38 protein-coding genes (1 of these 38 running past the window's edge) are annotated in these 42,432 nt (G+C 72.5%); 12 read left to right on the top strand and 26 right to left on the bottom strand.

Annotated features, from left to right (window positions below):
* Positions 1-121 precede the first annotated feature (121 nt).
* The 7 genes from GGQ83_RS18985 to GGQ83_RS18955 are packed head-to-tail and all read right to left on the bottom strand — an operon-like array spanning position 122 to position 9,283.
* Complete coding sequence (locus GGQ83_RS18985) at positions 122-2,149, bottom strand: hydantoinase/oxoprolinase family protein (RefSeq protein ID WP_184386558.1); 2,028 nt, start codon at positions 2,147-2,149, stop codon at positions 122-124.
* Positions 2,136-3,893: a hydantoinase B/oxoprolinase family protein gene (locus tag GGQ83_RS18980; RefSeq protein ID WP_184386557.1), complete on the bottom strand. Its 1,758-nt coding sequence runs from the start codon at positions 3,891-3,893 to the stop codon at positions 2,136-2,138. Before GGQ83_RS18980 ends, GGQ83_RS18985 begins: the two co-directional genes overlap by 14 nt.
* Positions 3,890-4,855 (bottom strand): oligopeptide/dipeptide ABC transporter ATP-binding protein, encoded by a 966-nt coding sequence (locus tag GGQ83_RS18975; protein ID WP_184386556.1) that lies wholly within the window; start codon positions 4,853-4,855, stop codon positions 3,890-3,892. Before GGQ83_RS18975 ends, GGQ83_RS18980 begins: the two co-directional genes overlap by 4 nt.
* Positions 4,848-5,840: an ABC transporter ATP-binding protein gene (locus GGQ83_RS18970; protein ID WP_184386555.1), complete on the bottom strand. Its 993-nt coding sequence runs from the start codon at positions 5,838-5,840 to the stop codon at positions 4,848-4,850. The genes GGQ83_RS18975 and GGQ83_RS18970 overlap by 8 nt, the downstream gene beginning before the upstream one ends.
* Positions 5,837-6,682, bottom strand: a complete 846-nt coding sequence (locus tag GGQ83_RS18965; RefSeq protein ID WP_184386554.1) for an ABC transporter permease — start codon at positions 6,680-6,682, stop codon at positions 5,837-5,839. The genes GGQ83_RS18970 and GGQ83_RS18965 overlap by 4 nt, the downstream gene beginning before the upstream one ends.
* A complete protein-coding gene (locus tag GGQ83_RS18960) occupies positions 6,682-7,689 on the bottom strand; it encodes an ABC transporter permease (RefSeq protein ID WP_184386553.1) in 1,008 nt (335 codons plus the stop codon). The genes GGQ83_RS18965 and GGQ83_RS18960 overlap by 1 nt, the downstream gene beginning before the upstream one ends.
* Positions 7,690-7,699: 10 nt before the next feature.
* Complete coding sequence (locus GGQ83_RS18955) at positions 7,700-9,283, bottom strand: ABC transporter substrate-binding protein (protein WP_184386552.1); 1,584 nt, start codon at positions 9,281-9,283, stop codon at positions 7,700-7,702.
* Positions 9,284-9,524: 241 nt separating this feature from the next.
* On the opposite strand from GGQ83_RS18955, the gene GGQ83_RS18950 reads away from it, so the two are divergent.
* Positions 9,525-10,823 (top strand): LLM class flavin-dependent oxidoreductase, encoded by a 1,299-nt coding sequence (locus GGQ83_RS18950; protein ID WP_184386551.1) that lies wholly within the window; start codon positions 9,525-9,527, stop codon positions 10,821-10,823.
* A gap of 6 nt (positions 10,824-10,829) precedes the next feature.
* Here GGQ83_RS18950 and GGQ83_RS18945 read toward each other — a convergent pair whose 3' ends face one another.
* The 8 genes from GGQ83_RS18945 to GGQ83_RS18910 form a co-directional block, all read right to left on the bottom strand.
* Positions 10,830-11,513, bottom strand: a complete 684-nt coding sequence (locus GGQ83_RS18945) for a Fe2+-dependent dioxygenase (RefSeq protein WP_184386550.1) — start codon at positions 11,511-11,513, stop codon at positions 10,830-10,832.
* 4 nt (positions 11,514-11,517) lie between these two features.
* On the bottom strand, positions 11,518-13,722 hold the full coding sequence (locus tag GGQ83_RS18940; protein ID WP_184386549.1) for a TonB-dependent receptor: 2,205 nt from the start codon (positions 13,720-13,722) through the stop codon (positions 11,518-11,520).
* Between the two features lie 97 nt (positions 13,723-13,819).
* Positions 13,820-14,578, bottom strand: coding sequence for an iron ABC transporter ATP-binding protein (locus tag GGQ83_RS18935; protein ID WP_184386548.1), 759 nt, complete (start codon positions 14,576-14,578; stop codon positions 13,820-13,822).
* Positions 14,575-15,549, bottom strand: a complete 975-nt coding sequence (locus GGQ83_RS18930; RefSeq protein ID WP_184386547.1) for an iron chelate uptake ABC transporter family permease subunit — start codon at positions 15,547-15,549, stop codon at positions 14,575-14,577. The genes GGQ83_RS18935 and GGQ83_RS18930 overlap by 4 nt, the downstream gene beginning before the upstream one ends.
* Entirely contained in the window at positions 15,533-16,495 is a 963-nt protein-coding gene (locus GGQ83_RS18925) for an ABC transporter permease (RefSeq protein ID WP_184386546.1), read from the bottom strand. Before GGQ83_RS18925 ends, GGQ83_RS18930 begins: the two co-directional genes overlap by 17 nt.
* 3 nt (positions 16,496-16,498) lie before the next feature.
* A complete protein-coding gene (locus GGQ83_RS18920) occupies positions 16,499-17,419 on the bottom strand; it encodes a siderophore ABC transporter substrate-binding protein (protein WP_184386545.1) in 921 nt (306 codons plus the stop codon).
* Positions 17,420-17,682: 263 nt separating this feature from the next.
* Positions 17,683-18,654, bottom strand: coding sequence for a tripartite tricarboxylate transporter substrate binding protein (locus GGQ83_RS18915; protein WP_184386544.1), 972 nt, complete (start codon positions 18,652-18,654; stop codon positions 17,683-17,685).
* A gap of 79 nt (positions 18,655-18,733) precedes the next feature.
* Positions 18,734-19,666 carry a 3-hydroxyacyl-CoA dehydrogenase family protein gene (locus GGQ83_RS18910; protein ID WP_184386543.1) on the bottom strand — a complete coding sequence of 311 codons (933 nt, stop codon included), beginning with the start codon at positions 19,664-19,666 and terminating at the stop codon, positions 18,734-18,736.
* A 156-nt stretch (positions 19,667-19,822) separates the two neighbouring features.
* Here GGQ83_RS18910 and GGQ83_RS18905 point away from each other — a divergent pair, with 156 nt between their 5' ends.
* The 5 genes from GGQ83_RS18905 (at position 19,823) to GGQ83_RS18885 (ending at position 24,504) form a co-directional block, all read left to right on the top strand.
* Positions 19,823-20,374, top strand: a complete 552-nt coding sequence (locus GGQ83_RS18905) for a 5-formyltetrahydrofolate cyclo-ligase (RefSeq protein ID WP_184386542.1) — start codon at positions 19,823-19,825, stop codon at positions 20,372-20,374.
* Between the two features lie 60 nt (positions 20,375-20,434).
* Positions 20,435-20,986 (top strand): DUF4334 domain-containing protein, encoded by a 552-nt coding sequence (locus tag GGQ83_RS18900; protein ID WP_184386541.1) that lies wholly within the window; start codon positions 20,435-20,437, stop codon positions 20,984-20,986.
* 7 nt (positions 20,987-20,993) lie between these two features.
* Positions 20,994-22,514 (top strand): ABC1 kinase family protein, encoded by a 1,521-nt coding sequence (locus GGQ83_RS18895; RefSeq protein WP_184386540.1) that lies wholly within the window; start codon positions 20,994-20,996, stop codon positions 22,512-22,514.
* A gap of 85 nt (positions 22,515-22,599) precedes the next feature.
* Positions 22,600-23,415 carry a TIGR00282 family metallophosphoesterase gene (locus GGQ83_RS18890; protein WP_184386539.1) on the top strand — a complete coding sequence of 272 codons (816 nt, stop codon included), beginning with the start codon at positions 22,600-22,602 and terminating at the stop codon, positions 23,413-23,415.
* 123 nt (positions 23,416-23,538) lie between these two features.
* A complete protein-coding gene (locus tag GGQ83_RS18885; protein WP_184386538.1) occupies positions 23,539-24,504 on the top strand; it encodes a Bug family tripartite tricarboxylate transporter substrate binding protein in 966 nt (321 codons plus the stop codon).
* A gap of 43 nt (positions 24,505-24,547) precedes the next feature.
* Here the strand turns inward: GGQ83_RS18885 and GGQ83_RS18880 are convergent, their stop codons facing one another.
* The 3 genes from GGQ83_RS18880 to GGQ83_RS18870 all read right to left on the bottom strand — a co-directional run bounded on the left by GGQ83_RS18880 (position 24,548) and on the right by GGQ83_RS18870 (position 27,499).
* Positions 24,548-25,618: a hypothetical protein gene (locus GGQ83_RS18880; protein WP_184386537.1), complete on the bottom strand. Its 1,071-nt coding sequence runs from the start codon at positions 25,616-25,618 to the stop codon at positions 24,548-24,550.
* 62 nt (positions 25,619-25,680) lie between these two features.
* Complete coding sequence (locus GGQ83_RS18875) at positions 25,681-26,397, bottom strand: DUF1194 domain-containing protein (protein ID WP_184386536.1); 717 nt, start codon at positions 26,395-26,397, stop codon at positions 25,681-25,683.
* Between the two features lie 94 nt (positions 26,398-26,491).
* Positions 26,492-27,499 (bottom strand): catalase, encoded by a 1,008-nt coding sequence (locus tag GGQ83_RS18870; protein ID WP_184386535.1) that lies wholly within the window; start codon positions 27,497-27,499, stop codon positions 26,492-26,494.
* Between the two features lie 144 nt (positions 27,500-27,643).
* Between GGQ83_RS18870 and GGQ83_RS18865 the strand changes: the two genes are divergently transcribed.
* Entirely contained in the window at positions 27,644-28,576 is a 933-nt protein-coding gene (locus GGQ83_RS18865; protein WP_184386534.1) for a hydrogen peroxide-inducible genes activator, read from the top strand.
* 2 nt (positions 28,577-28,578) lie between these two features.
* On the opposite strand, the gene GGQ83_RS18860 is transcribed toward GGQ83_RS18865, so the two are convergent.
* The 3 genes from GGQ83_RS18860 to GGQ83_RS18850 form a co-directional block, all read right to left on the bottom strand.
* Positions 28,579-28,917: a hypothetical protein gene (locus tag GGQ83_RS18860; protein WP_184386533.1), complete on the bottom strand. Its 339-nt coding sequence runs from the start codon at positions 28,915-28,917 to the stop codon at positions 28,579-28,581.
* Positions 28,914-31,184, bottom strand: a complete 2,271-nt coding sequence (locus GGQ83_RS18855) for a YjbH domain-containing protein (RefSeq protein WP_375781540.1) — start codon at positions 31,182-31,184, stop codon at positions 28,914-28,916. Before GGQ83_RS18855 ends, GGQ83_RS18860 begins: the two co-directional genes overlap by 4 nt.
* 74 nt (positions 31,185-31,258) lie before the next feature.
* Positions 31,259-33,958 carry an SLBB domain-containing protein gene (locus tag GGQ83_RS18850; RefSeq protein WP_242534766.1) on the bottom strand — a complete coding sequence of 900 codons (2,700 nt, stop codon included), beginning with the start codon at positions 33,956-33,958 and terminating at the stop codon, positions 31,259-31,261.
* 205 nt (positions 33,959-34,163) lie between these two features.
* Between GGQ83_RS18850 and GGQ83_RS18845 the strand changes: the two genes are divergently transcribed.
* From GGQ83_RS18845 to GGQ83_RS18830, 4 genes are all read left to right on the top strand, one after another.
* Positions 34,164-35,717, top strand: a complete 1,554-nt coding sequence (locus GGQ83_RS18845; protein WP_184386530.1) for a heparinase II/III domain-containing protein — start codon at positions 34,164-34,166, stop codon at positions 35,715-35,717.
* A gap of 80 nt (positions 35,718-35,797) precedes the next feature.
* The gene (locus GGQ83_RS18840; RefSeq protein ID WP_184386529.1) at positions 35,798-36,721 is read left to right on the top strand and encodes a hypothetical protein; all 924 of its coding nucleotides are present in this window, start codon (positions 35,798-35,800) and stop codon (positions 36,719-36,721) included.
* Positions 36,718-37,935 (top strand): O-antigen ligase family protein, encoded by a 1,218-nt coding sequence (locus tag GGQ83_RS18835; protein WP_184386528.1) that lies wholly within the window; start codon positions 36,718-36,720, stop codon positions 37,933-37,935. The genes GGQ83_RS18840 and GGQ83_RS18835 overlap by 4 nt, the downstream gene beginning before the upstream one ends.
* Positions 37,928-38,542, top strand: coding sequence for a sugar transferase (locus GGQ83_RS18830; protein WP_184386527.1), 615 nt, complete (start codon positions 37,928-37,930; stop codon positions 38,540-38,542). Before GGQ83_RS18835 ends, GGQ83_RS18830 begins: the two co-directional genes overlap by 8 nt.
* Here the strand turns inward: GGQ83_RS18830 and dnaQ are convergent.
* From dnaQ to GGQ83_RS18805, 5 genes are all read right to left on the bottom strand, one after another.
* A complete protein-coding gene (gene dnaQ / locus GGQ83_RS18825) occupies positions 38,514-39,194 on the bottom strand; it encodes a DNA polymerase III subunit epsilon (protein ID WP_184386526.1) in 681 nt (226 codons plus the stop codon). The genes GGQ83_RS18830 and dnaQ overlap by 29 nt on opposite strands.
* Positions 39,191-39,778, bottom strand: a complete 588-nt coding sequence (gene coaE, locus GGQ83_RS18820; RefSeq protein WP_184386525.1) for a dephospho-CoA kinase — start codon at positions 39,776-39,778, stop codon at positions 39,191-39,193. The genes dnaQ and coaE overlap by 4 nt, the downstream gene beginning before the upstream one ends.
* Positions 39,775-40,611 carry a shikimate dehydrogenase gene (locus tag GGQ83_RS18815; RefSeq protein WP_184386524.1) on the bottom strand — a complete coding sequence of 279 codons (837 nt, stop codon included), beginning with the start codon at positions 40,609-40,611 and terminating at the stop codon, positions 39,775-39,777. The genes coaE and GGQ83_RS18815 overlap by 4 nt, the downstream gene beginning before the upstream one ends.
* A gap of 186 nt (positions 40,612-40,797) precedes the next feature.
* Positions 40,798-41,226, bottom strand: a complete 429-nt coding sequence (locus tag GGQ83_RS18810) for a PaaI family thioesterase (RefSeq protein WP_184386523.1) — start codon at positions 41,224-41,226, stop codon at positions 40,798-40,800.
* A 4-nt stretch (positions 41,227-41,230) separates the two neighbouring features.
* Complete coding sequence (locus tag GGQ83_RS18805; protein WP_375781539.1) at positions 41,231-42,010, bottom strand: class I SAM-dependent methyltransferase; 780 nt, start codon at positions 42,008-42,010, stop codon at positions 41,231-41,233.
* Between the two features lie 29 nt (positions 42,011-42,039).
* Between GGQ83_RS18805 and mutM the strand changes: the two genes are divergently transcribed.
* A protein-coding gene (mutM, locus tag GGQ83_RS18800; RefSeq protein ID WP_184386571.1) for a bifunctional DNA-formamidopyrimidine glycosylase/DNA-(apurinic or apyrimidinic site) lyase crosses the window boundary here: on the top strand, positions 42,040-42,432 show its 5' portion. 504 nt of this gene lie beyond the right edge of the window; 393 of the gene's 897 nt are visible here — the first part of the coding sequence; its start codon is at positions 42,040-42,042; the stop codon falls past the right edge of the window.

Below are 42,432 nucleotides of genomic sequence, written 5' to 3'. Positions count from 1 at the left end.
CAGAACTCGCCCGCCATGATCATGCTCCGCTCAACACAAAGCTTGAATCACACAACGCCGCGTCGGAGCTAGAACTGATTGGGTTTGGAGCCTAAAGCGTCTTCAAGCCGAGCGGAAGCACTCAGCGCCGCAGCAGCAGCGCGCCCGTGGCCCCCACCTCCGCGCGCCAGCCTTCCGGCACCAGCGTCGTGGCGTCGAGCTGCACGATGATCGCGGGGCCGGCCACGGAAGCCCCCACGCCCAGCCCCGCACGCGCGATGACCGGCGCCTCGGCCACCCGGCCCTCCAGCCGCATGGCCTGCGTGCCCAGGGTGGCGGCCGCCACATCGCCGCCGCTGGGCGGCAGGGGCGGCAATGCGTGCAGCTTGCCGGTCGCCGTCACCCGCAATGTCACCACCTCGATGGCGATGCCCGGCAGGTCGAAGCCATAGAGGGCCTGGTGGGCGGCGGCGAAGTCCCGGCCCAGCGCCGCGACCGGGGCGAAGGGGATGGGCAGCTCAAAGCCCTGCTCGGCATAGCGCATCAGCACCGCCCGGCTGCGGGACTGCGCCTCGGGGGGCACGGCCTCCTCGGCGAACCATTGGGCGGCCTCGGCCTCCAGCGCGCCGAAGCCCGCCTCCAGCGCCGCGTCCGTCACGGCGTCCAGGGGGCGCGCCAGACTGCGGCTGAACTCCGCGCGCAGATCGGCCGCCACCAGCCCCTGGGCGCAGAGCACCCCCGGCGCCGGCGGGACCAGGACGGTCCGCATGCCCAACAGATCGGCCAGCGCCGCCCCGTGCAGCGGCCCCGCGCCGCCGAAAGGCACCAGCGCGAAGCCGCGTGGGTCATGCCCCCGCTCGACCGAGACCACGCGGATGGCGCCCACCATGTTGTTGTCGGCGATGGCCAGGATGCCGCGCGCCGTGGCCTCCATCGAGAGGCCGAGTGGGCCCGCCACCCGCGCCAGCGCCGCCTCGGCCAGGGCGGGGTCCAGCGCCATGCGCCCGTCCAGCAGGCGCGGCGGCAGGTGGCCCAGGTAGAGATGCGCGTCGGTGACGGTGGGTTCCGTGCCGCCGCGCCCGTAGCAGGCGGGGCCAGGTTCGGCGCCCGCGCTGGCCGGGCCGACCGTCAGGCCGCCCGACCCGACGCGTGCGAGCGAACCGCCGCCCGCGCCGATCGTCACCATGTCCAGCATGGGCAGCGGCAACGGCCAGGGCCCGATGCGGCCCGATTGCGTGAGGCCGATGCGCCCGCCCTCGATGAGGCAGATATCCGCGCTGGTCCCGCCGATATCCACGGTGATGAGGTCCGCCACCCCTTCCGCCGCGGCCATGGCACGCGCGCCCACCACCCCCGCGGCGGGGCCGGAGAGCGCCGTCTGCGCCGGGCTGCGGCGGATGGACGCCGCCCCCGCCACCCCGCCATTGGACTTCATCAGCAGCAGCGGCGCGGCGATGCCGGCCTCGGCCAGCCGCGCCTGCAGCCGCGCGATATAGGTCGAGACGGCGGGCATGACGGCCGCGTTCAGCACGGCGGCCATGCTGCGCTCGTATTCGCGCAGCACCGGCAGCACCTCGGTCGAGGCGGTGATGGCCAGCCCCGGCAGCAACCCGCGCAGCAGCGTGGCCGCGCGCAGCTCATGCGCCGGGTTGGCGTAGGCGTGCAGGAAGCAGATGGCCACCGCCTCCGCGCCCATGGCCGCGATGGCCTGGGCCGCCGCCGCCACGCCCGCCTCGTCCAGCGGCGCGAGTTCGTCACCGTCGGCGGCGATGCGGCCTTCCACCTCGAAGACATGTTCGGGCGGGACGGGCCGACGCGGCTTCACCCAGGCCCAGAGGTTGTCGCGGCGCGGCAGGTCGGCCCGGCCGATCTCCAGCACATGCCGGAAGCCCGTGGTGGTGACGAGGGCGGTGCGCGCCGTCCGCCCCTCCAGGATCATATTGGTGGCGACGGTGGTGCCGTGCAGCACGCGGCCGATCTCGCCGGGCGCGCGGCCGGCCAGCTCCAGCGCCAGGCGCAGCCCGGTGAGGAAGGCCTCGGACGGGTCACGCGGGGTGGAGGGCGTCTTGGCCGTCCAGGCGCGGCCCGTCGTCGCCTCCTGGAGGGTGATGTCGGTGAAGGTGCCGCCGATGTCCACCGCGGCCAGGAGCGGGCGTTCAGTCGAGGGCATCGGCGTAGGCCCCGCGGTGGAAGGCGCCGGCGAGCGGGCGCTGGGCGCGCAGCCGCGCCGTGGCGACCTCGTCCAGCGCGCCATCGGTGATCGCCACACCATAGTCGCGCCGCGCGGCCTCGGCGCTGACGAAGCCGCCGCGCATATCGGCCAGCACCGCCTCGGCCGGGCGGTCATGCGGGTGACCCCAGCCCCCGCCCCCGCCGGTACTGAGGCGCAGGATGTCGCCCCGCCGCAGCACCGTGCCGTCGGAGAGGCTGGGCAGGTGCCGTTCCCCGGGCGTGCCGGGATTGACCACGGCGGCGCCCACGCCCCCGCTCATGCCGCCGGCCACGCCCCAGGGCGGGTTCTTCACCGTGTCGAGGCGGATGGCCAGCACCGCCTGTTCGGCCAGGATTTCATACTCGCGCACCACCCCGCAGCCGCCGCGGAAGCGCCCTGCCCCGCCCGAATCCTCGTGCAGCGCGTAGCGGTGCAGGCGGACGGGGTAGGAGTGTTCCATGAACTCGGCCGGGTAGTTCTCCTGCGCGACGAAGTAGACGGCGTCCGTGCCATCGGCGAAGGGGCGCGCGCCATAGCCCACGCCCACGCCATCGCTCATCAGGAAGGGCTTGCCCTCATGCGCGCCGCGCAGCGCCAGCACGACATAGGCGGAGTGCGCGGCGGGCGCCTCGCCGCCGCGGGCCACCGCCACCAGCCCGTGCAGCGCGGCCAGCAGCCGCATCATGGTGATGCCGCGCAAACCCAGCGGCGCGGGCGCGCGGGGCGCGAGCAGGGAGCCCTCGCGCCGCCGCACCTCGTCCAGCGCGCGCGGCGCTCCGGCGTTGAGCACCTGCCCCGTCTCGCCCTGCAGGAAGTAGAGGCCGAGCGCCATGCCCGGCACGTCCGGGTGCATGAGGAAGTTCACGGGGCCGGGCGCCTGGTCATCGGTGGCGGTGGTGTCCAGCACGAAGCGGTCGTCCTCGCTGCGGGTGAGTGCAAGGCGCAGGCGGAAGGGACCATTGCCCTGCCCGTCCCCATCAATCGCGTCCTTGAAGCGCGTGGTGCCCACGGGGAAGGCATCCCGCAGCTTGGCGCGCACCACCGCCTCGGTGCGGGCAAGCAGTTGCGCGAAGGCATCGGCCAGTATGCCGGCGCCGAAGCGCCGCGCGATCTCCTCCAGGCGGCGCTCGCCCAGGCGCACGGCCGCCATCAGCGCGCGCGTGTCCCCGCGTGACTGGGTGGGGAAGCGGCCATTGCGCCAGAACACCTCCAGCAGCGCGTCATTGGTCTCGCCATCGCGCATGAGGCGCACGGGCGGGATGATGATGCCCTCCTGGAAATGGTCCGTGGCGTCGGGGCTGAGCGAGCCCGCGCGCAGCCCCCCCACATCGGAGAAATGCGCCCAGCCCATGACGAAGCCCACCCGCGCCCCGTCCAGGAAGGCGGGGGCCAGGAACACCTGGTCGTTGGTGTGGGAGACGGCGCCCTGGCTGCCGTAGCAGTCATTGTACCAGTAGAGGTCGCCCGGCCGCATCGTCTCCAGCGGGAACTTTTGGGCCACCGGCCGTACGATGTCGCCGAAGATCGGCAGGTCGCTGCCCACCACCATGGCGCCGTCCGCGTTGAACAGCGCGGTATAAAAGTCCTTCTTCTCGCGGATGAAGGCGGACATGGCGGTGCGTTCCAGCAGCGCCTCCATCTCGGCCTGGGCGGCACGCGCGGCCCCGCGGATGATCTCGAGCGTGACGGCGTCGCAGCTCATGCCGCCTCCCGCCAATGGTGGCAGGCGACATGGTGCGCGGGGCCGGCGGCCTCCGTGGGCGGCGTCTGCGCGGCGCAGAGGGCGCTGGCGCGGGTGCAGCGCGGATGGAAGCGGCAGCCTGCGGGGATGCGGCGCAGCGAGGGCGGCTCCCCTGGCAAGGAAGGCCCCGCGGCGCGGCCGTCGAGATGCGGCGCGGCCGCGAGAAGGGCGCGCGTATAGGGGTGCGCGGGGCGGGCGAAAAGGGCTTCCGCCGGGCCTTCCTCCACCACCTGGCCGAGATACATCACCGCCACCCGGTCGCAGACGCGACGCACCACCGTCAGGTCGTGCGAGATGAAGAGGTAGGTCAACCCGAAGCGCGCACGCAGTTCCGCCAACAGCCGCAGCACCGAAGCCTGCACGGAGAGGTCCAGCCCCGCCGTGGGTTCGTCCAGAATGACCAGCTTCGGCCGCAGCAGCAGGATGCGCGCGAGCCCGATGCGCCGCTGCTGGCCGCCCGAAAGCTCATGCGGGTAGCGCTGCCCGAAATCCGCATCGAGGCCGACCGCGGCCAGCATCTCCGCGATGCGCGCGGCGCGTTCGGCCGCATCGCCGACACCATGGATGCGCAGCCCTTCGTCCAAGGTTGCGCCCACGCGCCACCAGGGATCGAGCGCCGCCCCCGGGTCCTGGTGGACATACTGGATGTCGGCGCGCAGGCGGCGCGCCTCGGCGGGGGCGAGGCCCGAGACGCGGCGGCCGGCCAGCGTGATCTCGCCCGCCGCCTCACGCTGCAGGCCCAGCAGCGTGCGCGCCAGCGTGGTCTTGCCGCAGCCGCTTTCGCCCACCACGCCGAAGGCCTCGCCCTCCGCGATGGAGAGCGTGACGCCGTCCACCGCGCGCAGCGACACGGCGGGGCGGAGAAAGCCGGCGCGGCGGCCGAGATCGGTGGTGAGCGCCTCGGCGCGCAGCAGTTCAGGCAAGGGCGTGCGCCTCCATGCGCGCGGTGTGCGGGCAGGCCACGGCGCGCCCGCCAGGCCATGGCAGCAGGGGTGGCACCTCGCTGCGGCAATCGGGCTGGGCCACCGGACAGCGCGGGTGGAAGCGGCAGCCCGCGGGCTGCGCGGTGGCGGGCGGCACGGCGCCCGGGATGCCCAGCAGCTCCACCGCGCGGTCCGGATGGCAGGAGAGAAGCATGCGCGTGTAGGGGTGGGTGGGCGTGTCGAGCACGGCGCGCGTGGGCCCGCTTTCCGCCACGCGCCCGGCGTAGAGCACGCTCACCTCGTCGCAGAGGCTGGCCAGCACGCCGAAGTCATGCGTGACGAAGAGCATGGACAGGCCGCGCGCCCGCACGAGCTCGCGCAGCAGGCCCAGGATTTCACGCTGGGTGGTGACGTCGAGGGCGGTGGTCGGTTCATCCGCCACGATCAGCGCCGGGTCGCAGCACAGCGCCGCCGCGATCAACAGGCGCTGCCGCTGCCCGCCGGAGAATTGATGCGGATACTTGTGCAGGGCCGCCTCCGGGTCGGGCAGTTGCACGGCGCGGAACAGCTCCACCAGCTTCACGCGGTGCTCGGCGCGCGTGCCGGGGGCGTGGCGGCGCATGATCTCCAGGATCTGGTCGCCCGCGCGGAAGACGGGGTTCAGCGAGAGATAAGGATCCTGCGGGACGAAGCCGATGCGCCCATGGGGCTTGGCCGCGCGGGCGGGCAGGATATCGCGCCCCTCGAAGAGGATGCGGCCACGCGGCGTGGTGGCCCGGCCCGGCAGGATGCCCAGGATGGCGCGCAGCAGCGTGGATTTGCCGCAGCCGCTCTCGCCCACCACGCCGGTGACGCTGCCGCGCGGGACGGTGAGGGTGATGCCGTCGAGGATGTCCGCCACCTCGCCGCGACTGCGCAGCTGCACGGCGAGGTCCTCGATGGTGAGTGCCGCGTCCGTCACTTCCGGCTCCGACGAGCTTCTCATTTGCGGCTCCGCCGCAGGCGGGGATCGGCCGCGTCGCGCAGCCCGTCGCCCAGCAGGTTGAAGCCCAGCACCAGCAGCATGATCGCGAGGCCCGGGAAGGTCGCGTACCACCAGGCATCGGGCAGGTGCTGGCGGGCCTCGGCCACGGCCAGGCCCCAGTCGGGCGTGGGGGGTGCCGCGCCCACGCCCAGGAAGCCCAGCAGCGCCGCGGTCAGGATGGTGAAGCCCATGCCGATGGTGGCGCGCACCAGCACCGCCGGCGCGGCATTGGGCAGCACGTGCAGCAGCAGGATGCGCATGGGATGCGCGCCGATGCCCGCCAGCGCGTCCACGAACAGCGCGCCGCGCAGCCGCCGCGTTTCCGCGAAGACGGTGCGCGCGAAGAAGGGCCAGTAGGTGAGTGCCAGGGCCACCATGGCCGTGGTCAGGCCGGGCGCCAGCAGCTGCCCGAGCGCGAGCGCCAAAATCAGTTGCGGCACGGCCAGGAACACGTCGGTGACGCGCATCAGCACCTCCGACAGCCAGCCGTCCCGCCAGCCGGCCGCGAGCCCGATGGGCACACCGATGAGGATGGCCGCCAGCACCACCGACACCGCCACGATCAATGCGCTGCGCGTGCCGAGGATGACGCGCGAGAAGATGTCCCGCCCGAGATCATCGGTGCCGAAGGGGAATTCCGCCGAGGGCGGGCGCAGGCGGAGCATGATGTTGCTCTCGAAGGCGTCCTCCGGCCGCGGCGCGATCCAGGGCGCGAAGATGGCGACAAACAGCGCAAAGACCACGATCAGCAGACCCAGCGCGGCGACAGGATCACGCAGCAAATGGCGCAGCGCGGTCAGCATCACTGGTCCGCCACGCGGGGGTCTATCACGGCCTGCGCCACGTCCACCGCCACGTTCACCACCGCATAGACCACGCCGATGACGAGGGTCACGGCCAGCAGCGCCTTGTAGTCGGCCGAGAGGATCGCCTGCACGGCATAGGTGCCGAGGCCGGGCCAGTCGAACACCGCCTCCACCGCCACCGCGCCCGAGACCAGCGCCCCGAACAGCAGCCCCACCTGCGTGACGGTGACGGTCACGGCGTTGCGCAGCACATAGATGGCGGCGAGGCGAAAGCGCCCATAGCCCGCCGCGCGCGCGTAGAGCACATAGTCCTTCTGCAACACCTCCAGCACGCCGCTGCGGGTGAAGCGCGCGATGGTGGCAAGGCCCGGCAGCGCAAGCGTGAAGGCGGGCAGCGCCAGGTGGCGCAGCGCGTCGAGGAACATGTCGGGGCGCCCCGCGGCCAGCGTGTCGAACAGCATGAAACCCGTCAGTCGCGGCACCTGGCCCAGCGCCACGTCCAGCCGCCCGCGCAGCGGCAGCAGGTTCCACTCCATCGAGAACTGAAGCTGCAACATGATGGCGAGCCAGAAGGAGGCAATGGCCAGCCCGCCCACCGACACCACCCGCACCAGGTGATCGAGCGGCCCGTTGTGGTCCAGCGCCGCCACGAGGCCGAGCCCTATGCCGAACAGCGTGGCGAGGAAGAGCGCCACGAAGGTCAGCTCCAGCGTCGCCGGCAGGCGCTGCCAGATCTCCTCCGCCACAGGCCGGCCGGAGAAGATGGAATTGCCCAGATCCCCCGAGAGCACCTGCCGCACATGGATCACCGCCTGTTCCAGGATGGGCCGGTCCAGCCCGTACTGGGCACGGATTTGCGCGATCTGCGCCGGCGTGGCGGCATCGCCCGCCAGTGTCGCCGCCGGGTCGCCGGGCACCACCCGCGAGAGCACGAAGGTGAGCAAGATCAACCCCAGCAGCGCCGGGATGGAAAGCGCGATGCGCCGCAGGATGTAGAGGGCCACCTGCCTGCCCTCAATTCTCCAGCGACATCAGCCGCACCTCGCCGCCCGAACCGACGGGCGAGAAGCTGTAGCCCGAGACGCGGCGCGAGAGGCCGCGCAGGTTCACGGTGTTGTAGACCCAGATGTCCGGGCTGTCGGCCACCACAAGCGCGGTCGCCTCGGCGTAGAGGCGCTGGCGCTCCTCCTGGCTCAGGCTTTCGCGGGCGGCGCGCAGCAGCGTGTCCACCCTCGGGTTGGTGTACCAGGAGGACGCCTTCCAGGTGCCATGGAACTGGCTGTCATACATCTGGCCGATCCAGTTCTCCGGGTCCACGAAGTAGGTGGACACCCAGTGGATCCACATGTCCGGCGTGGTCTCGGCGCGCGCCGTGGCGCTGGTGATGTTGGGCCAGGTGTTGGGCACGATGCGCAGGTTGATGCCGATGCGCCGCAGGTCGGACTGGAAGAGCTGTGCGGCCTGGGTGGTCTGCTGCAGCTCGTTCTGCACATGGATCTCGATGGGGCGGGAGAGGTCCACGCCCGCCGCCCGCGCGCGGTCGCAATGGGTGCGGGCGCGGGCCAGGTCGAAGGCATAGGGCGCCAGGTTCTCGGGGTTGCCCCAGAGGTTGTTGGGGTTGGGGCCCGCATTGCGCGCCACGAAGCCGCGCAGCACCACGTTGTTGAAACCCTCGTAGTTGAAGGCATGCGCGAGGCAGAGCCGCACGTCGTGGTTGTCGAAGGGCGGGCGCTGGTTGTTCATGCGAATGATGAAGACGCGCATGCTCTCGTCGCGCGCGACGCGGGTGGTGGGGTTGCGGTCCACGCGCTCCACCTGGTCGGCCGGCAGGTAGCTGTCGGTGGCGTCGATCTCGCCACGCAGCAGCGCCAGCACGCGGGTGGAAGTTTCGAGCACGGGGCGCACGCGCACCGCCTCGATGGGCCGCGGGTTGCCGGCGAAGCCGCTGAAATGGTCGGGGAAGCGCTCCAGGTCGAGCGAAACGCGTGGCTGGTAGTTGGTGGCGTTCACGCGATAGGCGCCAGAGCCCGCGCTGTTGGCGGCAAGCCAGGCGCTGCCCCAGTCATCGCCCGCCACATGCGGCGCCAGCACCCGCTGGTTCACCACCGCCACCAGCGGCAGCGCGGAGAGGAAGGGCGCGTAGGGGCGGCTCAACACGAAGCGCACGGTGCGGGGGTTCACCGCCGTCACCGCCTCGGCGGTCAGCACGGGGGTGAAGGCGGCGGCCGGCGCGCGGCGCATCGCCAGCAGGCGGCGGAAGGAATAGACCACGTCCTCGGCCGTGATCTCGCTGCCGTCGTGGAACTTCGCGCCGGCGCGCAGCGTGAACTCCCAGGTCAGCCCGTCCGCGGAGACGGTGTGCGATTCCGCGAGCCAGGGCTCCAGGCGCGGCGGGTTGCCCTGGTAGCGGTACAGCCCGTCATAGACATTGAGCAGGATGAACTGGCTCGGCACGTCGAAGATGGCGTGCGGGTCGAGCGTGGCGGGCAGGGTATCGCCCCAGACCAGGGGGCGCGGCGCGGTCTGCGCGCTGGCCATCAGGGGTGCGGCGGCGAGAAGCAGCACAAGGCGCGCGCAGCGGAGCAGACGGTGCATCATGGGGCGTCCCTCATCTTCCGGAGGGAAGTTGAAGCGATGCCCGAAACGCGCACAACGGCCTACGCCCTGCGCATATGCTTACCATCAGGACATCTGCCCGCACGCGAGGCGAAACGCGCACCAACAGATGTTCATTTGGGCATTTCCTGTGCGGCGAACTGACGTGGCGGCCATGCACCGGGGCAGCCGTGCCGGCCCGCCGGCGCCATGATCGGCGCTTCGTCAGGCAGGCGGGGAAAGAATGTCCAGCACACACCGGCAGATGCATCTGGGCGTCTTCGTCCTCGGCACCGGCAACCACATCGCGGGGTGGCGCTATCCGGGCGCCGCCGACAGCTTCGTGCGCCTCGATGTCGTGCAGCAGATCGCCCGCACGGCCGAGCGCGGGAAGTTCGACCTGCTCTTCGTGGGCGATGGGCTTTCGGCGCAGATGGGCGCGCATCCCTCCTTCCTGGTGCGCTTCGAGCCGCTGACCATGCTGGCCGCGCTGGCCGGGACCACCACGCATGTGGGCCTCGGCGGCACCGCCAGCACCACCTACAACGAGCCCTACAACCTGGCGCGGCAATTCGCCTCGCTGGATCACCTCACCTCCGGCCGCGCGGCGTGGAATGCGGTCACCAGCAGCGAGCCAGGCGCCGGCCCCAATTTCGGCCGCGAGCACCCGCGCCACGACGCCCGCTACGAGGTGGCGGAGGAATTCGTGGACGTGGTGCGCGGCCTCTGGGACTGCTGGGATGACGACGCGGTGGTGGCCGACCACGCGACGGGCCTCTACGTGGACCCGTCCAAGGTGCGGACGCTGGACCACAAGGGCCGCTTCTTCCAGGTGAAGGGCCCGCTGAACGCCAGCCGCTCACCGCAGGGGCGGCCCGTCATCATCCAGGCGGGCTCCTCGCCACCGGGCCTGTCGTTGGCGGCGCGCACGGCCGATGTGGTCTTTTCGGTGGTGCAGGATTTGGGCGAGGCGCGTGCCGCCTGGGCCGCGCTGAAATCCCGCATGGCCGATTTCGGCCGCGACGGCCGGGAGGTGGCATTGCTGCCCGGCGTCATGCCCGTGCTGGGCGCCACCGAGGCCGAGGCGCGTGACAAGCTCAACACGCTGCAGAGCTTCGTCACCGGAGACAACGCGGCCACCATGCTGCGGAACCGGCTGGGCATGGATGTCTCGGGCTTCGCCATGGACGACCTCGTGCCGGATCTGCCCCTGCCCGACACCTCGCACGGCTTCGCGCGCGCCATGCTCTCCAAGGCCCGGCGCGAGCGGATGACCTGGCGCGACCTGCACAACCTGACCGGCGCGGCGCGCGGGCATTGGGTGGTGTGCGGCACGCCCGTGCAGGTGGCCGACACCCTGCAGGAATGGTTCGAGGCCGATGCCGCGGACGGCTTCAACATCCTGCCGCCCTACTTCCCCGGCGGCTTCGACGATTTCGTGGACCAGGTGGTGCCCATCCTGCAGGCGCGCGGGCTGTTCCGCACGGACTACACAGGACGGACGCTGCGCGAGCACCTGGGCCTCACGCGGCCTGCGGTGTGAGACGCGTCACATCTCGACGAAATGCCGCAGCAGGTTGTGATAGGCCGCGGTCATCGCCAGCACGCCCGGATGGTCGTCCGGCAGGTCGCGCCGCAGGGCGATGATGCCCATGTCCATGTCGTAGAGCAGCGCGCGCGTCGCATCCTCCTTCACCATGGACTGGGTCCAGAAGAAGGAGGCCCAGCGGCTGCCACGGGTCACGGGGTTCACGCTGTGCAGGCTGGTGGCGGGATAGACCACCATGTCGCCCGCCTCGGGCTTCACCTCGTGCCGGCCATAGGTGTCATGGATCACCAGTTCGCCGCCGTCATAGCTGTCGGGCGGCGAGAGGAAGAGGGTGGAGGAGACATCGGTGCGGATACGCTGCCCGGTGCCGGGCACCGGGCGGATGGCGTTGTCCACATGCGCGCGGAAGGTCATGCCCTCGTCATAGCGGTTGAACAGGGGCGGGAAGACCTTCAGCGGCAGCGCGGCCGTGGCGAACAGCGCGTTGCGGCCCAGCGCGCGCAGCACAAGCTCCCCCAGTTCCCGGCATTCCGGCGAATCCTGCGGGACCTGCAGGTTGAACTTCGCCTTCGCGGATTGCTGCCCGGCCGTGGCCTTGCCGTCGATCCACGGCGCGGCCTCCAGCCTTTCGCGGCAATACGCGACCTCGGCCTGCGTCAGCAGCTGGGGGATCAGGACCAGCACGCGCTCAGAACTCCGCCGCCACCGTGACCAGAACGGTGCGCCCCGCCGCGACCGTGGCGCGGTTGCCGAACAGCGCGTCGTAGTTGCGGCGGTCGGTGAGGTTGTAGCCGTTCACGCGCACCGTCAGGTTCTCGTGCACGCGGTGCTGCACCATGGCGTCGAAGCTGAAATTGGCCGGCACCTCGGCCGTGTTGTCGGCCGTCAGGAAGACCTGGTCGCGCCAGGTGACGCCGCCGCCGAGGGTGAGGTTCCACCGCTCGCCCGGCGCGATGTCATAGGTGGTCCAGAGCGAGGCCGCGTGCGTGGGCACATATTGGACGCGGCGGCCGACATTGGCCGGCGTGGTGGAGCGCGTCGTCTCGCTGTCCATGTAGCTGTAGGCCGCATGGACGGCCCAGGCGGGCGTGATGCGCCCGGCCACGCCCAGCTCCACCCCGCGCACGCGCTGGCGGTCGCCGGTCTGGATCAGCGAGGTGGGGTCCGCCGCGTCCTGCACCAGCGCATTGCCCTTCTCCGACTGGAAGAGCGCGGCGCTGAGGCCGAGCCGGCCGTTGAACAGCTCGAACCGCGCGCCGATCTCGTGCGTGGTGTTGCGCTCCGGCTGGAAGCCCGCGTTGAAGCTGTTCACGGCCGCGGGGAAGGTCGTGAAGAAGGTGCCCGGCGGCGTCGTGGAGGTGGAGTAGGAGTAGTAGTAGGTCTGCGCCGGCGTCGGCTCGAAGATCACGCCCATCCGCGGGTCGAGGTAGTTCTCCCGGATGTTGATGGCGGTGGTGGGCGCCGCCCCCGGGGTGCCCGCGCGATAGTCCAGGTCGAAATGCGTCCAGCGGAAGCCGCCGAAGACCGACAGCGTGGGCAGCAGCCACAGCCGCTCATTCACGAAGAGGCCGAGATTGGTGGAGACCGTCTCGCGCAGGTTGTTCGCGGGGCCCGTATCCAGCGTCAGCTCGTTGTTCGTGTAGCCGCTGAGCAGCCGCACCGACGGGCGGGTGGAGGCATAGGGGAAGGCGCGGCGCTCCACCACCTCATGGGCCACATCCACACCCGCCACCAGCTCATGGCGGAACGGGCCGGTGTTGAAGCGCGCCGTCACGCTGGTGACGTTCTGGATGGCGCGGTTGATCTGCTGGAAGGGCGCGTTGCTGCCGCCGCCATAGGTCAGCACCGGGTTCAGCCCGCGGAAGAACTGGCCCGAGCAGCTGTTGGCATAGGCGGCCGCCGTGGCGCCGCCCGGGCAGCTCGGCACGGTCAGCGCGGTGGTGCGGTCCACCCGCATCAGCCGCGTGTCGTTGTTGAAGGTGATGCCGTTGTCGAAGCGGTGCTGGAAGCGGGCGGTCAGCCGGTCCACCGTCACATCGTCCCGGTCGTTCTGGATGCCATACCAGTTGCCGCGCCGCACGCCGTATTCGGAGGCGGGGCGCCCGATGGCCCCCGGCCCGGAGAAGACGATGGGCATGCCGCTGTCCACCGTCCGACGGTCCTCGTAGTGCAGGTATTCCAGCGAGAAGGTGGTGGGCGTGCCGATGCCGAAGGCGACGGAAGGCGCGATGCCCCAGCGCCGCGTGTCCTGCCCGTCCCGGCCCACCAGGCTGCTGTGCTGGCCCATCAGGTTGAGGCGCATGGCGGCGGTGTCGCTGATCGCGCGGTTCACGTCGGCGGTGAAGCGGCCATAGGGCCCCATGCCGCCCGTCATCGCGAAGGCGGCGCGGTTGGTGAGGCTGGGCATGCGGCTGTTCACGTTGATGCCGCCACCGATGGCGCTGGTGCCGATGGCAAGGCCCCCCGCCCCCTTCAGCACCTGCACGTCCTCATAGGTGAAGGCGTCGCGCTGGTAGGAACCGAAGTCGCGCAGCCCGTCCATCAGCACGTCGTTCTGGGCCGAGAAGCCGCGGATGCGGAACTGGTCGCCATTCACGCCGCCATTGCCCTCGCCGATGGTGGAGGTGATGCCCGGCACGTTGCGAAGCGCCTGGTCCAGCGTGGTGACGTTCTGCTCGCGCAGCACCTGCTGCGGCACGACGGTGATGGTCTGCGGCACGTCGCGCACCGTGCCGGGCTGGCGCGGATTGCCCGTGGGCGCGCGCAGGGGGGCGTTGGCCGTGCCGGCCTCGATCGCCACCTCGGGGATGGACATGGCGGGGGATGGCGACTGGGCCAGGGCAAAGCCGCTCACCATGGCCGCGCCCAGGCTCAAGCTGGCGATGGCGGCCATGCCACCCGTTGCGCGTGTCGACTCATGCATGGAAGCGGCCCCTCTAATGCGATTGCGAGTCATTCTTAATAAAGGCCTGCCAGCCGGTCAACCTTGCTCAACGGTAGAAGACCGCGATGCGGTCGCCGCCGATCTCATGCACGCTCGCCTCGATGTCGAAGATCTCGCGCAGCGCCTCGGGCCGCATGATGGCCTCGGGCGGGCCCTGCATGACCACGCGCCCCTCGCGCATGGCCACGATCCGGTCGGAATGGCAGGAGGCGAAGTTGAGGTCGTGCAGAACCAGCACGATGGTCTTGCCGAGTTCCGTGGCCGCACGGCGCAGCAGGCGCATGATCGCGACGGCGTGCCGCATGTCGAGGTTGTTCAGCGGCTCGTCCAGCAGCACGTAGTCGGTGTCCTGGCACAGCACCATGGCGATGAAGGCGCGCTGGCGCTGCCCACCGGAGAGCTCGTCCAGGAAGCGATCGGCCTGCGCCTCCAGCCCGAGATAGCTTATGGCGCGTTCCACATGCGGGCGGTCGGCGGCCGTCGGCCTTCCCTTCGAATGCGGGTAGCGGCCGAAGGCGACCAGGTCGCGCACCGTCAGCCGCGCGGGGAGGTGGTTGTCCTGCCGCAGGCTGGAGAGGCGGCGCGCCAGCACGTCGCCCGGCGTCACCGCCACGTCCATCCCATCCACCAGCACCCGCCCGGAAGCCGCGGGCAGCAGCCGGCTGATGACGGAGAGCAGGCTCGACTTGCCCGCGCCATTGGGACCGATGATGGAGGTGATGCCGCCCGCCGGCAGGCGCAGGGTGACATCGTCCACCACCACCGTCGCGCCATAGCGGCACGTGACACCCAGCGCCTCGATCATCGCACCCTCCCCCGCAGCAACAGGGCGATGAAGGTGAGGCCGCCCAGGAAATCGATGATGACACGCAGGTTCGTGTCGAAGGCGAAGACGCGCTCCAGCAGCATCTGCCCGCCCACCAGGCTGATGACGGCCAGCAGGATGGCCGCCGGCAGCACATGCACATGCCGGAAGGAGGGCATCACCGCATAGGCGAGGTTCGCCACCAGCAGCCCGAGGAAGGTCACGGGCCCGACCAGCGCGGTGGAGACCGACACCAGCACCGCGACGATCGCCATGATGCGCGTCACCTCCCGCCGGTGCGCGACGCCGAGGCCGATGGCCGTCTCGCGCCCCAGCGCCAGCACGTCCCAGCTGCGCATCGCCCGCAGCCCGAGCAGCGCGGCACCCAGCATGGCCAGCGCGGAGACCATCAGCAGCCCGCCATGCGGATTGTTGAAGCTGGCGAAGAAGCGGTCCTGCAGGAAGGCGAACTCGTTGGGGTCGATCACGCGCTGCAGGAAGGCGGCGAGGCTGCGGAACAGCACGCCCAGCACCACCCCCGCCAGCACCAGCATGTGCAGGCTGCGGCGCGCGGTGGAGAAGAGCACCCAATGCAGCAGGGCGGAGAACAGGACCATCGCCGCCGTCTCCCCCGCGAAGGTGAGGCGGCGGTCCGCGGCGGCCATCGCGGCCGAGCCCATGAAGAACACGAGGCAGGTCTGGATCAGAACATAGAGCGAGTCGAAGCCCATGATGGCCGGCGTCAGGATGCGGTTGCCCGTCGCGGTCTGGAACAGCACGGTGGAGACGGCGATGGCGCAGGCCACCAGCAGCATCGTCGCCACCTTGCCGGCGCGGAAGGGCAGCACGAAGGCCCAGCTGCCCTGCACGCCCAGCGTCATGAACAGCGCGATGCACAGCGCCGCCACCAGGCCCAGGGCCAGCAGCACGGCACGGGGCGAGGCGCGCGGAACGTCAGGCCAGCCGCGCATCGCGCCGGAACAGCAAATGCAGGAACAGCGCCGCGCCGATCACGCCGGCCACCGTGCCGACCGGGATCTCGTAGGGGTACAGCAGCAGGCGGCCCAGCAGGTCGCAGGCCAGGAGGAAGGCGGCGCCCGCCACCGCGATCCAGGGGATGGAACGCCGCGCATGATCGCCCATGAACATGCTGACCAGGTTGGGCACGACGAGGCCCAGGAAGGGGATCATCCCCACCGTCACCACCACCGCCGCCGTCACCATCGCGACGATGCCGAGGCCGAGTGCCAGGATGCGCGCGTGGTTCACGCCGAGATTGGTGGTGAAGGCCTCGCCCATGCCGGCGAGGGTCAGGCGATCCGCCACGGCATAGGCGGCGAGTGTGAGCAGGAGGGCCACCCAGAGCAGCTCATACCGCCCCTCCAGCACGCCCGAGAAATCACCCGCCGTCCAGGCGTTCACCGATTGCAGCATGTCGAAGCGATAGGCGAGGAAGGTGGTCACGGAATCGATCACGGCGCCCAGCATCAGCCCCATCAACGGGACCACCAGCACGGAGCGCAGCGGAATGCGGCGCAGCAGCCCGAGGAACAGCGCCGTGCCCGCGAGTGCGAAGCCCGAGGCAAGCAGCATCTTGCCCAGGATCGGCATCTCGGGCGTCAGCACCATGGCCGCCAGCAGGCCGAGGCTCGCCGCCTCGGCGGTGCCGGCGGTGGAGGGCTCCACGAAGCGGTTGCGCGCCAGCAACTGCATCACGAGGCCCGCCACGCCCAGCGCGGCACCCGCCAGCACGATGGACAGCGTGCGCGGAATGCGGCTGACCAGCAGGAGCTGGAGCGCATCTTGCCCCGGAGCGGGCCACAGCAGCGCGCGGGGCGTCACCTCGCCCACGCCGACGAAGAGGCTGGCCACGGCCAGCAGCGCCGTCAGCGCGAGGGCCAGCGCGAAACGCGGCACCGCTCAGCCGACGCCGTAGGCGCGGCCGACCTCCCCCACCATGAGCTGGGTGGACTGGATGCCCCCCGGCGCCAGATACCAGTTGAGCGGGTCGAGGAAGAGCACCCTGTCCTCCCGCCACGCCGCCGTCTGCCGCACCAGCGGGTTGTCGAGCGCCCGCCGCGCCGCGCCGCCACGGCCGATCGCCGCATCGCGGTCCACGACGAAGAGCCAGTCCGGATTGGCCTGCTGGATGAACTCGGACCCGATGGACTGGCCATGCAGGCTGACCGAGAGATCCGGCACCGCCGCCGGCACGCCCAGGTCGGTGTGGATCATCCCGAAACGCGAGCCGGGGCCATAGGCGCTCATCCGCGTGCCGGTCGTCAGCACGATCAGCCCGCGGCCGCGACCGGCGGTGACGCCGCGCAGCGCCGCGACCGATTGCCGCAGCCGCCCCGCCAGCGCCGCCGCCCGCTCCTCGCGGGCGAAGACGTCGCCCAGCAGGGTGGTGTTCGCGATGACGCGGTCGAGGTAGTCGGCATTGCCCGCGTGCATGCCGATGGTGGGCGCGATGCGCGAGACCTCGTTGTATTTCGCGGCGGAGCGCCCGCCGACCAGGATCAGGTCCGGCCGCGCGGCGGCCAGCGCCTCGTAATCCGGCTCGAACAACGTGCCGAGGCGCGGGTGGCGGCGGTCACGATACTTCGCCAGGTGCTCGGGGAAGGTGTTGCCCGCGATCCCCACGATCTGCTCGACGCCCAGCGCGTCGAGGATGTCGAGGGCCGCGATGTCATAGACCGCCACGCGCCGCGGGTTCGTGGGCAGGGTCGTCTCGCCCAGCCCGTGGCGCAATGTCCGCGTGCCGGCCTGCGCGGAGGCGATGCGCGGCAGGGCCGCGGCCGCGACGAGGCCGAGGAGGAAGTGTCTGCGGATCGGGGACATGCCGGGGCCAGCCTTTCGACATCGGGAGATGACGGGTGCGCGAATGGCCCCGCCGGTGTCCCGCCCCATACTGATATTGCGAGTCATTTGCAATAAGGGCGTGCGGCTTGCCAGGAAGGCGACCGGGGCCACGCCACCCCGGCCACCTAGCCTTGCCCTGGAACAGGCCGCGTTCACGCAACATGCTCCAGCCCTTGTCGAGAACGGGCTTCAGCGTTTTCGGTGATTCCGCCTCAACGCGTCCCGCCCTACCGCCTCCCGCCCTATTGCCCCCAGGGCCTGATCTGCCACAGCTCCTGCACGCGGTTGTCCACTTCCTGCACCAACTGGCGGTAATCGGCGCCGACGGCGATGCGCAGCGGCAGCGAGGCGCGGGCCGCGTCGCGCAGGAAGTCCGGGTCGGCCAGGGCCGCGCGGAAGCCCTGTTCAAGGCGTTGCCGGATGGCATCGGGCAGGCCGGGCGGGGCGATGATGCCACGCGCGGAACCTGCCACCAGGTCGAAGCCCTGCTCGCGGAAAGTGGGAAGATCGGGCGCGGCCGACCAGCGCTCGGCCGCCGCCTGGCCCAGCGCCCGCACCCGGCCCTCGCGCATCGCGCCCAGGATTTCGGCGACATTGCCGACGCCCACCTCGATATGCCCTCCCAGCACCTGCGCCAGCAGGGGTGCGGCGCCGGCGAAGGGCACGTGCTCCAGCGGTTCCAGCCGCGCCTGGGCCTGGAGTGCCAACATCAGGATGTGGTCGTCCGAGCCCACGCCAGTCGTTCCGTAGTTGATGCGGCCAGGACGGGCGCGCGCGGCCTCGACCAGGTCGCCCAGCGTGCGGAAGGGGGAGTTGGGTGGCACGAAGATCGTGTTGGGGTCGTCCACCACATTGGCCAGGAAGGTGTAGTCCATCGGCCGGTAGCGCGCCGCGCGCTCGCGCGGGATGGTGTTGATGGCCGGCACGGCCACGGCGCCGATGGTGTAGCCGTCCGGGGCGGAATTGAAGCTCGCCTCGAAGCCGATCTGCCCGCCCGCGCCCGCGCGGTTCTGCACCACGAAGCGCGCGCCGGGCAGGTGCTTCTCGACCACCGGCAGGACGAGGCGCGTCATCACGTCCACGCCGCCACCAGGCGGATAGGGCACGATGGCCTGGATGGGCTTCTCGGTGGGCCAGGCGGGCTGGGCGCGCAGCGCGGCGGGGGCGGCGAGCAGGCCAATTCCCGCGCCCGCCAGTTGGCGGCGAGTGGTCATCGTGTTTCCTCCGGTTCGTTGTCGTTGCCCGGATGCTATCCCCGCTTGTCCGCCAAGGCCAAGCCGCGCCGTGTTTGCATCAATCCGCATCGGCCTCGCGCAGCACGCTGAGCGCCGCCTGGAGGGCCGCCTCGTAGCGCGCCTGCTCCCGCGCGACGCGCTCGGGCGGCCAGTCGCGGAAGCCCTGGCCGGTCTTGGCGCCGTAGTGGCCCGCCTCCACCAGCCGGCGCAGCCCCGGCGATGGCTCGGGCGAAGTGTTGAGCGAAGGGTAGATCGAACTGGCGGCGGCGAGTTGCGTCTCCAGCCCCGCCAGCTCCTTCTGCAAGATCGGCCCGCCGGCGATGTAGCGGAAGCCGAAGGTGTAGCGCACCGCCGCGTCCACATCATCGGCCGAGGCGAGGCCTTCCTCGATCGCGGCGAAGGCCTCACGCATCATCGCGTGCTGGAGGCGGTTGGCGAGGAACCCCGGCACGTCGCGCGCCACCATGATGGGCTTGCGGCCAAGCGCCGCCATGATGGCCGCGAGGCGTTCGCACACCGCCGGGTCCGTGTGTTCGCCCCGCACCACCTCCACGCCGGGCACGAGGTGCGCGGGCAGGAAGAAGTGCAGGTTGGCCATGCGCGCTTGCGTGGCGCAGCCGGCCGCGATGTCGGTGACGCGCAGCCCCGAGGCGTTGGTGGCCACGGGCACGCCCGCCGGCACCAGATGGTCCAGCCGCGCGAAGATGTCGCGCTTGATCGCCAGGTTCTCCGGCACCGCCTCGATCACGACGGCCGCGTCGCTGTAGTCCACCGCGTCGGGCGCGGCCGCGATCTTCGCCTCGGCGGCCGCCCCGCCCAGTTGCGCGACGGCGCGCGCCATGCGCTCGCGCGCCGCGGGCCAGGCGGCCTCGCGCGGTTCCACCGCCGTCACGTGCCAGCCGCCGGCCAGGAAGATCGCCGCGATGTCGCAGCCCATCAGGCCAAGGCCCAGCACCACCGCATGGCCGGGCGGCAAGGATTGTTCAGGCATGTTTCGCTCCCTTCGGATGGGAACAGCTTGGACCAGGGTGGCCGCTTCCCGGAAATCCGGCCCGGCCTTGCCGGGGTGCGGGGCTTTACGGCAGCCTCGCCGCATGGCTATGAACCGCATTCCTGGAAACACCCGCCGCCGGCCGGACGCGGGCCGATGATGGACACCGCGAAGGCTGCCCTGCGCCGCGAGGCCCTGGCCCGCCGCGCCGCCGCGGACCCGGCGCTGGGCGCGCGCATCACGGCCCATATCCTGGCCGAGGCGCCGCCGCCGCCCGGCGCCGTGGTGGCGGGCTTCTGGCCCATGGGCAGCGAACCCGACATTCGCCCGCTGCTGGAGGCGCTGCACGCGCGCGGCCATACACTCGCCCTGCCCTTGACGCCCCCGCGCGGCCAGCCCTTGCAATTCCGCGCCTGGGCGCCCGGCGCGCCCATGGCGCGCGGCCCGCTCGGCACGCAATTCCCGGCAGAGGGAGCCACCCTCACGCCCGACTGGCTGGCCGTGCCGCTGCTGGCCTTCGACCGGACGGGCGCCAGGCTCGGCTATGGTGGCGGCTATTACGACCGCACCCTGGCCGCCCTGCCTGGCGCCACCTGCATCGGCATCGCCTATGCCTTCCAGGAAGTGCCGCATCTGCCCACCGGCCCGCACGACATCCGCCTGCCGGCCATCGCCACCGAGGCGGGGCTGCTGCGAACCGGGGCGTGACCGCCGGCTGCAACCCACCCGCCGGGACAGGCTTGATGGAGGGCAGCCAGGAGACACCCCATGCCGGACATCGCCGAAATTCTGCGCGAACGCCGCGCCACGCCCGCCGCCTTGCCCGCCCTCTTCGACGCGCTGGCGCCGGTGGCAGCCGAGGACATGCTGGGCCGCTGGAAGGGCTTCGAGATCACGACCGGCCACCCCATGGACGGGCTGCTGGAGGCCTCGGGCTGGTATGGCAAGCTCTTCACCAGCGCGGAGGAGGTCCATCCCCTGCTCATGCACAACCAGGACCGCACGGAGGTCTTCGCCATGGACCCCGGGCGGCTGCCGCTCTCGCTGGCGGGGTGGGTGCCGCGGGCGGCGCGGCTGGCGCGGGTGGTCGCGGCCTCGCGCCTGCTGCTGCGCACGCGCGAGCCCCGGGCGCGGCTGCGGATGGTGGAATATCGCGGCCGCCCGACCGCGACCATGATCTACGACCAGATTGCCGTCATGGACCACTTCGCCCGCGTGGACGCGAACACGGTGCTCGGCCTGATGGACATGCGCGGCATGCCCCACCCCTATGCCTTCGTGCTGGAGCGCGACGAGAACGGGCCAAGGCTCGAACTGTGACCACGCCATGATCGGCTCGCTGCTGCTCTCCCGGCGTGACCGCGCGCGGTTGCAGGAGGTGGTGGGCATCGCCTCGCGCTTCGGACTGGGCGTGCTGCTGGCACGTCTAGGCCTGGAACGCGGCGCCGCTTCCGAGGGCGCGCCGGGCGAGACGCGAACCCTGCCCGTCCGCACGCGCCTGGCGCTGGAGGCGCTGGGGCCCACCTATGTGAAGCTCGGCCAGATCCTGGCCATGCGCGGCGACCTGCTGCCGCCCGAATGGACGCAGGAGCTGGAGCGGCTGCACAGCCACGCCCCCACCCTGCCCTTCGAGGAATTGCGCCCCGCGGTGGAGGCGGCACTGGGCCAGCCGCCGGAAGAAGCCTTCGCCAGCATCGACACCACGCCGCTGGCCGCCGCCTCCATGGCGCAGGTGCACCGCGCCCGCCTGCGGGATGGCCGCGAGGTGGTGCTCAAGATCCGTCGCCCCGGCATTCGCCCGCGTGTGGAATCCGACCTGCGGCTGATGGCGCAGCTCGCCGCCGCGCTGGAGACGACCAGCGCCGAGGCCCGTCGCTTCGGCCCCGTGGCCCTGACGCGCCAATTGGCCGATGCGATCCTGGCGGAACTCGACTTCACGCAGGAGGGCCGCAACGCCGACCGCCTGCGCGCTGATTTCACGGGCGATGCGCGCGTGGTGCTGCCCGAGATCCATTGGGCCTGGAGTTCGGAAACGCTGCTGGTGATGGACCACATCGCCGGCATCCCGCCGCGCGATGGCGACACGCTGCGCGCGGCCGGCATTGATCCTGAAGCCATCGCCGCGCTGGGCGCCGACATCGTGCTCGACATGGTACTCATCCATGGCCGCTTCCATGGCGACCCGCACCCGGGGAACATGCTCTGCCTGCCCGGCAACCGCATCGCGCTGCTGGACATGGGGATGATCGGCCATGTCTCGCCCAAGCGGCGGGAGGAGTTCATCGGCTTCGTGCAATCCCTCGCGGCGGGCGACCCCGCGCTGCTGGCCGATGTGCTCGCCGCCTGGTCCGAAGGTGGGGAGGTGCCCCGCGCCCGGCTGCGCGCCGTGGCGGACCGGCTGGTGGCGCGCCATGGCGGCGGGCGCGTGGTGCTGGCCGACATGGTGGCCGACTTCCTGCCGCTGCTGCGCGAGGAGGGCGTCACCCTCCCGCCCGACCTGCTGCTGGCCTTCAAGGCGATGGTGACGCTGGATGGCGTGGTGACGCGCATCGCGCCCGGCTTCGACCTGTCGGACGCCATGCGCCGCGCCACGCTGCGGATCGCCCGCGCGCGCCTCTCGCCGGAGCGCTGGTGGCCCATCCTGCAATCCCTGGCCTGGGAGCTGGGGCGGGTCAGCGAGGACGCGCCCCGCCTGCTGCGCGCCACGCTGCGCCGGCTAGAGGCCGAGCCCGCCGAGGCCCTCCCGCCCACGGCCCAGCCCGACGCCATCCGCGCGGCGGGGCGTTGGATCGCGGGCGCCATCCTGGCCGGCGCGGCGCTGCTGGCCGCGGCCATCTTCCTGCGATGACGGCACGCTCTTGCGCGGCCCGCGGGCGGCGGCCAGAACACCGCATGCCCGATTCCAGACCCGCCCCCGCCACCGGCCCCCGCGCATGAGGCTGCTCTTTCTCGGGGATGTGGTGGGCCGTTCGGGGCGCGACGCGCTGGTGCGCGAATTGCCGGGGCTGCGCGCGAAGCTGGCGCTCGACCTCGTGGTGGTGAATGGCGAGAACGCGAGCCACGGCTTCGGCCTGGCGCCCGACATGGCGCGCGCCTTCCTGGCCGCCGGCGCCGATGTCATCACGCTGGGCAACCACGCCTGGGACCGGCGCGAGATCATCCCCTACCTGGAGGAGGAGCGCCGCGTCATCCGCCCCATCAACTTCCCCCCCGGCACGCCGGGCCAGGGAGCCGTGGTGGTGGAGGTGCCAGGCAACCGGCGCGCCCTGGTGGTGAACGTGATGGGCCGCCTCTTCATGGACCCGCTGGACGACCCCTTCCGCGCGGTCCAGGCGGAGCTGGCGAAGCACAAGCTCGGCCAGACCATCCAGGCCGCCATCATTGACGTGCATGCCGAGGCGACGAGCGAGAAACAGGCCTTCGGCCATTCCTTCGACGGGCTGGTGAGCCTCGTCGTCGGCACCCACACCCATGTGCCGACCGCCGACCACCAGATCCTGCCCGGCGGCACCGCCTACCAGACCGATGCGGGCATGTGCGGCGACTATGACAGCGTGATCGGCATGGGAAAGGGCGGCGCCTCGCTACGCTTCTGGCGCAAGATGCCCGGCGAGCGGCTGGCGCCGGCCGAGGGCGAGGCCACGCTCTGCGGCCTCTTCGTCGAGACGCAGGACGCCACGGGGCTGGCCCGGCGGGCGGAGCCGCTGCGGATGGGCGGGCGCCTCAGCCCCATCATACCCGCCGCCTGAACTGCCCACGGCGCGCGCAGCCTGCCGACGCGCTGGGCGGGCTGTGCGGGGGGCGCCGGCACGAAATCCGCGCATCGTCTCGCCCCACGCCGCTTGCACGCTTTTTGCAAGGCCGGGCGCATGATGAACCGTCGCACCCTCCTGGCCGCTGCCCCGCTGCTGGCCACCCCCGCCCTCGTCGCCGCCCAGCCGGCCTGGCCCACGCGGCCCGTCCGCATCACCATCCCGTTCACCGCTGGCGGCGCCTCCGACATCATGGTGCGGCCGGTGGCCCAGCGTCTCGAGCAGATGTTCAACCAGCCCTTCACCGTGGACAACCGCGCGGGCGGCGGCGGCGCGGTGGGCGTGGGCTTCGCGGCCAACCAGCCGGCCGACGGCTATTCGCTGCTGGTCACCACCCCGGGGCCCCTGGTGCTGCTGCCGCAGATGCAGTCGGGCGGCGCCTTCGCCTATGACAGCGCGCGCAGCTTCACCTACATCTCGCTCATGGCCGGCGCGCCCATCCTTTGCGCCGTGAAGGCCGACAGCCCCATCACCAACCTCGCCCAATACGCCGCAGCCGCCCGCCGCGCGCCGGAGGCGATGAATTTCGGCTCCTCCGGCATCGGCTCCATGGGCCACCTGACGGGTACGCTGTTCGGCATGCAGGCGGATGCGCGCATGGTCCATGTGCCCTTCCGCGGCGCGCCCGAGGCGCAGGCGGCCGTGCTGGGCAACACCACCATCTCGCTGTGGGATACGGCGGCGGGCAATGTGGCGGCGGTGCGGGGCGGCACGCTGCGCGGCCTCGCCGTCTCCTCCGCCACGCGCGCGGCCACCCTGCCCGACGTGCCGACCGCGGCCGAGGCGGGCTTCCCCAATGTGGTCAGCCTGAACTGGTTCATGCTCTGCGCCCCCGCCGGCGTCTCGCCCGCCATCGCGGAGCGGCTGCATGCCGCCATCAACACCATCCTGGACGAGGCTGACATCGTGAACCGGATGAACGCGGCCGCCTTCGTGCGCGCGGAAAGGGTGGCCCAGCCGCAGCTCGCGGGCTGGGTGGCGGCCGAACAGGCGCGCTGGACGCCGGTGATCCGCGCGGCGGGGTGAGCCAAAGCAGCGACCGGATGGGTCCATCCGGTCGGATGTTGCTCTAGAAACCCGCCCGCAAGCCGGCCTCGGTGGAAAGCACCAGGGTGGCGCGCCGCGCCAGCGCCCCCAGAAGGAAGCGGGTGACGGCGCCCTCCTCCTCCAGCCCATAAGCCTCGCCGCCCGGGGTGAAGGCGGTGGCCTGGGGGTAGAGCCCGCGCCAGGCCTCGATGACGGCGCGGGGGTGGGTGGCAGGGTCGGCCAACGCCTCGGCCAGGTCGAATTCCACCACCAGCAGCGTGCCGCGCGCGGCCAGGGCGGGCGCCCAGGCGGCCAGCCGCGCGCCCACCCCCGGCCCCGCCAGGCGCAGCACGTCGAGGCGCGAGAGCCCTTCCCGCGCCAGCAATGCCTCGGGGTCATCCAGCGGCACGGCCATGGCCCGCGCGCGCGGCAGGTCATTGGCCGCGATATGGGCCGAGAGCAGCGCGGCCGCGTGCAGATCGGCCTCGAAGCCCAGCAGCGCGGCATGGCCGGGCGCGCCGGCGGCAAGGCCCAGCAGCGAAAGCCCGATGCCCGCCCCGTCGTCCAGGATCACGGCGCCCTCACCGCCCTCGGGCAGGGCGGCGCGCAACAGTCGCGCCAACAGCGGCGCCGCGCCCGGGAAATCGGCCATGCCGGGGGCATCGGCGGGGGCGCGCAGGGCGAAGCGGCGGCCCGCCAGGTGCAAGGCACGCTCCGCGGGTGCCGGCAGGGCGGGCAGCCGGGCGAGGATTTCCGGCGCCTCCAGCAGCAGGCGGCGCAGGCGGCGCAGGTCCGCGCAGGCGGCGCGGGTGGCCGCCACGTCATCGGGTGCCGGCTGCACGCCATCGCGCAGCGCCAGCAGCGCCGCCACCGCCTCGGGCGTCACGGGGCCGAGCGTCCAGCCGCCGCGCTCCACGAAGCCGCCCAGCGCGTGGGTGACGAATTCGGAGCTGCTCAGCACGCCCTCGCGCAGGCCGGTGAAATCGTCGCTGTCGGCCCAGGCGGCCAGCACCGCTTCGCTCTCGGGCTCGCGGCCCAGCGCGAAGCGGTAGGTCCAGCGCACGAGGGCGCGGCTCAGCCGGGGGGGCGCGCCGGCGCCGGTCTCTGCGTCCATGCCGCCATATCCGGCCGCCCCGCGCGCGCCGTCAAGCCGAAGTCCGGTTCGAGATTCAGGACTCAGGCGATCTCGCGGATCAGCTTGCGGCGCACGGCCTGGGCGAAGACGTTGAAATCCTCGGCCACGATCATGAAGGCGCCGGGGCCCCCGATCACGTGCTGCGCGAAATACTGATCGAGCGGCATGGGCGGCATCCGGCCGAAGGTGGGCCGGTCGTTCACGATGGGCAGGCCGTTGATGACGATGCCCTCGGCCACCGCCTCGTCCCGCGCCAGTTCCGAGGGGCGCCCGGAATTGTTCACCCCGTCGCCCGAGACATCAATGACGCGGCGCGTGCCCTCGAAGGGCGCCTCGGCCAGCACGCGGCGCGAGAAGTCGATCGCGCCCGAGATCGAGGTCCAGGAAATCGAGTTGCGCGGCGCCTCGGCCAGCGCGTCCACCCAGCGGTCGGCATCGGCCTGGGTCCCGATGCGCATCCATGGCAGGATCAGGCGCTGATACTCGATGCCCGCCCATTCGACATAGGCGACGGCGATGGCGCCGATCATGCCGCGGCCGATGGCCTCCACCACGCGCGGGTCGCCCAGCGCCTCGCGGTAGCCCTCGCGTTGCAGCCGGGCCTCCTCCTCGTCGATGGAGCGCGAGACATCCACGGCCAGCACCAGCAGCACGTCCACGGGCTCGGCGGCGCGGGCGGGGCGGGGCAAGGCCGCCCCAGGCAAGGCCAGGGCCGCGCCAGTGGACAGACCCGTGGTGAGAAGGGAACGCCGGTGCATGAGCAGGCCTCCATTCGATCGAGCGTCATGGAAGCGAAACCCGGACGGTGGGTGCAAGCTTATTCGGCACCACAGCCGCGGGTTGTAAAAGGCGCTACTCCGCCGCCCACAGGAAGGGGCGCGGCCGCAGGCGGCGCAGCAGCCCCGCGCCCAGTTCGGCATCCGCCGCGGTGCAGAGGTCCAGCAGCCGGCGCGTGGTCGCCTCCGGCAGGCCATGCAGGGCGGTGGCCAGGCGGTCCATCAGCCTTGCGCGTTCGGCGCCCTCCAGGCCGCGGTAGAAGGGGCCGGCGGGCGGCTCCCCCGCGCCGGGCCGCCGTGGCGCGCGGGGGGCGAGCGCGATGCCGGGCAAGGCAGGCTGGGCGGCGAGGCGTGGCGCGATGTCCAGCCGCCCCTCCAGCGCGATGATTCCCACCTCGATCAGCGGCCAGCGCACCGTGGGCCAGAGGTGCGTGGCGTCGAAGGCGTCGAAGGGGGCCTCACGCGCCTCGGCCTCGGACATGATCTGCACGCAGAGCCGCCAGCGCGCGGGCGCCTCCGGGGTCAAGGCGCCGAACAGGGCGCGCGGGTCCAGCCGTTCTCCCTCCCCCTCCCCTTCCCCTTCCCCGTCCCCGGGCAGGGGGTGCAGGTGCAGCCGGCACCAGAGCTGGCGCCCGTCGCGCTCCAGCGCGTAGGCCTCGGCGCCGAAGAATGGCGCGGCGCGCGAGGATCGGGGCCAGGCCGCATCCGCGAAACCGTGCAGGATGGCGTGCAGCGTCGGCGGGTGGTGCGCGCAGAATTCCCACAGCGCCGCCGGGCCCTGGGCCACGGCCTCGCCCATGGCGGCGCGCTGGTCGGGACGGCGCAGGAATTCCACCGGCAGGCGACGCAGGGGCACCTCCCAGGGGCCATCCTCCGTGTGCAGCGTGAGGGTGAGTGGCGCCGGCGGGAACGCCGCATCCCCCGCGGCCGGCAGGCGCAGCCAGAGCGGCGTGGCCTTGCCCCTGGCCGCGAAGGGGCGCGCGCGGGTCAGGCAGGTGATGTCGCCGGTGACGACCAGCCTGCCCCGCGCGGCAGGCGCGGCGGGGATGCGGCGGGGCATCGCCGCCAGGGGGCGCTGCGCCATGTCTCGTTCCTCCCTGGACGGGTGTCACAGCACCGTCCTTGTGGTGGCGAAAAGCCTAGAACGGCGGATGCGACGCGGGCCACCGAATTGCGCACCACGCCCGCGCTTGACCGATGCTGCGTCGCGGGATCATGGGTGGGAGAGATGATCCTCCCTTCGCCGCAACAGCTTCGCTACCTGGCCGCGCTGGCCGACCATGGGCATTTCGGGCGCGCGGCGGCGGCCTGCGCGGTGACGCAATCCACCCTCTCGGCCGGGCTGCTGGCGCTGGAGAGGCAGCTCGACGCCGCGCTGATCGAGCGCGGGACCTCGAAGCGCCCCGTCTTCACGCCCACGGGGCTGGAGGTGGTGGCGCGCGCCCGCGTGGCGCTGGCGGCCCTTGAGGCGGTGGCGGAAAGTGCTTCGGCCGGGCGCGACCCGCTGGCCGGGCCGCTGCGCCTGGGCGTGATCCCGACCATCGGCCCCTTCCTGCTGCCCCGGCTGATGCCCGCGCTGCGCGCCGCCTTCCCGCGCCTCAAGCTCTACCTGCGCGAGGACATGACCGAGCGGCTGATGGCCCAGCTCGACGCCGGCAAGCTCGACCTGCTGCTGCTGGCCCTGCCCTGCGACTGCGCGGCGGCGGAGGTGGAGCCCATCGGCCACGACCCCTTCCTGCTGGCCCTGCCGCCCGGGCACCGGCTGGCCTCGCAGCCTGAGGTGCGCCTCTGCGCGCTGGCGGGCGAGACGGTGCTGCTGCTGGAGGATGGCCATTGCCTGCGCGCCCAGGCGCAGGAGGCCTGCGGCCTGCCACGCGGCCTCAGCGCCCATGAGGGCTTCGCCGCCACCTCGCTGCACACACTGGTGCAGATGGTGGCGGGGGGGCTGGGGGTCACCCTGCTGCCGCGCCTTGCCGCCGAGGGCGGCGTGCTGGCGGGCACGGAGCTGGTGCTGCGCCCCCTGGTGGCGGACGCGGCCGGCGAGGCGGTGCCCGCCCGCACCCTCGCGCTGGCCTGGCGGCCGCGCAGCCCCCGCGCCGGCGCCTTCCGCGACCTGGCGCGCGCCATCGCGCAGCGGCTGGAACCGGCGGCGCCGGACTGACGTCACGGCGGCGCCACAAGTCGCCACAGGCACCACGCCCCGATCCAGGCGAGGCCCATCATGCTCAACGCCTGCACGGCGAACAGCAGGGCGAAGAGCGCCGGCTGCGCGGCGCGCCGTGTGTGATGGGGCCGGCCGGGCATGATGCCGCTGCGCCAGGCCTCGACCAGCATCCACGCCAGCAGCGCCGCCAGCGGCAGGGACAGCGCGGCACCGAGCAGGAAGGGCCCGCCCGACCATCGCCCCAGCAGGAAGATCAGCAGCAGCAACAGGACCGCACCGCCCAGCACCGGGGGCAGCACCCTCGCCAAGGCCGACACGAGCTCGCGCCACAGGCTCATCGCCCGAACCCCACATAGCCCGCCCGCAACGCCGCCGCCCGCCCGTCGCGCGTCACCCCCCACAGCCCATTGTCCACCGACAGGCGCTGCCCGCCATCGCGCTGCACGGGACGGATGTTGAGGTTGGCGCGGGAGCGGGTTTCCAGCCCCAGGAAGTCGAAGGGCACGCGCACATAGATGCCCTTGTCGAAGCTGCCCTCACCGAAGTCACGGAAGCGCACATTGGTGATGGTGGCGAAGCCGCCCACCTCGATGCCGCTGTCGAAGCGCCGTCCGAGCTCGATGGTCCCGCCCCAGTCGCCCGCCAAGTAGCGCCCCGCCCGCAGCACGCCATAGAGGTTGTGCCAGGGCAGATCCGCGTAGAGCGACACATGGCCTGTGGTCACGTTGTAGCCAAGCGTGTCGAAGAGCTGCCGGTAGCCGCGCTGCGCCACATGCGCGACCTCCACGCCCACCGCCCAGTTGCGGTCCTGCGGGCGCCAGAGGATTTCGGCCGAGATGCCGGCGAACATGGGTTCGAGATATCCGCCTGTGACGCGCGCGAAGACATCCGGCGCCGGGTTCCACAGCCGCTCCAGATAGAGCGCCGGGATGGTGGTGGACCCTGCCCTGGCATAGCGCGCGAAGTCGCTGCGAACGCGGGGCAGCACGGAATCGCTCGGCAGCCCGCCGCCCAGATTGCCCGCGATGCGCTGCTCGACCGCGCCGGCCAGGCCCATGTTCCAGCCGAGCCCGATCCGCCCGCCCGCCGCGATGCCCGCCTGCCAGCGCACCGAGGTCTGCGGGTCGCCCACCTGGAGGTTCAGGCGCGGCTCGATGCCCCAGCTGAAGCGCGGCGTGGCGGCGCGTGCCTCGCCCGCGCGGTGCTCAGCGGCGGCGGGCAGCAGGGTGGTGAGGGCGTAGATTTCCTCCGCGCTGCCCTGGTGCCGGCCCAGCGCCTCGAACCCCGCGCGCAACGTGACCAGGCGGGCGGTGACGGCGCCCTCATGCTCGAACACCAAGCGCACGCGCTCGACCTCGGGGGGCAGATGCGGCTGGGCGGCGCGCACCACGCGGGCGGTGGATTGCGCGAGGGTGCGGAAGGGGCCGCCCGCGACATGGATGCGCGCCTCGGCGCCGTCGAGGTCCAGCGCGAGCGGTGTAAATCCCGCGGCACGCAGGGCGGGAAAGAGGCGCGCGGCCACCGCCGCGTTGCGCGGGCTGCCGCCCGTGAGGCCCCCGCGCGCGCCACCGCCCACGCCGCCCGCCAGCGCGGCCATGAGGCGCACGGCGGGGATGCCGGGTGGCACGGCGACGGGGGGCGCGATGCTCTCCGCCACCGGCTCCGGCCGCGCCAGCATGGGCGGCGGGGGGCGGCGGGGCAGGTCGGGCGCGTCCTCGGGGTGCAGGCGCAGCGAGGCGCGCACCAGCAGGTCCGAGCCGTGCAGGAATGACACGCCGAGGTCCAAATGCCGGTTGGGTTGCCATTGCAGCCCGGCATTGATGCGCGAGGCCGCATCGCCCCGCGCGTTGCGGCGCGGCCCCGGGAAGCCGCCGCGCTCGTCGCGCAGGGAGTCGGCGGAGTATTCGATCTTGGCGCGCAGCCCCTCCATCTCGCCCCAGGGGGTTGTGATGGGCGGGATGGAATATTCCAGCCCCGCGAAGACCCCCACACGCCCGCCCCGGAAGAAGGAATTGGTGGAAACCGTGCCACCCGCCCCCACCCCGCGCGGGCGGGTGAGAAAGCGGCGGTCCACCCGGCCCAGCGGGTTCTCGAAATCCGCGCCGGTGGCGAGCCGCCCCCAGCCCAGCCCCACCGTCGCGTCCAGCCCCCAGAAGCGCTTGGAGGCCACGATGTACTCGCCCTGGTAGATGCCGGTGCCGATCAGGTCCTGCAGGCCGATGGCCAGCGCCGGCATCCATTCATCCTCTTCCCAGAGGCGCAGCTTCAGGTCGAAGGCGCGGTCATTGCTGGTGCCGCGGCCGGCGGTGGCATTCAGGCGCTCGGTCAGGCGGAAGGTGGTTTCCAGGTAGGGCAGCGCCTGGAAGTTCACGGTCCAGAAGGAGCGCTGGCGACGGATGGCGATGCCCGTCTCGATGGTGCCGTCGGGGCGGAAGCGCGCATTGGGCATTTCCAGCAAGCCCACGCGGCCGAAATTGGAGCCGGTGGGCTGGAAGCCGTCCTGCGCCCAAGCAGGCGGCGAAATCAGCCCCAGAACCAGAATCGCCCCCCAAACCCACCGGCCGCACAGCGGCCGGCGCGCCCAGACCGCCCCGCCGGCCGGCAAACCCGAAACGGCGCGCAGCCCAGCGCGCGGAGCGCGCGCCCGGCGCCTGAGGGCACGAAAGACAGCGCTGGCCGTCATCTCCCTCGGGAGATGACAGCCAGCGCGGCCGCCGAAATCGCCACTTGGCTCGCGAGCTGGGTGATGTCTCGGAGAAAGCCCCAGCGCTCGAAGGGCGAGGGGTCGTTGGGCACGATCACCAGGCTGCCCGGCGGCACGGGCGGCCCGCCCTGCTGCCAGGCGCCCAACCCCGCCGGCACCGCCTGCCCATTGGGTAGCACGAGGAAGGCGCGGCCCTGGTCGGCGAAGCGTTGCAGCCCGCCCGCCGCCTCGACATAGCGCGTGGCGCGCCAGCCCGAGGTGAATTGCAGCGAGCCCGGGTTCTGCACCGCGCCCACCACCGTCACCTCATTGGGGCGCTTGGGCATCATGATCAGGTCGCCGGGTTCCAGCAGCACGTCCAGGTCTGGACGCCCGGCCAGCACCACCGGGTTGGCCTCCACCACCATGCGCCCGGCGGCGCGGGCTTCGCGCAGGGCGGCGGCCATCTCGCGCCCGGCGGCGATGGCGCCCGAGACATCTGTGCCACCCCCGCCCCGCCCGCCGCCGATCACGGCCTGGCCGGCGGCCATTTGCAGAAGCCCCTGCTCCATCTCGCGCGCCGTGCGCTGGAAACCCTCCTGCTGGCGGTTGCGCACGCTCTCCCGCGTGAAGACGGCGCCGTAGGGGTAGGCCTGGGGCGTGAGGCCGCCGGCCCGGGCAATCACCTCCGACAGCCGCTCCCCACGCCGGATTTCATAGACGCCGGGGCGCAGGAATTCGCCCATCAGCGTCACCGGCCCGCTGTCACGGTCGCCGAAGCCGCGCGGGATGCGGATGCCATCGCGCGGCGAAAGGCGCACGGCCGCGAAGTTGCGGCTCCGCAAATCCAGCACCTGACGACTGAGCGGGATGGCGCTGGTCTGGTCCGCCGGCTCCCGCGCCAGTTCCACCGAGGAGAGGTCGGCCGTGTCCGTCACATTCCCCGCAACCGCGAGCAGCGCGTCGAGCCCGGTGTTGTCCATGACCGGATAGAGGCCGGGCAGCCCCGCCTCGCCCGAGAGCAGCACGGATTGGTCCAGCAGGAAGGGCAGCAGCGCCGGGTGGTCGAGGAAGAGCTGCGGACAGGGCGTGGCGCCGATGTCCGGGAAGCCCGCCACCCGCGCGTGGGCGAAGCGCTGCGGCGAGGAGCGCGCGGCGACGGCCAGCTGCGTCAGCGCCGGGCATTCGAGCCCGGGTTGCGGCTCCGGCACAGGCGGGCTGGCGAAGCCCGAGCCCCCGCGCGGCTGGGGCAGCGCCACCGGCAGGCCGGGGGCGGGGACGGCGCCGCCCACCTCGCCCCGCAGCGCCCGCTGCACGGAAGGGCTGGCCAGCCAGGCGATGTCGGCCATCGAGATGATGATCACCTCGTCGCCCTCCGCCAGCGGCAGGTTGGCCCGGCCTTGCAGCACGGCGGCGAGGTCGAAGGGCTGGAAGCGCCGGCCGCGCGTGCGCGGGTCCACCCGCTGAATCACGCCCATGCGCGCATAGGGGTCGGGTCGGACCATGCGCGAATCCGTCAGCAGCCCGCGCAAAGTGGCCCCCCGCCCGCCCAGCGCGCGCGTGGTGGGCTGCACCACATGGCCCGAGAGGCGCAGTTGCTGCGACTGCACGTCCGAACCCGGCTGCACCAGCAGCGCATCGCCGCGGCGCAGGGGGCTGGCCAGCCCGATCTCGCGGAAGGCGCGGCGGCCCTCGGGGTCGGTGGTTTCCAGCAGATAGCGGTTACCGGCGGGGCGCAGCGCGTCACCGGCGAAGCGCAGCATCTCGCCCAGCGGCGCGCTGGCCGCACCTGCCGGCAGTTCATAGATGGCAGGGCGCGCCACCTCGCCGCCGAGCGCCACCACGCCGCCGATGGGGGGCACCAGGATGCGCTCGCCCTCGCGCAGCGAGAGATCGGGCGGCTCGCCCTCGCCCGCGATGACGGGGTAGAGGTCCACCCGGCGCCGCCCTTGGCCCCCCTCCACGCGGATGTTGCGCAGCGTGCCGGTGGGCCGCACGCCGCCCGCCGCCACCAGCGCATCCAGCACATTGCCGAGCGGCGAGAGCGTGACCACACCCGGCCGCCCCACCTCTCCCCCCACGAAGACCGTCACCTGGCGCATCTGGCCGAGGGTGACAAAGACCTCGCTGCCCTGGAGTTCGCGCTGGGCGCGGGATTCCAGTTCACCCCGCAGATCCCGCAGGGTGCGGCCCGCGGCGACAATGGGCAGGAGGTCGGGCAGGATCAGCATGCCCTCGCGCGTCACGCGCAGGTTCAGGGTGCTGCGGGCGCGGCCACGGAAGGCGATGATGACCTCGTCGTCGCGGCCGATGACGTAGTCATCCGGAGTGGCGCCGAAGCCGGGCGTGCCGGGCGGGCCGGCGGCGAAGCTGTCATAGCCGAATTGCCGCAGCGGCGTGGTCAGGCGGCCGGCGAAGAACTGCTCGACGGGCGAGAAGGGCGTCTCCGCCTGGACGGGTGCGACGGGGGCGGGTGCCTGGGTCCAGGCGGGCGCCAGGGTGGCGGGCGGCAGGGTGGCGGGCGGCGCGGTGCCGCGCGGCATGGCGGGGGCCAAGCCCTGCGGCGGCGGTGCGCCCCCCATGCTCCGCCCGGCCCCGGCATCGAGCAGGCGTTGCAAAATCTCCTGCTGCGCGGCCGGCGGCAGGCCAGGTATGGGCGCGCCGCCCGGCAAGGTCTGCGGCAGCGGCGCGGACAAGTTCGGGGGCAGGCTGGGCGGGCCCACCAGCGCGGATTGCGCGATGACAGGTGCCGAAACCCCCCATATCAGGTTAAGAAGAAGCCATGTCCCAAAAACGGTGAACCTGAAGGGTGACACGACAACACTTTCTTTCCTGTTAAGGGCAATTCTTGCATGGAAATTGATACCTGATGCAACCTTCGCGCGCGCCTTTCGCCGGCCCATGTCGCAATCCCTCTGGTTCCTGAGATTGAGCGCCGCGCGGCAGCTGGGCCTCAGGCCCGTCGCGCTGGCGCTGCTGGGCCGGGGGCCATGGGCGCGACGTCGGCTGCGGCGTGCCCTGCCCGGCCTCACCCACACCGACACCCTGGGCGAGGAGGATTTGCGGCCCCTGTGGGAGGCGCACCGCTGGGCCGGGCTGCCCGCCCTGGCGCTGGCCGGCGAGGGCGCGCACGCCATGGAGGAGGCCCGCGCCTGGCTGCTGGCCCATCCGCCTTTTCGCGGCCCCCTCTGGCTGTGCGGGCAGGAGGCGGCGCTGCGGGCGCTGCACCTGCTGCTGGCCGCGCAGATCGGCCGCGTGGCGGCACCGGCCGAGGTGGTGACGGCACTTGCCCGGCGCATCGCGGCCAACCCCGCCTATGCCCTGGCGCAGGACAATAACCACCCGATCAGCGAGGCCGCGGGGCTGATGCTGTGCGGCCTCAGCCTCGGTGACGCCACCATGGCCGCGCGCGGGGCGCGGCGCTTCGAGGCCTCGGTGGCGCGCCTCGTCCACCCCGATGGCAGCTTCGCCCAGGCGAGCCCCGCCTATCACCGCATGATGCTGGACGTGGCCGCCATCACCGAATGGCTGCGGATGCGCATGGGCGGCCCGCCGCTCTCGCCCGAGGCGCGCGGCCGGCTGGGGGCCGCGACCGACTGGCTGGATCGCCTCACCTGCCGGCAGACGGGCGCCCTGCCCCGCATCGGCCACCAGGATGGAAGCTGCGTGGCCGACCTCTCGGGCTGCGGGCCCGATGACGCGCGCGGCAGCGTGGAACGCGCGGCCCGCATGTTCTGCGACGCCACGGCAGGCTTCCCCGATGACCCCGGCTGCGCGGCGCTGGGCCTGCCCCGCCCCGAATCGCCCCTGTTCCGGGAGGCACAGTGGCGAAGCCAGGGCTTCCTCGGCCGCAGCGAGGCGGGGGCGCGCGCCATCCTCCGCACCGGCCCGCTGCGCTTTCGCCCGGGCCATGCGGACCTGCTGCACCTCGACCTCTGGGACGGGCCGGTGAACCTGCTGCGCGATGGCGGCAGCTTCGCCTACAACCCGGCCGACCCCGCCCGCGCCGCCACCTTCCAGGGCACGGCCGCCCACAACACCATCGGCTTCGACGGCGAGGACCAGATGCCGCGCGTCGGCACCTTCCTCTTCGCCCGCTGGCCCCGCACCGGGCCGCTGCCCGATGGCGGCTGGATGCGCGACCATCGCGGCCGCCGCCATGCGCGCGAGGTCACGGCCGAGGGCCGGGTCTGGACGGTGCGCGACGCCATCGCGGGCCCCCACCGGGAGGCCGTGCTGCGCTGGCGCCTCGCCCCCGGCGAGTGGCAGGCAACAGAGGCGGGCGTGGCCAGCCCCCTGGCGCGCATCGAGGTCACGGCCGACCAGCCGCTCCGCCACCGCCTGGTGATGGGCGAGGAGAGCCTCGCCTATGGCCAGGCCTCGCCCGCCCCGGTGCTGGAGGTGGTGCTGGGCCCCGGCCCCGCCCGGATCGAGACCCGCATCACCCTGCCCTGAAGCTTTCGGTTGCATTTACCTTAGCGAATGGAGTTATTTCACCCCAGGTTGGTCGGGCCACCCGGCCTGGACGGGGTATTGTGGGCCTGGATGATGTGCTCCGGGGGCTTTGGCGTTGGCGCAGGCGGTTACTCCTCCTGGGCGCGATCAGCTATGTCCTGCTGGCGACACTCGTCTGGCTCTGGCCGCGAAGCCATGTGGCGCGGCTGGTCGTGGCCCCGGCCGAGACCACCGGAATCGCCACCTCCGCCCTGCTGACGCCGGCGCCGTTCCTCCAGCCCTCCCTGCTCGACCAGCGGCCGGGCGGCAATTTCGCCGTCTATCTCGCGGCACTCCGCACGCCCGAGACGGCGCAGGCCGTGGCGCGCGACACCCCCATCCTCGCCGCGCTCACCGAACGCCGCGCCGCGCCGCCGCTGGGGCCGGTGCGGGAATGGCTCGGCTTCAGGATCGAGGCGGATGTGGATGACGTGCAGGCCTATCTGGAGCGCAACCTGGCGGCCACCGCCTCGCTTACCTCCGTGACCTGGACACTCGACCTCGTCCACCGCGACCGCGCGCTCGCCTTGGCGATGCTGGAGCGCATCCATGCCGCGGCCGAGGCGCGGGTGCGCGAGACGCTGGCCGAACTCGCCTCGCGCCGCATCCTGGCGCTGGAGGCGCGGCTGCGCACCGAGCAGGACCTGTTCCTCCGCAACACCCTGCACGAACTGCTGGCGCAGCAGCAGCGCGCGGCGCTGGTGGTGGCGGCGGATGAGGCGGCGGCGGCGCGCCTCGTCTCACCGGCCGCCGCCGCGCTGCGGCCCTCCGTGCCCAACCGGCCGCTGCTGCTGGCGCTGCTGGCGGTGGGCGTCACGCTGGCCGGGTTGCTGGGGGCCACGGCGCTGCTGCTGCTGCGCGGGCCGGCCCCACGCCCCGCGCCCAACCTCGCCACCTGGCCACCCGGCCCCGTCCTGCGGCGCGAACCCGTGCTGACGCGCGGCCGCGCCGACCGCGCGGGATGAGCGCGGGCCTCGCCCTCTTCGCGGGGCTGGCGGGGGCGGTGATGCACTTCGCCGGCGCGCTGAAGGCGGTGGAACCGCTGGCACAGCTGCCCATTGACCTGACCGTGCTGGGCCTGGCCGCGACGGTGGCGGGGCTGGTGCTGCTGCTGGCGGCGCGCGAGGTGGCGCTCTCGCCCTGGCTTGGCCCGCCCTTGCTGGGCTGCGGGCTGCTCTGGCTGTGGTGGGTGGTGGCCTCGGCCTGGAGCCCCTGGCCCGCCAGCGCCACCGAACGCCTGCGCGACATCCTGCTGCTGGGGCCGCTGATGCTGGCGGCCGGAATGCTGCTGGGCGCCGATGCGCGCGCGCGGGCGGGCTTCATGGCGGCGACCATCGGGATCGGGCTGGTGGTGGGGCTGTCGGTGGCGCTGGGGCTCTGGCGCGGCAGCCTGGTGCTGGGCGGCGAGGTGGGGCGCGACCCCACGCGGCTGCGCGTCGCCTATCAGATCGTGGGGCTGGCACTGGCCTGCGCGGGCGGGCTGGTGGCGCTGCGCGTCACCCAGGCGACGGGCCGGGCACGGATCGGCTGGGGGCTGGTGCTGCTGCTGCTGGGCGCGCTGGCGCTGCTGCCGGGGGGGCGGGCCGCCTTCCTGGCCTTGCTCGTCTCCGTGGCGGCGGGGCCGGCGCTGCTGTTCCTGTTGCAGGGGCGGCTCGGCGCCGCGGCGCTCTGGCTGGGGGCGGTAGGCGTGGCGGGGGGCACGGGGCTGGCCGCGCTCTGGGTGCTGCCGGCGCTCTCCGACCAGCTGGCCACGCTGGAACGGCTGCTGCGGCCCGGCCCCGCGCTGGACAGCGCCCGCGGGCAGCTCTGGACCGAGGCCTGGCGGCTGGGCGGCTGGGCTGGGCTGGGTCCCGGCGGCTTCCCGCCGGCCATCGGGGTGGGGCTCGATCGCGGGCTGCACCCGCACAACCACGCGCTGGAGGCGCTCGTCGAGGGCGGCGCCGTCGGGCTGCTGCTCTGGGGCCTCACCTTCCTCGGCGCTACCGGCGTGGCGCTGCGGCTGGCCTTGCGGGTGGCGCCGGTGCGGGCAGCGGAAGTCTTCGCCATAGGGTTGCCGGTGGCGCTTTCGGCCATGGTCTCGACCGATCTGGGCAACCGGATGGTGTGGTTCACCCTGGGCCTCGCCCTCTCGCTGGGGGTGGAGGCGCGGGCGCGCCACGCCCTGCCCCGCCATGTATAGCGCGGGCGGCAAGCGGCTGCTCGATGTGGCGGGGGCGGCGCTGCTGCTGTTGTTGCTGTCGCCGGTCCTGGCGGGGGTGGCCCTGCTGGTCTGGTGGCGGCTGGGCCGGCCCGTGCTGTTCCGGCAGGAGCGCGCGGGGCGGGGCGGCATGCCCTTCACCCTGTGGAAGTTCCGCAGCATGCGCGATGGCCCCGGCAGTGATGCCGAGCGCCTGACGCCGCTCGGCCGCGCCCTGCGCGCCACGGCGCTGGACGAGCTGCCTCAGCTGGTGAACGTGCTGCGCGGCGAGATGAGCCTGGTGGGCCCGCGCCCCCTGCCCCCCGCCTATACCCCCCGCTACACCCCCCGCCAGGCGGAACGGCTTCGCGTGCGCCCGGGTCTGTGCGGCCTGGCGCAATCCATGGGCCGCAATGCCGTGCCCTGGGAGGAAAGGCTGGAATGGGATGCGCGCTATGCCGCCCGCGTCACGGCCTGGGGCGATGCCGTCATCATCCTGCGCTGCGCGGCTGTGCTGCTGCGCGGCCGCGGCGTGGCGGCCGAGGGCCACGCCACGATGCCCCCCTTCGAAGGCAAAGGCTTCAGAGGCGATTCCAGAGAGGGTCCTTGAGCTTGTCCAGGAAGGCCGCATGCGCCGCCGCGCGCTCCTCCGGCACCCGCATGGGGCGGGGCGTGCGCGGGGCCGCCGCCTCGGTGGCCTGCACCAGCGCGGCCGACGCGAAGGGTGCCGCGCCAAGCGTCAGGCCAAGTTGCCGCCCGCCGCGCAGTTCCAGATAGACCTGGGACAGGAGCCGCACGTCCAGCAGCGCGTTGTGGGTGGTGCGCTCGCTGAGATCAATTTCGAAGCGGCGGCACAGCGCGTCCAGGCTGTTGGGGGCGCCGGGGAAGCGCTCGCGGGCCAGCGCCAGGCTGTCCACCATCCGCGTGGCGTCGAGCGGCGGGCGGCCGGCGCGCACCAGCTCGGCGTCCAGGTGCTTGAAGTCGAAGGGCGCGTTGTGGGCGACGATGGGGCTGTCGCCCAGGAAGGCCAGCATGGCGTCCATCTGCGCGGCGAAGAGCGGCTTGCCCTCCAGGTCCGCGCGGGTGAAGCCATGGATGCGCGAGGCCTCGGGCGGCACGTCGCGCTGCGGGTCGATGATGGCGTGGTAGAAGCGGCCCGTGGGCAGCAGGTTCACCACCTCGATGGCCGCCACCTCGATGACGCGGTGGCCCTCGCTGGGCTCGAAGCCGGTGGTCTCGGTGTCGAGGATGATCTCCCTCATCGCGCATCCTTCACGAGGCGCCGCACCGCGGCCTGGGCATGGTGGCGCGACAGGCCGGTGCGGATGACATGGGTGGCGCGGGCACGCTTCTGGGCGTCGGGCATCTGGCGGGCGAGGATGGCGTCGAGCCTTTCCGGCGTCATCCCGCCGCGCGCCAGCACGCGGGCGCGCTGCACGCGGGCGGGGGCGGAAACGACCAGGATGGCGTCGAACTCTCGCAGATCCCGCCGCGTCTCGAACAGCAGCGGGATGTCCAGCACCACCAGCGACGCCCCCCGCGCGCGGGCGCGGGCCAGGAAGCGGCGCTGCTCGTCGCGCACCAGCGGGTGGACGATGCGCTCCAGCCGGGTCAGCGCGGCGGGGTTGCCGAGCACGGCGCGGCGAAGCGCCTCGCGGTTCACGCCGGCCGGGCCGGTGGTGCCGGGGAATTCGGCCTCGATGGGGCGCACGGCGCGGCCGCGCGGGCCTTGCAGCGCATGCACGGCGGCATCGGCGTCGAAGACCGGCACGCGCAGGCGGCGGAAGGCGGCAGCGGCGGTGGATTTGCCCATGCCGATGCTGCCGGTGAGGCCCCAGATTTTCATGTATGGGCCTTCATCGGGGGGGGGATATCCGCCGCCAGCATGTCGAACAGCGCCTGGTCCACCTCGGGCAGCACGCCGAACCAGGCCTCGAAGCCTGGCCGCGCCTGGTGCAGCAGCATGCCGAGGCCACCCACGGCACGCAGGCCGCGCGCGCGGGCGGCGGCGAGCAAGGGGGTTTCCAGCGGCACATAGACGATGTCGGCCACCAGGGCGTGGGGCGGCAGCGGGGCGAGGTCCAGCTCCAACGGCGGCTGGCCGGCCATGCCGAGGCTGGTCGCGTTCACCAGCAGGGCGGCGTCCTCCAGCGGCGGGCGTTCGGCCACGTCCACCGGGCCACCCAATGCTGCCGCCAAAGCCTCGGCCCGTGCGCGGGAGCGGTTCACCAGCGTGACGCGCGGCGCCCCGGCGTCGAGCAGCGCGGCCGCGATGGCCCGCGCCGCCCCGCCCGCGCCCAGCACCACGGCCGGGCCCGAGGCGGCGTCATGGCCCCCCAGCGAGGCGAGGAAGCCAAAGCCATCGGTGCAATCGCCCGTGATGCGGCCTTCCGTGAAGACCAGCGTGTTCACGGCGCCGGCGCGGCGGGCGCGGGGCGTCACCTCGTCACACAGGGCGAAGGCGGCTTCCTTGTGCGGGATGGTGACGTTCATGCCGCGAAACCCGCAGGCGGCCAGCGCGCGGACGCATTCGGCGAAGTGCTCGGGCGGGATGGCGAGCGGGACATAGGCGGCATCCAGCCCATGCGCCGCAATCCAGTGATTGTGCATGCGGGGTGAGCGCGAATGCGAAACGGGCCACCCCGCCACCCCCGCCAGCCTGGCCTTGCCCGTGATCAACGAAACCTCCCAGAACCAGCGCGCCTGGACAGATGGCCCGCGGTGAAACCGGCCGCGGCTTTGCCGTGGCCGGCGCACAACCTGCCAGGACAAGGCCCGATTCGGGGCCCCCGGCAAGGCACCGCAGGCGACTTGTTGGGGATGAAACCGGGGCCCCCGCGAAAGCGCGCAGCGATTTCGCGGGGATCAAATAATCGCCGAGGGCACCAGTGTCGCCTGCATGGCCGCGCAGAGAACCTCCGAGCCATCCTCGGCCCGCATCCACACCTCCGCGCGCGCCACCGTCAGCGTGCGGCCGGGCTTGAGCACCTCGGCGCGCGCGATGGCCATGAGGCCCCGCGCGGGGCGGAGGAAGTTCACCTTGAGTTCGGCCGTCAGCACCTCCTGCCCCGGCGGCAGCAGGGAGAGGGTGGCATAGCCGCAGGCATTGTCGGCCAGCGTGGTCAGCACGCCCGCATGCAGGAAGCCATGCTGCTGGGTCAGCGTCTTGCGGAAGGGCGCCTCGATGGTGCAGCGGCCGGGCGCGACCTCGCTGATGCGCGCCTCGATCACGCGCATCAGGCCCTGCTGCGCGAAGCTCGCGTCGATGCGCTTCTGCATCTCGGAAAACGGCATGCCCTCAGAGCCTCCAGCCCGTGTGGATGGCGACGATGCCGCCGGAAAGGTTGCGGTGCGCCACGCGCTCCAGCCCCGCCGCCTCCATCTTCTTGGCCAGCGTGGCCTGGTCGGGGAAGGTGCGGATGCTCTCGGCCAGATAGCGATAGCTCTCGCTGTCCTTGGCGATGCGGCCGCCGATGGCGGGCAGGGCCTTGAAGGACCAGGCATCGTAGAGCGGGGCGAGGGCCGCGATTTCCAGCTTGGAAAACTCCAGGCAGTGGAAGCGCCCGCCCGGCCGCAGCACGCGCCGCACCTCCCGCAGCACCGCGTCCTTGTCGGTGCAGTTGCGCAGGCCGAAGGCCATGCTGACCTTCTCCACGCTGCGGTCCGGCAGGGGCAGGTGCTCGGCATCGGTGCAGAGGAAGGAGAGGCCGCGGGCGAAGCCACGCTCTAGCGCGCGCCCCTGGCCCACCTGCAGCATCTCGGCGTTGATGTCCGAGCAGATGACGCGGCCCGCGCCGGCCTTCAGCGCCAGGAAGCTGATATCCCCGGTGCCGCCCGCGAGGTCGAGCAGCGTCTCGTTCGGCCGCGGCTGGATGGCGTTGATGAAGATGCGCTTCCAGACGCGGTGCACGCCGAGCGACATCAGGTCGTTCATCACGTCATAGCGGGGGGCGACGCTGTCGAAGACCTCCCGCACCAGCGTGGCCTTTTCCTCGGCCGGGACGGTCTTGAAGCCGAAATCGACGGTGGGCGTGTCGGTCATGCCGGGGATATAGCGCGCGGGGCCGAACTGCACCATGAGGGGAAGCCGCGCGAAGGAGGCCCGCCATTCCCGAATTGCCCGAAGTCGAGACCGTCATGCGCGGACTTGCCGCCGTTCTGGAAGGCCAGGTGATCCGCATGGCGGAGCTGCGCCGTCCCGATCTGCGCTGGCCCCTGCCCGCGCACCTCGCCGCCACGCTGGCGGGCGCGCGGGTGGAGGGGTTCCGCCGCCGCGGCAAATACATGCTGATGCGGCTGGAGGGGCGCGAGAGCGTGCTGATCCACCTCGGCATGTCGGGCCGGATGGTGGCGCGGCACCGCGACGCGCCCTTCGTGCCCCGGACGGGCCCGCAGGGTGCCGCGTCGGACGCGCGCGGCCACAACGCACCGCCAGAAGCCCATGAGCATCTGGTGATGGAGACCGAGGGCGGCTGGCGCGTGGGCTTCGTGGACCCCCGG

The organism is Roseococcus suduntuyensis (genome assembly GCF_014196305.1).
GTDB classification, from domain to species: Bacteria; Pseudomonadota; Alphaproteobacteria; order Acetobacterales; family Acetobacteraceae; genus Roseococcus; species Roseococcus suduntuyensis.
Note: the sequence above shows the minus strand (reverse complement) of the source record. Positions and strands in the feature narration are given on the sequence as shown.

Coding starts and splice junctions, on each gene's coding strand:
- GGQ83_RS18985 (WP_184386558.1), bottom strand. CDS start 2,149: ATGCCCTCGACTGAACGCCCGCTCCTGGCCGCGGTGGACATCGGCGGC.
- GGQ83_RS18980 (WP_184386557.1), bottom strand. CDS start 3,893: ATGAGCTGCGACGCCGTCACGCTCGAGATCATCCGCGGGGCCGCGCGT.
- GGQ83_RS18970 (WP_184386555.1), bottom strand. CDS start 5,840: ATGAGAAGCTCGTCGGAGCCGGAAGTGACGGACGCGGCACTCACCATC.
- GGQ83_RS18965 (WP_184386554.1), bottom strand. CDS start 6,682: ATGCTGACCGCGCTGCGCCATTTGCTGCGTGATCCTGTCGCCGCGCTG.
- GGQ83_RS18955 (WP_184386552.1), bottom strand. CDS start 9,283: ATGATGCACCGTCTGCTCCGCTGCGCGCGCCTTGTGCTGCTTCTCGCC.
- GGQ83_RS18950 (WP_184386551.1), top strand. CDS start 9,525: ATGTCCAGCACACACCGGCAGATGCATCTGGGCGTCTTCGTCCTCGGC.
- GGQ83_RS18940 (WP_184386549.1), bottom strand. CDS start 13,722: ATGGCCGCCATCGCCAGCTTGAGCCTGGGCGCGGCCATGGTGAGCGGC.
- GGQ83_RS18935 (WP_184386548.1), bottom strand. CDS start 14,578: ATGATCGAGGCGCTGGGTGTCACGTGCCGCTATGGCGCGACGGTGGTG.
- GGQ83_RS18930 (WP_184386547.1), bottom strand. CDS start 15,549: ATGCGCGGCTGGCCTGACGTTCCGCGCGCCTCGCCCCGTGCCGTGCTG.
- GGQ83_RS18920 (WP_184386545.1), bottom strand. CDS start 17,419: ATGTCCCCGATCCGCAGACACTTCCTCCTCGGCCTCGTCGCGGCCGCG.
- GGQ83_RS18915 (WP_184386544.1), bottom strand. CDS start 18,654: ATGACCACTCGCCGCCAACTGGCGGGCGCGGGAATTGGCCTGCTCGCC.
- GGQ83_RS18910 (WP_184386543.1), bottom strand. CDS start 19,666: ATGCCTGAACAATCCTTGCCGCCCGGCCATGCGGTGGTGCTGGGCCTT.
- GGQ83_RS18905 (WP_184386542.1), top strand. CDS start 19,823: ATGATGGACACCGCGAAGGCTGCCCTGCGCCGCGAGGCCCTGGCCCGC.
- GGQ83_RS18900 (WP_184386541.1), top strand. CDS start 20,435: ATGCCGGACATCGCCGAAATTCTGCGCGAACGCCGCGCCACGCCCGCC.
- GGQ83_RS18895 (WP_184386540.1), top strand. CDS start 20,994: ATGATCGGCTCGCTGCTGCTCTCCCGGCGTGACCGCGCGCGGTTGCAG.
- GGQ83_RS18890 (WP_184386539.1), top strand. CDS start 22,600: ATGAGGCTGCTCTTTCTCGGGGATGTGGTGGGCCGTTCGGGGCGCGAC.
- GGQ83_RS18885 (WP_184386538.1), top strand. CDS start 23,539: ATGAACCGTCGCACCCTCCTGGCCGCTGCCCCGCTGCTGGCCACCCCC.
- GGQ83_RS18880 (WP_184386537.1), bottom strand. CDS start 25,618: ATGGACGCAGAGACCGGCGCCGGCGCGCCCCCCCGGCTGAGCCGCGCC.
- GGQ83_RS18875 (WP_184386536.1), bottom strand. CDS start 26,397: ATGCACCGGCGTTCCCTTCTCACCACGGGTCTGTCCACTGGCGCGGCC.
- GGQ83_RS18870 (WP_184386535.1), bottom strand. CDS start 27,499: ATGGCGCAGCGCCCCCTGGCGGCGATGCCCCGCCGCATCCCCGCCGCG.
- GGQ83_RS18865 (WP_184386534.1), top strand. CDS start 27,644: ATGATCCTCCCTTCGCCGCAACAGCTTCGCTACCTGGCCGCGCTGGCC.
- GGQ83_RS18860 (WP_184386533.1), bottom strand. CDS start 28,917: ATGAGCCTGTGGCGCGAGCTCGTGTCGGCCTTGGCGAGGGTGCTGCCC.
- GGQ83_RS18845 (WP_184386530.1), top strand. CDS start 34,164: ATGTCGCAATCCCTCTGGTTCCTGAGATTGAGCGCCGCGCGGCAGCTG.
- GGQ83_RS18835 (WP_184386528.1), top strand. CDS start 36,718: ATGAGCGCGGGCCTCGCCCTCTTCGCGGGGCTGGCGGGGGCGGTGATG.
- GGQ83_RS18830 (WP_184386527.1), top strand. CDS start 37,928: ATGTATAGCGCGGGCGGCAAGCGGCTGCTCGATGTGGCGGGGGCGGCG.
- dnaQ (WP_184386526.1), bottom strand. CDS start 39,194: ATGAGGGAGATCATCCTCGACACCGAGACCACCGGCTTCGAGCCCAGC.
- coaE (WP_184386525.1), bottom strand. CDS start 39,778: ATGAAAATCTGGGGCCTCACCGGCAGCATCGGCATGGGCAAATCCACC.
- GGQ83_RS18810 (WP_184386523.1), bottom strand. CDS start 41,226: ATGCCGTTTTCCGAGATGCAGAAGCGCATCGACGCGAGCTTCGCGCAG.
- GGQ83_RS18805 (WP_375781539.1), bottom strand. CDS start 42,010: ATGGTGCAGTTCGGCCCCGCGCGCTATATCCCCGGCATGACCGACACG.